The sequence below is a fragment of the Enterococcus sp. DIV0358 genome (assembly GCF_051713465.1).
In the GTDB taxonomy this organism is placed as follows: domain Bacteria; phylum Bacillota; class Bacilli; order Lactobacillales; family Enterococcaceae; genus Enterococcus; species Enterococcus faecalis.
In genome coordinates this window covers 1,057,844-1,115,514 of record NZ_JBIOPX010000001.1, presented here as the reverse complement: position 1 = coordinate 1,115,514, position 57,671 = coordinate 1,057,844, and the positions used below count along the sequence as shown (strand labels likewise).

Annotated in this window: 57 protein-coding genes (1 of these 57 cut by a window edge); 8 read left to right on the top strand and 49 right to left on the bottom strand. The window is 37.1% G+C overall.

What is annotated here, in order from left to right:
- The 14 genes from IGK70_RS05570 to IGK70_RS05505 all read right to left on the bottom strand — a co-directional run.
- Positions 1-816: the 5' portion of a metallophosphoesterase gene (locus IGK70_RS05570; RefSeq protein WP_002382198.1), read on the bottom strand. It extends 75 nt beyond the left edge of the window; 816 of the gene's 891 nt are visible here — the first part of the coding sequence; its start codon is at positions 814-816; its stop codon lies off the left edge, out of view.
- Positions 817-1,073: 257 nt separating this feature from the next.
- Positions 1,074-1,748, bottom strand: a complete 675-nt coding sequence (locus IGK70_RS05565) for a hypothetical protein (RefSeq protein WP_162783034.1) — start codon at positions 1,746-1,748, stop codon at positions 1,074-1,076.
- The gene (locus IGK70_RS05560) at positions 1,699-3,189 is read right to left on the bottom strand and encodes a helix-turn-helix domain-containing protein (protein ID WP_104855667.1); all 1,491 of its coding nucleotides are present in this window, start codon (positions 3,187-3,189) and stop codon (positions 1,699-1,701) included. Before IGK70_RS05560 ends, IGK70_RS05565 begins: the two co-directional genes overlap by 50 nt.
- Positions 3,190-3,600: 411 nt before the next feature.
- A complete protein-coding gene (locus IGK70_RS05555; protein ID WP_104855668.1) occupies positions 3,601-4,857 on the bottom strand; it encodes an NADPH-dependent oxidoreductase in 1,257 nt (418 codons plus the stop codon).
- Positions 4,858-4,875: 18 nt separating this feature from the next.
- A complete protein-coding gene (locus tag IGK70_RS05550; RefSeq protein WP_104855669.1) occupies positions 4,876-5,484 on the bottom strand; it encodes an NADPH-dependent FMN reductase in 609 nt (202 codons plus the stop codon).
- 26 nt (positions 5,485-5,510) lie between these two features.
- The gene (locus tag IGK70_RS05545) at positions 5,511-6,446 is read right to left on the bottom strand and encodes an FAD:protein FMN transferase (protein ID WP_310575285.1); all 936 of its coding nucleotides are present in this window, start codon (positions 6,444-6,446) and stop codon (positions 5,511-5,513) included.
- 219 nt (positions 6,447-6,665) lie between these two features.
- Entirely contained in the window at positions 6,666-7,556 is an 891-nt protein-coding gene (locus IGK70_RS05540) for a helix-turn-helix domain-containing protein (protein ID WP_002382193.1), read from the bottom strand.
- Between the two features lie 183 nt (positions 7,557-7,739).
- A complete protein-coding gene (locus IGK70_RS05535; RefSeq protein ID WP_104855670.1) occupies positions 7,740-9,068 on the bottom strand; it encodes an amidohydrolase in 1,329 nt (442 codons plus the stop codon).
- Positions 9,052-10,836, bottom strand: coding sequence for an adenine deaminase (locus IGK70_RS05530; protein WP_162783001.1), 1,785 nt, complete (start codon positions 10,834-10,836; stop codon positions 9,052-9,054). Before IGK70_RS05530 ends, IGK70_RS05535 begins: the two co-directional genes overlap by 17 nt.
- A complete protein-coding gene (locus IGK70_RS05525; RefSeq protein WP_002410748.1) occupies positions 10,812-11,876 on the bottom strand; it encodes an ABC transporter substrate-binding protein in 1,065 nt (354 codons plus the stop codon). The genes IGK70_RS05530 and IGK70_RS05525 overlap by 25 nt, the downstream gene beginning before the upstream one ends.
- Before the next feature lie 26 nt (positions 11,877-11,902).
- Entirely contained in the window at positions 11,903-12,943 is a 1,041-nt protein-coding gene (locus tag IGK70_RS05520; RefSeq protein WP_002382190.1) for an ABC transporter ATP-binding protein, read from the bottom strand.
- Positions 12,944-12,981: 38 nt separating this feature from the next.
- Positions 12,982-13,761 (bottom strand): ABC transporter permease, encoded by a 780-nt coding sequence (locus IGK70_RS05515; RefSeq protein WP_002357916.1) that lies wholly within the window; start codon positions 13,759-13,761, stop codon positions 12,982-12,984.
- On the bottom strand, positions 13,754-14,590 hold the full coding sequence (locus IGK70_RS05510) for an ABC transporter permease (protein WP_002382189.1): 837 nt from the start codon (positions 14,588-14,590) through the stop codon (positions 13,754-13,756). Before IGK70_RS05510 ends, IGK70_RS05515 begins: the two co-directional genes overlap by 8 nt.
- A gap of 208 nt (positions 14,591-14,798) precedes the next feature.
- Positions 14,799-15,179 (bottom strand): hypothetical protein, encoded by a 381-nt coding sequence (locus IGK70_RS05505; protein WP_002392180.1) that lies wholly within the window; start codon positions 15,177-15,179, stop codon positions 14,799-14,801.
- 230 nt (positions 15,180-15,409) lie between these two features.
- Between IGK70_RS05505 and IGK70_RS05500 the strand changes: the two genes are divergently transcribed.
- Positions 15,410-16,171: a WxL domain-containing protein gene (locus IGK70_RS05500; protein ID WP_438775191.1), complete on the top strand. Its 762-nt coding sequence runs from the start codon at positions 15,410-15,412 to the stop codon at positions 16,169-16,171.
- A gap of 113 nt (positions 16,172-16,284) precedes the next feature.
- Here the strand turns inward: IGK70_RS05500 and IGK70_RS05495 are convergent, their stop codons facing one another.
- The 3 genes from IGK70_RS05495 to alsS form a co-directional block, all read right to left on the bottom strand.
- Positions 16,285-17,367 (bottom strand): PA2928 family protein, encoded by a 1,083-nt coding sequence (locus tag IGK70_RS05495; protein ID WP_002357921.1) that lies wholly within the window; start codon positions 17,365-17,367, stop codon positions 16,285-16,287.
- 157 nt (positions 17,368-17,524) lie between these two features.
- Complete coding sequence (budA, locus tag IGK70_RS05490) at positions 17,525-18,229, bottom strand: acetolactate decarboxylase (protein WP_002407114.1); 705 nt, start codon at positions 18,227-18,229, stop codon at positions 17,525-17,527.
- A gap of 11 nt (positions 18,230-18,240) precedes the next feature.
- Positions 18,241-19,893, bottom strand: coding sequence for an acetolactate synthase AlsS (gene alsS / locus IGK70_RS05485; protein ID WP_104855672.1), 1,653 nt, complete (start codon positions 19,891-19,893; stop codon positions 18,241-18,243).
- A 277-nt stretch (positions 19,894-20,170) separates the two neighbouring features.
- Between alsS and IGK70_RS05480 the strand changes: the two genes are divergently transcribed.
- Positions 20,171-21,082 (top strand): LCP family glycopolymer transferase, encoded by a 912-nt coding sequence (locus IGK70_RS05480; RefSeq protein WP_002404487.1) that lies wholly within the window; start codon positions 20,171-20,173, stop codon positions 21,080-21,082.
- 52 nt (positions 21,083-21,134) lie between these two features.
- Here IGK70_RS05480 and IGK70_RS05475 read toward each other — a convergent pair whose 3' ends face one another.
- From IGK70_RS05475 to IGK70_RS05465, 3 genes are all read right to left on the bottom strand, one after another.
- A complete protein-coding gene (locus IGK70_RS05475; protein ID WP_002357926.1) occupies positions 21,135-22,478 on the bottom strand; it encodes an NADH peroxidase in 1,344 nt (447 codons plus the stop codon).
- A gap of 184 nt (positions 22,479-22,662) precedes the next feature.
- Positions 22,663-23,355, bottom strand: a complete 693-nt coding sequence (locus IGK70_RS05470) for a response regulator (protein ID WP_104855673.1) — start codon at positions 23,353-23,355, stop codon at positions 22,663-22,665.
- Positions 23,336-24,886, bottom strand: coding sequence for a Spo0B domain-containing protein (locus tag IGK70_RS05465; RefSeq protein ID WP_048949595.1), 1,551 nt, complete (start codon positions 24,884-24,886; stop codon positions 23,336-23,338). Before IGK70_RS05465 ends, IGK70_RS05470 begins: the two co-directional genes overlap by 20 nt.
- A 147-nt stretch (positions 24,887-25,033) precedes the next feature.
- Here IGK70_RS05465 and IGK70_RS05460 point away from each other — a divergent pair, with 147 nt between their 5' ends.
- Entirely contained in the window at positions 25,034-26,359 is a 1,326-nt protein-coding gene (locus tag IGK70_RS05460) for a 2-hydroxycarboxylate transporter family protein (RefSeq protein ID WP_220421747.1), read from the top strand.
- A gap of 31 nt (positions 26,360-26,390) precedes the next feature.
- Positions 26,391-27,560 (top strand): NAD(P)-dependent malic enzyme, encoded by a 1,170-nt coding sequence (locus IGK70_RS05455; protein WP_104855675.1) that lies wholly within the window; start codon positions 26,391-26,393, stop codon positions 27,558-27,560.
- A gap of 72 nt (positions 27,561-27,632) precedes the next feature.
- Here the strand turns inward: IGK70_RS05455 and IGK70_RS05450 are convergent, their stop codons facing one another.
- The 4 genes from IGK70_RS05450 to ireB all read right to left on the bottom strand — a co-directional run bounded on the left by IGK70_RS05450 (position 27,633) and on the right by ireB (position 30,013).
- On the bottom strand, positions 27,633-28,481 hold the full coding sequence (locus tag IGK70_RS05450; protein WP_220421745.1) for a helix-turn-helix domain-containing protein: 849 nt from the start codon (positions 28,479-28,481) through the stop codon (positions 27,633-27,635).
- 500 nt (positions 28,482-28,981) lie between these two features.
- On the bottom strand, positions 28,982-29,287 hold the full coding sequence (locus IGK70_RS05445; protein WP_002357933.1) for a DUF1292 domain-containing protein: 306 nt from the start codon (positions 29,285-29,287) through the stop codon (positions 28,982-28,984).
- 37 nt (positions 29,288-29,324) lie between these two features.
- Complete coding sequence (gene ruvX, locus IGK70_RS05440; protein ID WP_002357936.1) at positions 29,325-29,747, bottom strand: Holliday junction resolvase RuvX; 423 nt, start codon at positions 29,745-29,747, stop codon at positions 29,325-29,327.
- Positions 29,744-30,013, bottom strand: a complete 270-nt coding sequence (ireB, locus tag IGK70_RS05435; RefSeq protein WP_002357937.1) for a regulatory phosphoprotein IreB — start codon at positions 30,011-30,013, stop codon at positions 29,744-29,746. Before ireB ends, ruvX begins: the two co-directional genes overlap by 4 nt.
- A 435-nt stretch (positions 30,014-30,448) precedes the next feature.
- Here ireB and IGK70_RS05430 point away from each other — a divergent pair, with 435 nt between their 5' ends.
- Both IGK70_RS05430 and IGK70_RS05425 read left to right on the top strand, forming a co-directional pair.
- Complete coding sequence (locus IGK70_RS05430; protein ID WP_002357938.1) at positions 30,449-31,201, top strand: threonine/serine exporter family protein; 753 nt, start codon at positions 30,449-30,451, stop codon at positions 31,199-31,201.
- 5 nt (positions 31,202-31,206) lie between these two features.
- The gene (locus IGK70_RS05425; RefSeq protein ID WP_002382172.1) at positions 31,207-31,707 is read left to right on the top strand and encodes a threonine/serine exporter family protein; all 501 of its coding nucleotides are present in this window, start codon (positions 31,207-31,209) and stop codon (positions 31,705-31,707) included.
- Positions 31,708-31,758: 51 nt separating this feature from the next.
- Here IGK70_RS05425 and IGK70_RS05420 read toward each other — a convergent pair whose 3' ends face one another.
- From IGK70_RS05420 to IGK70_RS05340, 17 genes are all read right to left on the bottom strand, one after another.
- Positions 31,759-32,625 carry a TIGR03943 family putative permease subunit gene (locus IGK70_RS05420; RefSeq protein WP_220421744.1) on the bottom strand — a complete coding sequence of 289 codons (867 nt, stop codon included), beginning with the start codon at positions 32,623-32,625 and terminating at the stop codon, positions 31,759-31,761.
- 18 nt (positions 32,626-32,643) lie between these two features.
- Positions 32,644-33,558, bottom strand: coding sequence for a permease (locus tag IGK70_RS05415; RefSeq protein WP_002379342.1), 915 nt, complete (start codon positions 33,556-33,558; stop codon positions 32,644-32,646).
- 210 nt (positions 33,559-33,768) lie between these two features.
- A complete protein-coding gene (locus tag IGK70_RS05410) occupies positions 33,769-34,575 on the bottom strand; it encodes an MBL fold metallo-hydrolase (RefSeq protein ID WP_002357943.1) in 807 nt (268 codons plus the stop codon).
- Between the two features lie 56 nt (positions 34,576-34,631).
- Positions 34,632-35,486: a two-component system regulatory protein YycI gene (locus tag IGK70_RS05405; protein WP_002365516.1), complete on the bottom strand. Its 855-nt coding sequence runs from the start codon at positions 35,484-35,486 to the stop codon at positions 34,632-34,634.
- Positions 35,486-36,796, bottom strand: a complete 1,311-nt coding sequence (locus IGK70_RS05400; protein ID WP_104855676.1) for a YycH family regulatory protein — start codon at positions 36,794-36,796, stop codon at positions 35,486-35,488. The genes IGK70_RS05405 and IGK70_RS05400 overlap by 1 nt, the downstream gene beginning before the upstream one ends.
- Positions 36,793-38,622 carry a cell wall metabolism sensor histidine kinase WalK gene (gene walK / locus IGK70_RS05395; protein WP_002357946.1) on the bottom strand — a complete coding sequence of 610 codons (1,830 nt, stop codon included), beginning with the start codon at positions 38,620-38,622 and terminating at the stop codon, positions 36,793-36,795. Before walK ends, IGK70_RS05400 begins: the two co-directional genes overlap by 4 nt.
- Before the next feature lie 6 nt (positions 38,623-38,628).
- Complete coding sequence (gene yycF, locus IGK70_RS05390) at positions 38,629-39,333, bottom strand: response regulator YycF (protein WP_002357947.1); 705 nt, start codon at positions 39,331-39,333, stop codon at positions 38,629-38,631.
- A gap of 173 nt (positions 39,334-39,506) precedes the next feature.
- On the bottom strand, positions 39,507-40,208 hold the full coding sequence (locus tag IGK70_RS05385) for an MIP/aquaporin family protein (protein WP_162783033.1): 702 nt from the start codon (positions 40,206-40,208) through the stop codon (positions 39,507-39,509).
- A gap of 117 nt (positions 40,209-40,325) precedes the next feature.
- A complete protein-coding gene (locus IGK70_RS05380; RefSeq protein WP_002357950.1) occupies positions 40,326-41,186 on the bottom strand; it encodes a DegV family protein in 861 nt (286 codons plus the stop codon).
- Positions 41,179-41,748 carry a DUF1836 domain-containing protein gene (locus IGK70_RS05375; RefSeq protein WP_002357951.1) on the bottom strand — a complete coding sequence of 190 codons (570 nt, stop codon included), beginning with the start codon at positions 41,746-41,748 and terminating at the stop codon, positions 41,179-41,181. Before IGK70_RS05375 ends, IGK70_RS05380 begins: the two co-directional genes overlap by 8 nt.
- 126 nt (positions 41,749-41,874) lie before the next feature.
- A complete protein-coding gene (locus IGK70_RS05370; RefSeq protein WP_025189836.1) occupies positions 41,875-42,528 on the bottom strand; it encodes a TIGR01906 family membrane protein in 654 nt (217 codons plus the stop codon).
- Positions 42,516-43,286: a TIGR01457 family HAD-type hydrolase gene (locus IGK70_RS05365; protein WP_002357953.1), complete on the bottom strand. Its 771-nt coding sequence runs from the start codon at positions 43,284-43,286 to the stop codon at positions 42,516-42,518. The genes IGK70_RS05370 and IGK70_RS05365 overlap by 13 nt, the downstream gene beginning before the upstream one ends.
- A 5-nt stretch (positions 43,287-43,291) precedes the next feature.
- A complete protein-coding gene (locus IGK70_RS05360) occupies positions 43,292-43,921 on the bottom strand; it encodes a YutD family protein (RefSeq protein ID WP_002413393.1) in 630 nt (209 codons plus the stop codon).
- A gap of 34 nt (positions 43,922-43,955) precedes the next feature.
- The gene (locus IGK70_RS05355; RefSeq protein ID WP_104855678.1) at positions 43,956-45,338 is read right to left on the bottom strand and encodes a bifunctional metallophosphatase/5'-nucleotidase; all 1,383 of its coding nucleotides are present in this window, start codon (positions 45,336-45,338) and stop codon (positions 43,956-43,958) included.
- A gap of 124 nt (positions 45,339-45,462) precedes the next feature.
- Positions 45,463-47,151, bottom strand: a complete 1,689-nt coding sequence (locus IGK70_RS05350; RefSeq protein WP_002357956.1) for a ribonuclease J — start codon at positions 47,149-47,151, stop codon at positions 45,463-45,465.
- A gap of 30 nt (positions 47,152-47,181) precedes the next feature.
- Entirely contained in the window at positions 47,182-48,054 is an 873-nt protein-coding gene (dapA, locus tag IGK70_RS05345) for a 4-hydroxy-tetrahydrodipicolinate synthase (RefSeq protein WP_002361644.1), read from the bottom strand.
- A gap of 33 nt (positions 48,055-48,087) precedes the next feature.
- Entirely contained in the window at positions 48,088-49,155 is a 1,068-nt protein-coding gene (locus tag IGK70_RS05340) for an aspartate-semialdehyde dehydrogenase (protein WP_002381968.1), read from the bottom strand.
- A gap of 206 nt (positions 49,156-49,361) precedes the next feature.
- Between IGK70_RS05340 and IGK70_RS05335 the strand changes: the two genes are divergently transcribed.
- Both IGK70_RS05335 and nfsA read left to right on the top strand, forming a co-directional pair.
- The gene (locus IGK70_RS05335; protein ID WP_002357960.1) at positions 49,362-49,820 is read left to right on the top strand and encodes an S-ribosylhomocysteine lyase; all 459 of its coding nucleotides are present in this window, start codon (positions 49,362-49,364) and stop codon (positions 49,818-49,820) included.
- Positions 49,821-49,903: 83 nt separating this feature from the next.
- A complete protein-coding gene (nfsA, locus tag IGK70_RS05330) occupies positions 49,904-50,638 on the top strand; it encodes an oxygen-insensitive NADPH nitroreductase (protein ID WP_104855679.1) in 735 nt (244 codons plus the stop codon).
- A gap of 57 nt (positions 50,639-50,695) precedes the next feature.
- Here nfsA and IGK70_RS05325 read toward each other — a convergent pair whose 3' ends face one another.
- From IGK70_RS05325 to IGK70_RS05290, 8 genes are all read right to left on the bottom strand, one after another.
- A complete protein-coding gene (locus tag IGK70_RS05325) occupies positions 50,696-50,944 on the bottom strand; it encodes a YtxH domain-containing protein (protein ID WP_002357962.1) in 249 nt (82 codons plus the stop codon).
- A 90-nt stretch (positions 50,945-51,034) separates the two neighbouring features.
- Positions 51,035-51,913: a fructokinase ScrK gene (gene scrK / locus IGK70_RS05320; RefSeq protein WP_002377804.1), complete on the bottom strand. Its 879-nt coding sequence runs from the start codon at positions 51,911-51,913 to the stop codon at positions 51,035-51,037.
- Positions 51,914-52,139: 226 nt separating this feature from the next.
- Entirely contained in the window at positions 52,140-52,352 is a 213-nt protein-coding gene (locus IGK70_RS05315; RefSeq protein WP_002357965.1) for a hypothetical protein, read from the bottom strand.
- A complete protein-coding gene (locus IGK70_RS05310) occupies positions 52,345-53,406 on the bottom strand; it encodes a DUF916 and DUF3324 domain-containing protein (RefSeq protein WP_010816429.1) in 1,062 nt (353 codons plus the stop codon). Before IGK70_RS05310 ends, IGK70_RS05315 begins: the two co-directional genes overlap by 8 nt.
- Before the next feature lie 236 nt (positions 53,407-53,642).
- Positions 53,643-53,912 (bottom strand): type B 50S ribosomal protein L31, encoded by a 270-nt coding sequence (locus IGK70_RS05305; protein WP_002357967.1) that lies wholly within the window; start codon positions 53,910-53,912, stop codon positions 53,643-53,645.
- Positions 53,913-54,011: 99 nt separating this feature from the next.
- Positions 54,012-55,304, bottom strand: coding sequence for a transcription termination factor Rho (rho, locus tag IGK70_RS05300; protein ID WP_002357968.1), 1,293 nt, complete (start codon positions 55,302-55,304; stop codon positions 54,012-54,014).
- A complete protein-coding gene (locus IGK70_RS05295) occupies positions 55,301-56,593 on the bottom strand; it encodes a UDP-N-acetylglucosamine 1-carboxyvinyltransferase (protein WP_002357969.1) in 1,293 nt (430 codons plus the stop codon). The genes rho and IGK70_RS05295 overlap by 4 nt, the downstream gene beginning before the upstream one ends.
- Before the next feature lie 173 nt (positions 56,594-56,766).
- Positions 56,767-57,636, bottom strand: a complete 870-nt coding sequence (locus IGK70_RS05290) for a class II fructose-bisphosphate aldolase (RefSeq protein ID WP_002357972.1) — start codon at positions 57,634-57,636, stop codon at positions 56,767-56,769.
- Positions 57,637-57,671 lie beyond the last annotated feature (35 nt).

The following is a 57,671-nucleotide window of genomic DNA, read 5'->3' as shown; positions in this document are numbered from 1 at the left end:
TGTATTAACATATAGTTGCGTTTCTTGGTCCAACTGATACAATCCTCTGGTATACTTTTCTGCTAAAACATTTGTGATTGGATAAAAAGGAATCCAAATTTGTCCGCCATGGCTATGTCCTGCTAAAACTAACTGTGTACCCGTACCAATAAATGCATCCGCGACATCTGGTTCATGGGTCATTAATAACGCATAGTCATACGTTTCTCGATAGGATAATGTTTCTGAAACGGAAGGATTTCCTAATAACGAGTCATCTAAACCACCAATAAAAAGACGGCGTCCATCTGCTAGGGTTACTGTTTCTCCTTGGTTTTTCATAACGGTAAAGCCACTGGCCTCCATGACTTCATCATACACCCCAGAAGCACCGCCACCATAATCATGATTTCCCCAAACTGCATATTTTCCAATTGTCGCTTGCAACTGTTTTAATTTTTCAATCATCGGTTCTTTTTGTTGCGGATTTTTGGCATAATTGTCAAATAAATCACCTGTAAAAACGATAATATCTGGTTTTTCACGATTGACTTTTTTTATGACTTTATCTAACCGCTTCGTCTCATAAAATTCTGAAACTTGTATATCCGAAAGTTGCACAACATTCAATGGTTCTCGTTGATTTTTCTTTCCCAAAGTCACCTGATTAACGTGAACTAAATTCGGCTCAATCTTCCACGCATAGATTGGGAGTGCGATAATTAAGAAAAAAAATAAGAGCATTATACTTAAACCAATTTTTTTAACCACATCACTCGCTCCTTTCTTTTCTTTGATTTCCGAAGACTTAGTATAGAGAAAAATCTTCTTAACCACAATCTAAAACAAAGGAAATTAAGGCTTTGTTAAACAACCTAAAGAATTTCCACAATCTCTTATCCTTTTCTTAGCTTTTTTATAAAAAAAGCTAGATAATTTCATCTGTCGATGAAATTATCTAGCTAGAACATTCTTCTCTTAATGATGATGTTTTCGAAACGTTTGATAACCAATTAAGCAAAATAAAATCCCCAATAAAATCATTCCAGTTACTGAAAATAAGCCTGCTAACATCTTTCGCATCCTCTCTGTTGCTAAACTTCCTTATTTGTAGTCACTATTTCTTGTTGTAAAATTGGTTGAAATAGACGACGTTCTGCTAATTTTCTTGCTAAAATTGCTTCACTTTTTTTCGTAAAGATACCTAAGTTATGACGCTTGCCTTTCAAAGAGATATAAGCCAGCCATTTCCCAGAAGCGGTCTGGCTCACTCCTTTGTGTCCGCTGCTATTATTTTTGGGGCGTTTACTTTGCAACTTCCCTGGAATTACACCAGCAACTCTTTGTCGGTAATCCTTCTTTTTACGATGACCGCAGCTTTTGGTATGGCCATTCAACAAATTTTCACAGCGAACCCAGCAAGCTTGTCCGCACGAACACAGACAATACGCTTTCATTGTCTGTTGAATACTTTCGATCCGTACCACGACTAATTCATGATAGTTTTTTTTTAACATTGTTTGATAGCGATGGTGCGCACATTTGGTTCGATACCCACGAATTAGTTGTCTTCTTGAAGCTTCTGCATAGCTCCCACAAGAACAGCGACAGGCCCAAACAATTAGCCCTTCTTTTCTTTTTGTCGTTGGTGCTACTACTGTCAACTCACCAAACTTTTGACCAGTTAAATCTTTATAGTTACCTGCTTGTCTCAATTGACTATCCTTCGTATTCTTGTTCTCGCCACATCTCGATTGGTTCTCTCTCATAGTGCTCATTTTTCTGAGTCTCTCCCTTTCTTAGTTCTCTGACCACCTCAGCAAATACTTGCCAATCTTTTGTTTCCGGCAAATGACGCCATGTCAATTGACGACACCGTACTTTCGAACTATAAAAATCGGACAAATACAAATCGGTTTCTAAGGTTAATTTGTGATCAATCATGACATCCATATAATTGAAAGAAGCAATAATTTTTGCAATAAAGCGGTTATAATCCTCCCCACCAGAAAAATCAACAAATACATGAATCGTTTTTTCAATTGCGCAAAAAGACCGATCATTTAACAAACAAAACATAAAATCATAGTATAGATGCACGCGTTCATACATTAAAAATCGTTTTTGATGCAGCGACTCTGTCTTTTGTATAAAACCATCTAAGGCGCGATGAATTTGAGGAAACCGCTCTTCAAAGAAACTGCTCTGCTTGGCGGGAATAAATGCAGCCACTGAAAAGTATAGGCGGTCCCAGCGATAACAAATCAACTTTAATTTTTCTTTTGTTTCCACCGTAATTCGCTTTTCAAAGAAAGGAATAACACTATTCATATGATCAATAAATTCGTCTAACATGGTTAACTTATCTGGAAAAACAATCGGACTATCAATGTATTCATTTAAACTTAAAAAAAGAAAAATATATGAAGTCTCTTTGCCAAAATCCTCTTTAAAAAGAGGGGTTTCGCTTGTATAGATTTTTTCAAACGCATGCTGTAAACAGCTAGGCACATGAACTTCCGTAAAAGAGTCCACTACATGATCAGAAAACACACGAAAACGTTGGATCGTTAAAAGAATAAATAGTTGTGCGCTTTGATTAAGACTAAACGTTCTTTGATACATCAGTTGTAAATCGTTTATAAATCGCTTAATGCCAGGACTATTTTCCAGCAAAATGTTAGGCAGCCTTTCTTGATTACTTCCATAAAAATAATACAAGCATTGAAAACAAAAACTTCGGATATTTTTCTCTTCTCCAACCAAGCCTGTTGACTTTAATTTAATACGCCAATTAGCTAAAATCAGATTTAGTTTATACGAGAAGGCATAAATTTTGCTTTTGCTCATAAAATGAATTTGAGAAAATTCTTGAATCGTGTGCTTTTGATAGAGGCCCACATCAAGAAGCAACTTGGCCATTAGTGATTGATCAAAATAATATTTTCTTAAGGCTTGATAATCAATTTGCGATAATTTTTGCGCACTAATCAGTCCTTTAGCTGGAAAAAGAATTTGACTCCTTGAAGAAATCTGTGTACATTCATAATTTATTTGACGGCACAACGATTCTAACTTTTGAGTGGATAAATCAAAATATCCATAAAATTCTTCTTTTAATAATGGACCTTCACTATTCATAAAAGTTTGATAAATAAGTAATTTATCTCGGAATTCTTGGTCTAATAATTCATCTAACAAAGTAGTCACATTTTCAACTCCAAACTATCACGCCTTAAGTATCTATTTTTTTAACAAGACGTGAGTGTCAATCTTGCTTATTTTTTCCACAAATTTAAAAATGATTCTTTCAATATTTAGGAATCTTCATAGAAAAGTATTATTTTAACCAAAAAAAGCCCCCTTGCGTCACCAAGGAGGCTTTTTTTGTTATTTTTTTACTTTAAATTTAAAGAAAAGCTGATTTGTTTGACTAATTTTCTGTTTCTTTTCTAGCCTATTCGTCAAAAATGATTGAAACTTTTGGTTCGTCTTCTATACTATCTTCCTATAAAGTTCTTACTCTTTTAAGTATCAGCTTCTGTCAATAAAAGTCCTCATTTGGCATTGCTAATCTGAATACAGTATGACTACTTGTTGCCGCTATTTTTTACTGTTATTTTACTCTTTAATTGAAGCGCTAGAAACGCTGTCAACTGTTGGCTTTTCGGTCGCTGACTCTTCTTCATGGACTGATGCACTTGAGACACTATCTGCCGTTTCTGGCGCTTCTTTTTTGGAGGCACCACTGACTGCATCGACGTTTTTTCCACCGACTAATTCTTGCCCAGTTTGTTTTAAATACCAATTAACAATTGGTTTAAAGTCTAAAATATACTCATTAATTCCCGCGTAATTTCCATTATCATCATACATCGCTTGATAATTATGCACTACATAGGTATCTGGTCCGTGCATTGGAACATGAACGCGAATAGCATCTGTTTTTCCTGACCGTAATTGTTGAATCACCCATTCTACATTTTTCAATGCTTTTGGCGGATGGCAATTCGCTAATGGATTACCAACTTGTCCTGGTTGCCGTTTAGCAAACATTTCTTCAGCAGCCATTTTTTTATTGTAATATAAAAATTGATTGTTACTGTCTGCGTAAGTCAATTCCATTGGCATTGATTTTAAGAAATAATTTAGCTGATCAACGGTTAAAATGCCTCGATCTAATTTTACGTATGTGTCGCCTTCAACAGCCTGAACCGCTTCTGCTGCTTGTTCTACCCAATCATCTGCTGCCATATCAACCCCTTCGATCGTTGTTTCAATGGTTCCTTTTGCATGTAAATCTTCAGGTAAGTCTTTTGGCTTAGCCCCTTCTAATTTTGAAATCACATCAATGAATTCCACGAATTTTTGTAATGTGCTTTCTAAAAATTGACGTGTTCCCTCCGCAATTAAGTTGCCGTTTTCATCAAATGCTTCTTTAGCTTTCCCTAATAAAAACTCGTTCCCAGGCATCACGATTGCATTGACACCAGGTGCATCAAGAATTTGACGGAGATGTAATTGCGCACGCGAGGTTCCTTGATCATAATAAGAGCATCCAACAATCATTACTGGTTTGTTTTCCAGCGGATGAATTTTGAAAGATAACCATTCTAACACACTTTTCAAACCGGCAGGAATGGTATGGTTATGTTCGGGCGTCGCAATAATTACGCCGTCTGCTTGTAAAATTTTGCGATTCATATTCTGAATCAAGACACTGTTCGTTTGATCCTTACTTTGATTAAACATTGGAATATCTTTAATTTCTAAAATTTCCAAGTCGAACATTTTATAAAACTCTTTGCCAATATATTGCAGTAGTAACCGATTATAAGAAGAATCAGCGTTTGATCCGACAATCCCAATTAATTTCATTTTATTCACTCCATTTCGTTAAATCGTTTCCCATGAGAAATTTTCTGCTTCTTTTTTATTTTGCGCATGCGCATGTTTCAGCTGTTCTGTAATTTCAATAAATACACAAAAATCTGCAAACAAACCAGCTAGTTTATCTATTTGTTCTGAATCTTTTAACGCATTGTTTTCATCAAAAGCTTGTAAGGAATGCGCTAATAGAAATTCAGAGCTTGGCATAATTCGTGCTTTCAATTCAGGAGCATCTAAAATTTGACGCAGATGCGCTTGTGCTCTAGAGGAACCTAACGTGCCATAGGATGCACCAGTAATCATAACTGGTTTATCAACAAACGGAAAAATCCCGTAAGATAACCAACTTAGGGCATTCATCAAAGAAGCCGGCACCGCATGGTCATATTCAGGCGTACTGATAATGACGCCATTTGCTGCTTCAATTTTTTCAGCAACCGTTTTAACTATTTCTGGCAAAACTTTGTCTTCTGGCTTGTTAAACATAGGAAAGTCAACAATTTCAACTAGTTCAATGTCAGCCTCCTGCGCAAAATAGTGTTGCATAAATTGCAAAAGTTGACGATTGGTTGATTGCTCTGAGTTCGTTCCTACTAAGCCGATAATTTTTTTCATAATGAGCTGTCCTTTCTTTTTCGGTTCTATGAATGGATAATGTGAAGAGTATCTGCTAACCCACTGCTATATAAAATTTGCTGGTCTTGTGTAATGATGACTCCTTCAATCCCATCTAGTTGATTGAGAATTTCAAGCGCTACTGGAATTGGATAACCAAATAAACGCGTTGTCCAAATCTCACCATCCACTGAAGCATCCGAGATAATTGTGATGCTGGCCATTTCAGTTTCCAATGGGTAACCGGTTGTCGGATCCAACAGATGGTGATAGACTCGCCCAGCTTCGGTTAAACTTCTTTCATAAATGCCCGACGTCACAACCGATTGATTAGCCACTTCGACAAGTAAGCTGATTGTTTCTCTTGATTCTTGCGGATTGCGAATACCAATTCGCCATTTTTTGTTTTGATGCGTAGAGGGCCCCAACGTCACAATATTGCCGCCCAGATTAATCAAAGCAGACGTCACATGGACTTCTTTCAAATAGGCAATTAGTAAATCAGCGATATAGCCTTTTGCTAAAGCCCCCAGATCTAATTTCATTCCTTCTTCTTCCAAAAAAACCGTTTGTTTTAATGGATTTAAGTGAATCTTTTCTGGATTAATTTTTTTCAAACAGGCTTTAATCTCCTTTTCTGACGGGACACGGGCGTCTTTAAAACCGATTCGCCACGTTTGAACTAACGGGCCAATGGTAACATTCAAATGACTAGCTGGATCACAACTATGTTTTTTCCCTAATGCAATTAATTGATACAACTCTGGATGAACGCTAACTGGTTTTTGCCCAGCTTGTTGATTGACAGCCATCAGTTCCGAAGTTGAATCATTTGCACTAAAACGTTGTTCATAAGTGATCAATCGTTGATGCACTTCTTCTAGAATTTTTTCAGGTTCTTCATGGTCTACAAATACATCTATTACTGTGCCCATCAAATAAATAGTTTGACTTTGTTGCACCTCAAGACTTCCTCTCCACGAAAGATTGTGTTTTATTTCACATTTATTCACAAATGAATCATACGCCTTTATTTGATGCCAGTCAAGTCGTTTATATATTTTTTTATATAAAATAACGACCTTAAAATTTTCATTTAAGGTCGTAACGTGTCTTGAACTCTTTTAAAAAACGCTTTTTTTATTATATTTTGAAAATAAATATATAATTTTCTATATAAACTAATTATTCTTAGATAAAATTGTTTCTTTCAATGTTTGAATTGCTTCCAACAAGATGCGGTTTTTATTGATTTTTGCATACGCTCGGGCATCTTGTAGTAGTTCTAAAATTTGCTCTTGCGGCTTTTCTTCAGCTAAGGCATTTTTCGCAAGTTGGAAAGCTGCTCTTGCCAAGTAATACGTGACGTGATTATCAGAACAGATGGAAATCGCATACTCTAACAAAGCATCACTTGTTTCTAAATCGCCTTTTTCTGCATAAAAAACACCACAGTGAAAGACAACATTTAATACTCGCCAAGTATCTTCCATTGATTGAATAGTATAAAGATAAATTTCCTTGAAGACCTTATTGAAATAAAATTCTGCTTTCTCAATTTCGCCTTCTTTGGCATAGGCCATGCCAATTCCAGTAAAAGCTAACAAACGGTAAATATCGCTCGTGTATTTTTGCTCTTCAAACAGAAGTTTTTCAAAGGTAAATAAGCAATCCATCAACGAAGCATTTTGAAAAATCATGACAAAGCCTTGTAAATAATAATATTCTAATAACAGTTGGGAATCTTTGATTTCATCAAAAGGAATATTTTTTAAAATTGTTTGCAATTGGTCATGTTCGCTGGTAATCAAGAAGAATTCTGCTTCTTCCATTTTTTCAAGAATTTCAGGTTGTTTAATCCCTACGCGCGGGAAGAGTTCCCCCAAAGGTAGCTCTAAACGATTACATAGTTGGATCAATATTTTTAAAGTTGGGACTTGACCATTCTTTTCAAAGCGACTAACCGTAACTTGCGTACAAATCCCTTTAGCTAATTCACTTTGCGACAAACCACGTGCTTTGCGTTTTTCTATAAACCGTTGTATATTCATTGCTTTTCCTCTCATTCTCATCTTCTCAAACTTACTATAATACAACTTACCTTAAAAATATATATAGAAAAAGAAAAATGTTTATAACAAAAAAGAACACAGACAACTCTTTCATTAAAAGTTTGTCTGCGCTCTATAGAACCTGAATCACTAAACGTCAATCCAGCGTTATTTAATCAATCCGATACGTCATACTTGCTTTGTTTAGAGAGCAGCTCTTTTTTTAGCTTCTTTCACAAACGTATTCATGGCCTGATATAATTTTTCCTTGATTTCTTTGAGATTAGCTTGTTGTAATTCTTTATTGGCAACTAACTGTTGACCGTTCACCCAAACGGCTTCAACATTGCTAGCACTTGCTGAATAAACCAACGCTGAATAGGCATCAAAAATCGGAAACATATTAACTGATTGCGTTTCAATTAATGTTATATCCGCTTTTTTGCCCACTTCCAATGAACCGACTTGCTCCGCCAAGCCTAACGTTTTAGCGCCCCCCATCGTTGCCAGATAAACAATTTCTTTCGCAGGAAACAAAGAGCGATCTTGGTGTGCTGTCTTATGAAAATTCGCAACCATGCGCATTTGGGTGAATAAATCTAATGTATTCCCACTACTAGGTCCATCCGTGCCTAAACCGACAATAATCCCTTGATCAAGCATTTGCTTAATCGGCGCTACGCCTTTGGCTGATTTAGTATTCGCACCGATACAATGAGCGACACGCGCTTTTCCATTAGTAGCAGCTAAACTCGCAAGATCTTCATCTGTTGCCAAAATACAATGCGCTAAAATAAACGGCTCGCTCAAATAACCCAGTTCTTCTAAGAAAGCAATTGGTGTTTTTTGATAGGCTTTTTCAAACTCAGCCATTTCATAAGTCATTTCAGCAACGTGCATGGTCACAGGAACTTGGTATCGCCGACTAAGTTCAATAATTTTTGCCAACACTTCTGGTGAGTTGGTATTCGGTGCATGCGGCGCAAGCATAGGCGTAATCAGCGGATGTCCTTGCCAGTTGCGAATAAAGGTTTCCGCGTAAAAAAGACCGCCTGAAGGTTCCGGACTATCACAAGTGGGCATATCAATGATCGTCTCTCCGAGCAAAGCACGAACACTCATTTTTTTACAACTTTTAGCAATTTCATCTTCAAAATAATACATATCACAAAAGCTCGTAATACCACTCAGTAACATTTCGGCAATTGCATAATCACTACTGCATCCTACTAATTCTTTTGTCATGAATTGTTCTAATGGAAAAAGAAAACGCCGGAGTCGATCTGGCACATCGTCTCCTAACGAACGAAACGGAATCATGCCTACATGGGTATGGGTGTTAATCATCCCAGGCATTAAAATTCCATTTTGACCATCGATTACTTGATTTGCAGCCATTCGCTTTTCATCAAGTGTGGTCATTGGTGCTAATTCCACAATTGTGTCTTCTTCAATCACTAAATAGCCGGCTTTGATTTCTGAAAATTGCTCATCCATTGTTAGTATATGCACATTTTTAATGAGTGTTTTCATGCAAAAGAACTCCATCCTCTGGAAAAACTAATGGATAGAAACGTTGTGACTTCGTATCCATCATCCCAAAATCTGTCACTTTAATGGCTGGCGAGACAGGCAATGATAGTGTAGAAAAAGACATGATTTCATTCATATTTTGATAGCCTAACGCTTGCATAGCTTGTCGGACTTTTTGTAAAGAAGCGCCTAATTGTTCAATCGGTGCTTGCGATAAAATCCCACCAATTGGTAAAGGACAAGTTGCCATAACTTGCTGATCCGAAGCAACCAAATAGCCGCCTTGCATCGCTAATAATTCATTCTGCGCTAACAGAATATCCTCAATCGTATTACCCATCACCATTAAATTATGATGATCATGGGCCCAGGTTGTCGCAATGGCTCCTTTCTCGGAAAGGGGTTGATCCATTAAAGAAAAAGAAATATTGCCATTTTTTCCGTAACGTTCCATCACAATTAATAAGGCACAGTTGGCTTTTTGCCATTGCAACAATCCATTTTCAACAGGAATTTCTTTTGTAATTCGCTCTGTAAATGTGCCAATTTCTTGTTTTTGAATCACATTACAACGAACTGTTTCTTTTGTTGTAGCCACCTTTAAAAGTAAATCTTCTTCTGTTAACTTTTTACATTGGATGGTTTGTTGGTAAGCGGCTGGAAACTCTTCGATTTTTTCTGGATAATGGAAGGGCTCGCCTTTTTCAAAAACGACCTTTCCAGATTTATAAACCGTATTAATATCAAAACTTTCTAAGTCATTTAATAACAAAAAGTCAGCTTTTTTACCAGGTGCAATTTCGCCACGATCATGGAGACCCATTCGTTTGGCCGGCGTATAAGTTACCATATAAATGGCTTTTTCGATAGGCAATCCTGCATGAACGGCTTTTTTGACATTTTCATTTAGATGACCTTTTAGCAAATCATCAGCCATCACGTCATCCGTGATAATACTTGCATAATTGTAGAAGTCATTGTCTACTATCACCTGAATATTTTCAGGAGTGATTGATTTATTTTGAAATTGAATAAAGACGCCCGCTTCAATCTTTTCTTTTAACGTTTTAGGAAATTGATGGGTATGATCTGAAGTGATACCACTATATAGAAAATCTGCTAACTCTTGATCTTCGATTTTAGGACAGTGGCCTTCTAAAGGCATGGTTGGTCGTTGTTTTTGACACAAATCGATAATTTGACGAATTAAAGAATCTGGCTCATAGGAAATCCCTTTAAAATTCATGGCTTCCCCTAAACAAATCACTTTTGGTTCTTTGAGTAATTCTGCTACTTCTGCTAAGCCGATAATCCCACCAGTTGTTTCTAATTCGGGAGTGGTCGAAGGAACCGAAGAAGGAATTGCGTGAAAGATATCTAGTTCTGTTTCAGCGGCCATAAAAGCTTTTAAGCCTTCTAAGCCAAATACGTTAGCCATTTCATGGGCATCGGCAATCACCGTTGTCACACCGTAACGCACTACTGCTTTGGAAAAAATAGTAGGTGTCGTCATGGAACTTTCAATATGCATGTGTGCATCAATTAAGCCGGGAATCATCCATTGATTCTCGGCATTAATTGTTTTTTTGGGCTGCAAATTGACGTTCTCTTCTTCATAAATGTAATAAAATTTATCATTTTTAATCGCAACATTTCGTTGAACGAATGTTTGAGTGACTGTTTGATACAGCCACACATTTTTTAGTAATACATCGACGTTCATTTTGTCCCTCTTTTCTAAAACTATTGATTCATCGTCCGATTCCATTGATCAATCCAATCCGCTAGTTGACTATTAATAAAATTAAAATCGACTGTTTTGGCACGTTCGGCAATGGCACCATATGTTTTATTTTTCGCTTCTTTTTCGCTTAGCGTTACTTGTTGATTTGTAGGTCCTTCATTTAATGAAATCGCTTTGGCCTTTTGTGATTCTTCACTAATCCGTGCGTTAACAAATTTAAAGGCGGTTTCTTTGTTTTGTGCTTTTTTAGGAATATTGACTGTATTATAGTTGGCATACGTGCCGCTTTCTGGGACGACATACGTCACGTTTTCTGCTGCGCCTTGAATAATATCAACCGCAAAATCAGCAACCACAGCTGCTTCAATTTCACCAGATTGGAACATATTAGCTAAGTCTGACGATTTTGAATACGTTTTAACAACGTTTGGTTTTAATTCTTTCATCGCTTCAAAAGCGGCCTTCCCGTTATCTTTTGTAATATCTTGACCAGCATGTTCACTAGCAACGTACAACATTAAAGGACCTGCCGTCGTGGCAACGTCTGGAACAGAAATTTTACCTTTCAAATCAGCTGACCATAAGTCATCCCAGTTCTTAATTTCTTTGCCTAATTTTTCTTTGTTGTAAACAATCCCGATACTGTTTACAGCGATTGGTACGCCAGCACCACTTTCAAAAACCTCTTTTGCTCCCGGCGTTAACTGACTTAAATTAGGTACTTCTTTTTCTGTAATTTTTTCAAATAACCCTTCTTTTCCACCTTGTGCTGCATTTGCTTGTGCTAATTCAATGACATCAATTCCCGAATTGGGATTATTTTTTAATTTCGTAAAGCGGTCTGCGCTATTGCCTACTTCTAAGGTAACTTTCGCTTCATTCTCTTTTTCAAATGGAGCGATGATGTCTTTTTTGACAATATCTTCACTTAATCCGAAAGTTGAAACGACTAAAGCATTACTTCCACCTTTGCTCTCGCTTTTCGTAGTTGCTTCGCTGTTTCCACAAGCAGTCATTAATAACGTTGCAGCGACTAATGTCCCTAAAATTACGCGTTTTTTCATTTTTTAATCTTCCTCCAAAATGGTTTTTATTTTTCTAAAATAACTAATTTCTCAGCTGGAAAAGCCAAGTGAATGGTTTCGTTTGTTTCATATAACTGTTCACTTGTTCCATTAACCAGCAATGTACCTAACGCTGTTTCCACTTCATATTGATAGCTTTTCCCTAAAAATGTTCGGACAGCGACAGTACCTGCGACAGTATTAGTAGCAGCTTCTGAAACAATCTCGATGTCCTCTGGACGAATCGTTGCCACTGTCGTTGTAACATTTGGTTCAGGATTAGTCGTTTTCACTATTTGATCTGTTTGTGTCCGATAATGACCAGCTTCCATTTTTTCAACAGAGAAAAAGTTTTCAAAACCGATAAATTCTGCAACAAACTTAGTACGAGGCAAACGATAAATCGTTTCTGGTGAATCATATTGTTCAATCACGCCATTATTCATAATGGCCACTTTATCTGAAATAGAAAAGCACTCTTCTTGGTCATGTGTGACAAAAACTGTCGTAATGCCTAATTGTTGTTGAATCCGTTTGATTTCAATCCGCATTGCCACACGTAATTTTGCATCTAAATTACTCAACGGTTCATCTAGTAGTAATAGTTTAGGTTCGATAATCAGAGCCCGTGCTAGCGCAACCCGCTGTCTTTGACCACCAGATAATTGTTTTGGATAACGGTCTCCCAAGCTTTCTAAACCACATACTTTTAGCATTTCCGCGACTTTTTGGTCCATGGTTTGTTTGCTTTCTTTGCGTAATTTCAGCCCAAAAGCCACATTTTCTGCAATCGTTAAATGGGGAAATAACGCATAGCTTTGAAAAACCATCCCGAAGTTTCTTTTATGGACAGGAACCTTTGTTAGTTCTTCTTGGTCAACGAAAAACTGTCCGTCGTTTGGCTTAATTAATCCAGCAATCACTCTTAGCGTAGTCGTTTTACCACAACCACTCGGTCCTAATAAAGAAACTAACTCTCCTTTTTCCATTGAAATATTTAAATCTTTTAAAATATCTTGTTTTCCGTCATAGCTGACGCGAATATCTTTTAAATCTACAAAAGTCAAAATTTTCTCCTCTTTCTATCTCGTGCTTCTTCCATGTTTTAGGCAATGGAAGCTAGTCCCAACGTTTTTTCAATTAAAAACATTAAGCCCATTGTTAGTAGCATCAACAATACAGAAATTGCTGAAACAGTTGGATCATAATTGTATTCCATATAACTTAATAAAGAAGTAGGCAGCATCGTCACACCGGGACCTGATAAAAACATCGATACAGGAACATTGTTAAACGAATTGACAAATGCTAACATAAAGGCTGCAAAAATTCCCGAAGACACATTGGGTAAAACAATTTGAATGAAAGCTCGCAATCTTGTACAACCTAATGTCCAAGCTACTTCTTCCATTGAATAATCTAGTTGTTCCATACTTGACCCAACCACTCGAATAATATAAGGCAAACTAATTAAAAAATGCCCCATTAATAATCCTTGAAAGACAGGCAAACCTAATTTAATAACAATATATTGAAATAACGTATACCCGACCACAATTCCTGGAATCACAGTTGGGGATAAGAAAAAGCTTTTAATAAAGTTGCGCCCGCGAACGGAATAACGTGCCAGCGCATAGGAAGCCGGAATCCCTACTATTAATGCTAAAACAGTCGCTAATACCCCAATCAACAAGCTTAACTTAAAACTGTCCATAAACGTTTCCGATTGTAATGCTTTGGCGTACCAATCTAAAGTAAATCCTTTAATCGGAAATTGAATCGCTGCGGCTGTTCCAAAAGAAGTCACCACAATCAAACATAATGGTAAAAATAAAAACAGAAAAACTAGAATTGCAATAACAGATAGTCCTTTTTGCTTACGCATGATTTGCTTCTCTCCGATCTACTTTCTTAGCGACCATGTCTAGGCCTTTCATCACAATTAATGTTGTTAAAATCATAATAAATGCAAGAACACTCGCCGATTGCCAATCACCTAAAGTATTAGCCTTTTGATATAAGAAGGTCGACATCATCATTTTTTGGTTACCACCTAACAGCTGTGGCGTCGTATAAGCCGTTAAAGTTCCTGTAAACACTAATATACTTCCTACGATGGTGCCTGGAATTGATAAAGGTAAAACAATTTTCCGAAAAGCCGTCATTGGATTGGCGCCTAGCGTCTCAGCCGCTTCTAGCATTTCTCCTTCAATGTTTTCCATAACCCCAACTAAGGTCATAATCATTGTTGGTAAAAATAAATACACTGAACCGATAATAATTGCAAATTCTGTATACAATAAATTCAGCGGTTGCTCAATTAAGCCTGTTTTTAATAACAACGTATTCACTACACCGTTTTTTCCTAAAATGTTAATCCAAGCAAAACTTCGAATAACTGAATTGGTTAATAGTGGAAACAAGGTCATAGCCATTAAAAACCCACGCCATTTTTTGGAAACCCCAGCAATAAAGTATGCCGTTGGAATGCCCAACACGATTGAAATACCCGTCACAATTAACGAAACTCTTATCGTTCGCCAGAAAATTGAAACATTATAGTCATCTTTAAAAAAAGTAACATACTGATTTAGTGTCAAGCCATGATCAGTAAAAATGGTTGGCAAAATGCTAGTAATTAATGGAATCATTAAGAAAAATAATAATAGTACTAGCCCCGGTGCCACAATTAAATAAGGAACTTTCTTGTTCATTCGTACACTCCTCGTTCGTTTTTTCACTTCATCAGTATACGCAAGGAAAACGTATATTTCAACACATTTTCATCTTTTTGTTCGTTTTTAAACCCGAACGTTCGTATATTTTTTCGAAAAAGGTTATTAAAAAATAAAACACGAACATTAAACAAAAAAAACACAAACAAAACTGTTTGTGTTTTTTGTCAACTTTTTTATTTATCACTTAATTTTCTTGGAACGTTTGATCCTTTTCCATCATTTTCACTATAATACCATCTTGATACACCTGATAATATCCGAACAATTCATTCTCTTTTGAGACACTATTCTTTTCAGATATAATTTGAACAACATAACTTCCTTTATTTGACTGCTTAAACGTATAATGAAACGCCGAGTCATTCGTTGGTATCCCTAAACCATTTTGTAAAAATTCAATCGCTTCCTGTTTAGTATAAGATTCTGCTTCTAATTGCGTTCCTAAATGCGGATTTTTTTGATCAACAAATTGTCTTGCTTTGTCATTATTAGCAGACTTTTCTATGACGACTTCCTGTTGCGAATTCCTACTTCCTGAACAGCCAGATAATACAAATAAAATCATCAACAACCCCAAACACTTACTCAAAGTTTTCTCCTCCTCTCCATTTTGATTAGTGATACTTGATGATTTCTTTTATATTTTAGCATGCTTGATATAACGAATTGTGCTCAAAAAAGACAGAATCAACAAGTAAAAATTGTCGACTCATCTTTCTCTACTAATATTAAACACTATCTGTCTCAATATTTTCGAATTCCCTGTAAATTACTGATAAATAAAAACAGCTCCTTTTGCGTATACTTATATTATCAGCACCTAAAGGAGGAACTTTCTTGAAGCAAAAAAATCTACTCACTTATCAATCACTTACAGCCTTGTTGCTAGTATTCAGTCTCTTTAGTTTTGACCCATCGGTTTCTTTTGCCACCCGTTCTGGAAAAACGCCTGTTTCAGTTGAACTAGAACTTGGAGGGCTGCCTGGTGATGAATCGGTTGACGATGCCATTGATCCTGATTTAGAAAATCCTAACACTAGTTTTGACTTGCTCTTTATTCCGAAAGAATTTACTTTTGAAACCCAAGCGATTTCTGGTGATTTAACGGCAGTTCCTATACGACCTTCTGAAGGCAATACTCATACAATGAGACACTTCGGGATGGGGGATGTTCGCGGAGCCTTAACTGGTTGGCATGTCACTGCTGAAATCCCACACATGCGAAACGAAGCTCATTCTTTACTAGGCATCATTACGTTTCAATTAACAGGCAGCTATGCTCGCTATGACAAAACGTTAAGGCGTTTCTTTATGACAAATACAATGTATGGACTGGATTTTTCAGAAGATCCTGCTGCACCCGACTTCCCGACCAACCCAATTATTATCGGTAACGGTGCGACTTTAATGAGTAACGCTGGTGATAGAAAAGGACAAGGAATGTGGAGCGGCCGCATGACCGATATTTCTCTTGCAATCCAAACCCCTGTTTCACAATTATTTCCTGGCGCATATACAGGTTCGATTATCTGGAATTTAATCTCTGGACCTGCATAAAATAAAAAAACTCTTAGAAAACTAGCGGAATCACTACTCTTCTAAGCGTTTTTTTATATCATAAGGACTATTTGCTCCTTCTATTTGTCTAAGCATGCTTTACCACTTTTCGTTTAACGAATCACTTGGCCCCAACGGTAATCAAACTGATACTCTTGATTACCATTATTCAGGTTAATTTTGTATAAATAACGCGGGACTTTAATGAATAACGCATCCTCTACTTGAAAAGCTTCAATAGGTACATTTTCTTTAGTTAAAAGCAACGGTGTTTGCCACTCGTATGTTTTTTTCTGCCAATTGTATAAGCCAACTATCGCTTGATTACTTTGTCTTTTCTTGTATGACAGAACATAATAATTTGCTTCATCTTTCTTGCCTAATAAAACTGGTGCTATTAGTTGCTCTTCTAGTTTTCCTTGCACTGTTGTACGCTCTTCCGATGACAGCTCTTGACCAATTTGACTCTCATTTGAATCTACCGTCCATTTAGGCGCTTCTTGTGTTTGAAAGACTTCTTTGAAAGTTGGGTCTTGTTTTAACTGCCAATTTTTCAAATCTAATTGATAATATCGATTGTTTAATCCATAAATATAGAGATAGCGATTATCCATAAAACGATAATCAACGAAATCAGAGCTTAAATAGTCTTTTAATTCAGGGAATTTCTTCACTAAATCTGCTTCAGAAAACTGTTTTTTCCCTGTTTTTGTATCTAGTAAGTAAATGGCCTCGTTATCAGCATTATTCAAAACCACATATTGATCTGTTTGACCAATTAAATAATCACGCCAACCTAAACGTTTACTCCACATTCGTTCGCCCGTCTGACTATTAACAGAAATCACTTGGAACAATGAGTTACTGGTGCTAATGCCATTCGTTCGTCCATTTGGAATAATCATTCGCTCGATTGAAGTTAAGCCTTTCGTTTTTTCAGAATAAAACGTCGCACTTTTCTCTTCAATCGTTACTGAACGAAACATTCCGAAAAAGATTAAACCAGCAAAATGTACCACTGCAAGATAAACCAATAAAATTAACGCATAGGGAACCAGTCTCCTTGTACTCCGCCTTCTTATTAAGGAAATAACCAAAATACCACTAATTACTATAAAAATAATTGCTACAATGATAACAAAAATATCATGATAGAGCCAACCAGACAATTGCCAACTTCTATAAAGTGTGTCCATTACGCCATCCTTTCCAATTGTTATTTGCTTATTATAAAAAGGATACTATTTTTTTTTGAAAAATAACAACAAAAAGCGACGAACAGCAATAAGCCCATTCAAGTTGACCTAGTTAGTCAACTTGAATGGGCGTGGAGAAATGTGCCTTGTTATTCAGTTATTCCGCTTCTTCAATTGCGGACAAAGCTTTTGCAATATCAATTTCTTTATTCCGATAATCAGCATCATGAACTGGAAAATGCTGTCGCAATTCTGCTGTTTCCATCCACGAAACAGTCCCTTGTTTAATGCCAAAATCAAGAATGTGCCCACCAAATTGGTGATCCTCACTGATAAAGTGCAAATGAAACCCTGCGGCAGAGGCACCATGAAATAATTTAGGTGTAAAGAACCCTACAATTGTTCCCTGAATATTCTCCGCCGTAAATTCAGGTTGATTGCGTGCGGCTTCTACAAATGGTGGATACGGTTTTTCTTGTTTAGGTGCCACACGGACATGCATCTTCGCAAAAAGACCGCTAATTTTAATTGCCGCAAAAAAATTAGGACTAATTTTTTCTAAAATTTGTGCTTTAATATTTTCATCGGTTTCCGTTGATACAGGGAATGCGCCATCTTCTTGAAAACGAGTAACTGCGGCATATGGCGTTAATTCTTCGCCTTCTAGAATAGTAATTTCGCCAGTTTGATTTGCATGATACAATGTACCGTCCAATAAAATAATTTCGCCATTTGATCCTTCTAATGTCCCAATTCCAAAATCACCTTGCGTGAGTAACGTACCAATTTCTGCCGTTCCTGCCATCAAACTTTCCATTAAACCGCCTAGCGTACCATGTTGATAAACATATTGTTCGCTCATTTTTCCATCTCCTAATAAAGTTGATCTGGTAACAATGTTTTACCTAATTCTTGATTATCTGAATAATCCACAGGAACATCAATAATCACTGGGCCTTCTGTTTGCATTCCTTCTTCTAAAGCTGCGGCAAATTCTGCTTGTGAATGAACTCGAACCCCTTTGGCTCCAAAAGCTTCAGCATACTTCACAAAATCAACTGGACCAAAATCTACGCCAGAGGATCGATTATATTTCATTTCTTCTTGGAATTTAACCATATCATAACTACCATCATTCCAAATAATATGCACGATATTTTGCTTTAAACGAACCGCTGTTTCTAATTCTTGCGCCGAAAATAGGAAACCGCCGTCCCCAGAAACAGAGATAATTTGTGTATTCGGACGAACCAGCGCAGCCGAGATTGCCCAAGGCAAAGCGACACCTAATGTTTGCATACCGTTACTAAATAATAAATGACGCGGTTCATAACTTCTAAAGTGGCGAGCCATCCAAATGTAGTGACTCCCTACGTCAACAGTAACTGTCATTTCATTCGTGGTTTTTTCTTGAAGCGTTTGAACAATTTCTAATGGATGTAATCGATTTTCAATTGTACTTGTTTTTACTTCTTTAATCGTTAATTTTTCTTGAAGCGTTTCTAAATAATCTTGCGCATCTTCTGTTAATATTGGTTCACTAAATACTTCTGATAATTTCAAAATATTTTTAGACATATCACCAATTAGCTCTTCTTCCGGTTGCATATATTGATCAATTTCCATTTGAACTTCATCAATAACAATAACGCGCGCATCTTTTTCTGCGTTCCAATTACGTGCCTCATATTCAATTGGGTCATAACCAATCGCAATCACTAAATCACTTCTTTTTAACAAACGATCCCCAGGTTGGTTTCGAAATAAACCAACACGCCCAAAGAAATGTTCTTCTAATTCTTTTGAAATAATTCCTGCTCCTTGGAACGTTTCCACGACTGGCAAACCAGTTATAGCAACCAATTCACGAATGGCTGCGGTAACTTTTCGTGCAGAGGCCCGCATTCCTAAAAGTAAAACAGGTAATTTCGCTTGCTTGATTCGTTCAGCTAAAGCTGCGATTGTTTCTGCTGATGCATGGCCCAGTTTCGGAGCTGACAAAGGCTTAATTGCTTCGCCTGTCACCGGACTATCTGTGACATCTTGTGGGATCGATAAGAATGTTGCACCTTTTTTCGCTGTTTTGGCGATACGGTAAGCATTGGCAATATTTTCAGATAATGTTTCTGGATCTTGAATTTCTGTACTGAATTTTGTTATTGGACTAAATAATGCAGCATTATTCATGCTTTGGTGAGTTAATTTTGACAAATCGGACCGTTTCACTTGTCCAGCCAATGCTAAAACAGGGTCCCCTTCTGCAGTCGCAGTTACTAACCCAGTTGCTAAATTGCTGGCACCAGGTCCACTAGTTGCAATAACTAAGCCAGGCTCTCCCGTCAAACGACCAATCCCTTGTGCCATAAAGGCTGCATTTTGTTCATGTCGAGCTAAAATTAATTCTGGGCCTTTGTCAACTAATGCATCAAAAACCCCATCAATTTTTGCACCGGGAATCCCAAAAATATAGGGCACTTCGTGATTGATTAAACTTTCTACTATGATATCTGATCCTTTTTTACTCACTGTTATACCTCCAATTAAAATCTGTACTAATTACAAATACAAAAATACCACTAAAATTCTAATTAATCAACAATGAAACACCTTGAAAACGTGTAATATACTAATTCGCATATTTTAATAGAATTGGGATATTTCAAAAGATTAAGCAAAAATAATGCAAAATACCTTAAAGTTTTATAGTCTTTCAACAATTATTATATACTTCTTCACTAAAAATTAGTAAAATTAACCTATAAGAAAAAAATCACAACCTGTGATAAATTATTGGAGGAAAAATATGTCAAAAGGGAAGAAAATTTTTGCCATTATCTTTGGGATTATCTTGGTTCTATTTCTTGCAGTTGTTGGAATGGGAGCAAAACTTTATTGGGATGTTTCTAAATCAATGGATAAAACCTATGAAACAGTAGAACGATCTAAAAAAAGTCAGGTCAATTTAAACAATAAGGAGCCTTTTTCTGTTTTATTATTAGGGATTGATACAGGCGATGATGGGCGTGTCGAGCAAGGTCGTTCGGATACAACAATTGTTGCAACAGTTAATCCTCGTGACAAGCAAACAACCTTAGTCAGTCTTGCTCGCGATACCTATGTTGATATTCCAGGTCAAGGAAAACAAGATAAATTGAATCACGCCTATGCTTTTGGTGGCGCATCTTTAGCAATGGACACAGTTGAAAACTATTTAAATATACCTATTAATCATTATGTTTCAATTAATATGGCTGGTTTAAAAGAATTAGTCAACGCGGTTGGCGGAATCGAAGTGAACAATAATCTGACTTTTTCTCAAGACGGATATGATTTTACGATTGGTAAAATTTCATTGGATGGTGAACAAGCACTCTCCTATTCAAGAATGCGTTACGAAGATCCTAATGGTGACTACGGCCGCCAAGAACGTCAAAGAAAAGTGATTGAAGGCATCGTCCAAAAAGTCTTAAGTCTTAACAGCGTAAGCAACTATCAAGAAATTTTAACAGCTGTTTCTGATAATATGAAGACAGATTTAAGTTTTGATGACATGAAAAAAATTGCCTTAGACTATCGCAGTGCCTTTGGTAAAGTGAAACAAGACCAACTTCAAGGTACTGGTTTTATGCAAGATGGTGTTTCCTACCAACGTGTGGATGAACAAGAATTAAATCGTGTCCAACAAGAGTTGAAAAATCAATTGAATACAAAATAAAAATAAAACCCACGAGTACTATAAATACTCATGGGTTTTATTTTCTCTTCTATTAACGTTCTTGTTTTACCGCTTCTAAAGCCGCTGTATTAATAATATTCCAAGGTTTGTCAAACGCTGGTTGGAAGAAGAAATCCGCATAGGCTAAGTCTTCAATTGTCATTTTGGCTTGAATCGCTAATGAAATAGCATTAATGTTTGCAGTTAAATCTGCTTTTGACATTAATTGAGCGCCTAAAATTTGTGTTGTTTCAGGATCATACACTAATTTAAACCAAGCTTTTTGTTTGTCTGGATTAAAGTCCATCAAGTAGTCTTCTACTACTGTCACCGCTTTTGTTTCTTTTCCTAATTTTTGAGCCATGACTTCGTTAATCCCTGTTGAAGCAAATTTATAATCAAAGACGGCCAAGCCAGAAGATCCTTGAACACCAGGGAAAGGTTTAACTGGTTCCTCTAGGTTTTTCACAGCAAAGCGACCTTGTTTACGAGCATTCGTTGCTAAGGCAATATTTACTTCTGTGTCTGCAGGATTGTATTTAATTAACGTAGCATCCCCTACTGCAAATACATCTGGCTCACTTGTCCGCATGTATTCATCCGTCTTGATTAGGCCATTCGGATGTAATTCTAAGGTACCTTTTAACCAAGCAGTGTTTGGACGGACACCAACCGCTACAACGACCAAATCAGCATCGTACGCATTTTTATCTGTAACGACTTTTTGCACACGACCGTCGCCTTCGTAACGTTCAACTGTTTCACCAGTTGCAATGGTAATATTATTAGCTTCCATCTCTTCTGTTAAAACATCTGTAAATTCTTTATCTAGATATACCCCTAATGGACGATCTAAAATGTCAATAACAGTAACCTTTTTGCCGGCTTTTGCAAATGCTTCGGCAGCTTCAATCCCAATATAACCACTACCAATCACAACCACATTATTGACTTCTGGATCTACTGTTTTTTGTTTTAATTTAATGGCCCATTGACGACCACGCATCAAGTAAATATTATCCAAATCTTTACCTGGAATATCTAATTCAAATGGGACAGCTCCGGGACTGATGATTAATTTATCATAATTTTCAACACGTTCTTCACCTGACACTAAATCTTTCACTGTCACTTGATGTTCTTTTGGTTGAATCGCTGTAATTTCAGTATTAGAAAAGACATTTACACCACGGCTCTCCATTTTTTCGCCAGTCATATAGCGAACAGAATTAACATCTTTCACTTTTCCTTCTAGGTACAACTGCATGCCACAAGACAAGAATGAGATAAAATCACCTTTCTCATACCATTGAATTTCTGCATCAGGATGAAGATTTAGTAATTCCTCTACCGCTTCATAACCTCCATGTGATGATCCTAAAACAATAACTTTCATCGCTCGTTCCTCCCATATAATATTATTTCTTACATAATAAAGAATATCATATATTCTCAAAAAATAACAAATAATATCCTCTTTTCCATTCTCAATTAAGTTCTTTAAATGAGAATAAAAAGGAGTATCCTCTGTATTTCACCACTTTTCAATTACTTTTTTATTTACTAAAAAATAAAAAATACTAAATTCTCCGATACGATTGATAGGGACGCCCCACTTTTAAATAGCTATTTTTACTTTCTAAAAGGTTATTTTTTTCTAGAAACAACACATATTTGCGAACAGAAACATGTGAAAGCTGACTCGCTTCTGATAATTCTTGAATCGTAAAATAGTCAGTAAATTCGTCTATTTTTTTTAACAATAATTGTAATGTTGCTTGTGTTAGTCCTTTTTCTAAGGATAGGTTTTGAATATCTTGTTCATTTTTACGTGCGTTTGTCTGTGAAGAATGAAACAATTGGTCCACTTTTGTTTGCGAAAGCTCCTTCGTTTCCAGCGTGAATTGAGCAGCTTTTTTCTGATAGTTTTCGATACTTTGTTGAAATCGTTCAAAAGAGAAGGGTTTAACTAAATAGTCTAAAACGCCTAAATGTAAGCTTCGTTTAACGTTTTCCAACTCGTTGGCAGCCGTAATCAGGATGACTTCTGTGTCAATTTTTTCATCTCTAATTGTTGCCAGATAGGTCAAGCCGTTGCCATCTTTCAAATGAACGTCTAATAAAACAAGTGCTGGTTGTTTTTCTTTCGTTAATTGTAGACCTTCAGCAATTGTTGCAACCGTAAAAATAGTCGGTTGGTGAATTAATTTTTCAAGATATTTTTGATGTATATATGCAACCATAGGATCGTCTTCAATAATCAATAGGTTCATTTTCCTCTGCTCCTTCGTAATGAACATTTATGCGAAGGACAAGCCAATTGTTTTGTTGGTTTTCCCAAGTCAATGTCGCTTCCGCATTCTCTAATAATCTTGCCAAATAAGAAGTGAAAAACTCTTGCTCAAAGCGTTCCAGTTGTTCTTTTGGATAAGCAAACGAATAAGTCGTCGTCAAACTTCCTGGCTGATAATCAATGGTTTCAATGATCTCTTCTGGTAACGGTTGTTCCATCAGGAAACGATGAATATAACGGTAGATAGCAATCAAATTTTGCGTATCTTCATCTCGTTTATTTGGTGGAATTTCTGGATAAATTTCAATAGCTAATTGTGTTTTAATTTCTGCAAACTTGATTCTTTCCCCACTTAAAAAACCTGCTAGAATAGGATTCCTAACCAAAATAGCTAAGCGCTGTGCAAATTCCTTTTCTGGTTTCAATAAATCGGCTAGATAATGTTTTAGCGCCTCATAATCTTCTAAATCGACTAAGCCATAAATGACATGCATCTTATTCATAAATTCGTGTGATTGACTTTGTAATGCCGAAGCATATGTTGTTGTGCTGACAAGCTGTTCTGCGACAATAAACGTTTCCGTCGCATTTTTCAGAAAGATAACATGCCCAATTGTTTTTTTACGGACATTAATCGGGGCGATTGAGACGAAATAATCCTGGCCATTTTGACGATAGAATTGCTCTGTTTTTGAATGTACGATTAATTTTTCAGGAGATAAAACCAATGCTGAAAGTTTCTTTCCTAGTAAATTTTCTTCACTATTTGTTATATTATGATACATTTTAGTCGCCTCAATATTTGCTAATAAAATATTTTGATCGGTATCAATCACAAGGATTGCGTCTTTCGTTTCCTCAAGCATGGCGTTTCGCTCTTCTAATAGACGAGCAATTTCTCTTGGTTCTAAATCGTGAAGTTGTTTTTTTAAATAATAAGAAACCACGATGGCTAATATAAAGCCAAAACCAACACTTAAAAGGACACTCACTGTGTAATCATTTTTTGTTCGTTCAATCAATTGTGAAAGCGAGGTCATTTTAATGCCCATTGCCACAACCCCAATTTGTTTTCCTTGATCATAGACTGGGACAAAACCTCGTAATGATTCTCCTAAACTCCCTTGACTAACAGACAAATGTTCCTCCCCTTTTAATGCTCGCACTTCATCGCCACCTTCAAAATGCTTACCTATTTTTTGGCGATCAGGATGTGTTAAACGAATCCCCTGCATATTCATAATCACGATAAAATCCAACTGATGGATTTCACCTAAACGAACCGTATACGCTTCCAATTCATCTGAATAGTGATCATTCTTTAAGGCTTCAATAACATTCGGTTCAATAGCCAACTGTTCCCCGACGGCTAAAAGTGCTTGCTCTTGGTTTTTACGAACTTCTTTAATTGTTTGGACCGTCGTTACTCCGTAAAAGAAAGTAATCATAATAATTAATGTTGCAATAAAAATCACTGATAAGAAGCACCATAATTTCCCGCCACGCTTCATTCCATCCCTCTTTTCTCTTCAAATAAAGTATAGCATAGGAAGATTTGGTTAAAAAACTTTTCTTTAGTTAAATTAATTAAATAATCTACTCTACAGAAAACGTTTACATTATGATGAATATAGATTAAAGTTATAGGAGGAAATAGCATGGAAAAGAAATTGCACGCAACAGCTGCTAACGAAACAGATTGGCGCAACAAATTAACCAAAACGATGATTGGTTCGGTTACGTTACCTGTTTATCTTGTAACAGCTAGCATTATTCTTGTTACGGCTCTATTAGAACAACTACCAGTCAATATGTTAGGTGGTTTTGCCGTAATTTTAACAATGGGTTGGTTACTTGGAACAATTGGTGGAAATATTCCTATTTTGAAACATTTTGGCAGTCCTGCAATTTTATCTTTATTAGTACCATCAATTATGGTCTTTTTCAATTTACTCAACCAGAATGTCTTAGACTCAACAGATATTTTAATGAAACAAGCAAACTTTCTCTATTTCTATATTGCTTGTTTAGTTTGTGGAAGTATCCTTGGAATGAACCGCAAAATTTTAGTCCAAGGTTTAATGCGCATGATTGTCCCGATGGCATTAGGAATGATTTTAGCAATGGGCGTTGGAACCTTTGTTGGAACGCTGTTAGGCCTCGGTTGGAAACATAGCCTTTTCTATATCGTCACTCCTGTTTTAGCTGGTGGAATCGGTGAAGGTATTCTTCCTTTATCCCTTGGTTATAGCGCCATTACCGGATTGCCAAGTGAACAATTAGTGGGGCAATTAATTCCCGCAACCATTATTGGTAATTTTTTTGCTATCATGTGTTCTGGTTTACTTAGTCGTTTAGGAGAAAAACGCCCTGAACTTTCTGGACAAGGTCAGTTGATTAAAATTACTAATTCAGATGATTTAAGTGATGCTTTAGAAGAAGACAAAGCACCAATTGATGTAAAATTAATGGGCGCTGGTGTTTTAATTGCGTGTACCTTATTTATTACAGGCGGTTTATTGCAACACTTAACAGGCTTTCCTGGTCCTGTTTTGATGATTGTTGTCGCAGCCTTTTTAAAATACTTAAACGTAGTACCGAAAGAAACCCAACGCGGATCAAAACAGCTTTATAAATTTATCTCTGGCAATTTTACGTTCCCGTTAATGGTCGGCTTAGGTATGTTATATATTCCTTTAAAAGATGTCGTAGGAATGCTTAGCTGGCAATATTTTGTTGTGGTAATTAGTGTCGTTTTCACTGTTATTGCTACAGGATTTTTCGTTTCACGCTTCATGAATATGAATCCTGTTGAGGCTGCCATTGTCTCCGCTTGCCAGAGTGGTATGGGTGGGACTGGCGATGTGGCTATTTTAAGTACAGCCAATCGAATGAACTTAATGCCGTTTGCACAAGTTGCGACACGTTTAGGCGGTGCCATTACAGTAATAACAATGACTGCTATTTTTAGAATGCTTTTTTAACTATAAGTGAATTATTTAGGAGGAAAATGATATGTCAACAAAAGATGTAAAAGAATTAGCGATTGAGCAAGCAAAAAAATTTGGGGGAAAATTAGAAGTCTGTCCTAAAGTTCCGATTGAAACAAAAGCAGATTTAGGAATTGCCTACACACCAGGTGTTGCGGCTGTTTCTTCTGCCATATATGAAAAAAAAGAACGCGCTTACGAATTAACAACAAAGAAAAACACCGTCGCCGTTATCAGTGATGGTTCAGCAGTTTTAGGTTTAGGTAACATTGGTCCTGAAGCAGCGATGCCTGTCATGGAAGGAAAAGCTGCATTGTTTAAACGCTTTGCTGGTGTGGATTCGATTCCCCTTGTTTTAGATACACAAGATACTGAAGAAATCATCCAAACAGTGAAATTTTTGGCTCCAACCTTTGGGGGGATTAACTTGGAAGATATCAGCGCTCCTCGTTGTTTTGAAATTGAACAGCGTTTAATCGATGAACTAGATATTCCCGTTTTCCATGATGATCAACACGGGACAGCGATTGTTGTTCTAGCGGCTTTGTACAACAGCTTAAAATTAATCAACAAGAAAATAGAGGACATTCATGTGGTAATCAACGGCGGTGGCTCCGCTGGTCTTTCGATCACAAGAAAATTTTTAGCTGCTGGTGTAAAACATATTATCATTGTTGACCGTGCAGGGATTCTGAGCGAAACAGATACAGCTCTGCCACCACACCACGCAGAAATTGCGAAGCTAACCAATCGGGAACACCGTACCGGTGATTTAGCTACTGCTCTTGAAGGCGCTGATGTCTTTGTTGGTGTTTCGGCACCAGGTGTTTTAAAACCTGAGTGGATTCAACAGATGAATGAGCAGCCAGTTATTTTTGCAATGGCTAACCCAGTTCCTGAAATTTTTCCTGATGAAGCTTTAGCGGCAGGCGCTTATATTGTCGGAACTGGTCGTAGTGACTTTCCGAATCAAATTAATAATGTGTTAGCCTTCCCTGGTATCTTCCGTGGTGCCTTAGATGCTCGGGCGAAAAAGATTACGATTGAAATGCAAATTGCCGCTGCCAAAGGTATTGCAAAATTGATTCCCGATAATGAACTCACGCCGACTAATATTATTCCCGATCCATTCCAAGAAGGAGTCGCAAAAGTCGTCTCCGAAAGCGTCCGTAACGCTGTCAAAGAAACAAATTAAAAAGAGAAAAAAGGAACAACCTAACTCCTCTTGAGTTAGGTTGTTCTTTTTAAAATCTGAAACAATAATTTATTATTTAAAACTGATATTAAACTCTTGCATATCTTTTTCAATATAAGTAAGTAATTTTTTATTTTCAAAGAAACGTGTAAAGTAGTACGCAATACGATAATCTTCAACAGCATCTAGTCCTAGCATTTGTTTATTAAACGCTTTTTCGTATAATAAGCAATCTAAAGAGTAAATAGAACTGTGCGTCCGATTAATTTCGATTCCTTTATCACTTAATTCAATACTCTTTGCATAGTCTTTAATTAATGAATAGAATTTTGCGATATTATAATAAATACGGCATTGCTCTAATGGATAATCTAATTTGAATTCGCTTAGCAATTGTAAAGATTTATCGTAATAAACTTTTGCTTTTTCAATATCATCTTCTAATTCATATAAAATACCGATCGCATTCATACTCAAAATATTATAAATATTAATATCACGACTAATTTCAGAACCACGATGTAAATAGAACAATGCTTCGCTATTATTTTTCTTACCTAATAAACTCGTAATTCCTTTATAATAGAAAAATTTTGTTTCTAAAATTCTGTTTGAACTTTCGATATCATCTGGATAGTCTTTCAACAGATCATAGGCTTCATCGTGCTTAAAGTAAAAGCATAATTCTTCTACTTTATTTAATAAGCTTTCGAGTTTTTTCTCACTAGAACCTTCGATACATTCTTCCACTTGTAAGTCTAAACGTAGACATACAGATGAGAAAATGTCTAAACTGTCACACACATTTTTGTTTTCAATGTTACTAATTGTTGCTTGTGTACAAATTCCTTTTGCCAATTCAGCTTGCGATAATTTTTTCTTTTTACGCGCTGTTTTGATTTTTTCTCCCGCTACTCTCACAGTCAAAACTCCAATCTTTCTATTTTTTTTGTATTAAACATACCATCATTTTACAGATAATGTTATAATGAAGCTATCATAATAAAGGAGGTGAAATATATGTTTGATTTACTTGCTTTATTAACTGGAATTTCAGTTCGTGGCAATGCACCACACCAATAATTACGTGTTTGTTTAACTGAATTTCTGACGGCTCTACCTATGCCAGTAGGTGGAGCCATTTTTTTATTTAATATTATAAAATTAACAGTATTTCTGAAACCACACACTTATTATAACACAAATTATAAATTATGCTAGATAGTTACCAAATTAACGTCATTACAAGGATGTTACGTTTTTACAACATCTTGTAAAACTAGACAATGCTGTCCTTCTTTATCCACCACACTCAATGATAGTGATAGTATCTTATGATAGAAACAACATGTACATTATAACAATTATTATTAAGAAAGCTACTTCTCAATAGGAGAAGTAGCGCTTCTCTCGTTACAGTTTTACTCTTCTTCTTCAGCCATGAATGTATTGAAAACTTCTTCAATCATATCCCATTCAGCGTCTGTTTCAATTTGCTGTAAATCGCCTTCTGTACCTTCTGCGTTTTCCACATATGAGTAAGCTTGCAATTCAACATCTTCATCCTCAGGAATTCCTGCTGGATATAATAAAACATAATTTTTACCGAATTCTTCTTGACCGTCAACAGTTAGTAAAATCTCGTATAATGTTTCATTTCCTTGTTCGTCTACTAAAGTAATGTGTTCATGTCCTTCGTGATCATGATCGTGGTTGTGTTCTGTCATTCTTCTTCTCTCCCTTGATGTATTCAAAGCTCGATAATTATCGGCTATGTGCATCTAAATAATTTTGTAGAATCATTACTGCCGCTAGTTTATCAATGACTTTTTTTCTTTTGGCTCTTGAAGCATCTGCTTGCTCCACCAAGAAACGCTCTGCTTGGACAGTTGTTAATCGTTCATCTTGATAGTCAACAGGTAATTGAAATAATTCTTGAATCTTATCACCATATGCCATAGATGCTTCAGCTCTAGGACCGATGGAATTATTCATGTTTTTCGGTAAACCTACGACAAATTTCGTGACTTCGTATTCTTTCACCAATTCACCTAATCGCTCAAAGCCGAAGTTCTCTTCCTCTTCATTGATGCGAATAATTTCGATGCCTTGCGCTGTCCAACCTAATAAATCACTAACAGCCACACCGACTGTCCGTGAACCTACATCTAGCCCCATGATCCTCATTTGATATCGATTCCGTGGTTCGCTAAGTAATATTTGGTTAATTCTTCCATGATTTCATCACGTTCATGACGACGAATTAAGTTTCGAGCATCTTGATAACGAGGAATGTAAGCCGGGTCCCCAGAAAGTAAATACCCTACTATTTGGTTAATAGGATTGTATCCCTTTTCTTCTAATGCCCGATATACGGTTTCTAACGTTTCACTGATTGCTTTTTTTCGATTATCATCAAAATCAAAGCGTACTGTTTCGTCTGTAAAACCCATTTTACTACACCTCACTTCTACTTTTATACAATTTCATTTTACTAGAAAAGAACCGAAACTACAAACAAAATTTCTTCTCCTTCTCTCTTTTTTGTTATTTCTTAGTCTTTTATTAATAAAGGCTTCGTAAAAAAATGACAGCCATCGATAATTTTAAAATTATAAAAACAAATACACAACTTTATAAAACAAGAATAAAGCTCTGCTAAATCGCCAGAATATCACCTTTCCCTTCAATTCATTTTGCGAAAAAATCGACGTTTTTCTTTTGAAAACTTTTAAATACCTATGATTAAATAATATCAGCCTTTTAATGTTACAATTCGCTAACAATCTGTTTACGATGTAAATTTTCGATTGCAGCTGTTATTTATTTCCTCTTTTTGGTTCGTTTGTAGTACACTAGAAGAAAATACATAAAGTGAGGCTTGCTCAATGACTCCTGCTCATTTGGATTTACTTTTAGAAACCTGTTTGTTAGCTGGTAAAATTATGATAGAAAGCGATGCAGAAATGTACCGTGTTGAAGATACAATGAGCCGGATTGCGCTTGCTTCTGGCAACTATCGAATGGTTAGCTATGTGACACAAACTGGGCTATTTGTTGGCATAGATGGAACCTCCACGATTCGTATGGTTCAAGTAATGAAACGTGGCATTGATTTAGAAAAAATCTCTCGTGTGAATCAGCTGTCTCGTGCTTATGTGGCTGGTGATTTTTCTTTAGAGGAATTACTGAATAAACTAAAAGTGATTGATAGTGAACACCGCCATTTTCCAATTAGCGCACGCATTGTTAGTGCGGCCGTTGTCAGCGCTACGATTATGATTCTTTTTGGTGGCGTCTGGTCCGATTTATTCTTGACTTTTCTGATTGGTGGTTGCGGCTATAGTCTTTATTATTTTAGTTTAAAGTTTCTCAAGATTAAATTTTTATCTGAATTTTTAGCTTCGCTGTTCATTGGTGCAGCCGCTATCCTTTCAGTCAAATTGGGACTCGGACAATCACAAGATTTAATCATCATTGGTTGTGTCATGCCTTTAGTGCCTGGTGTGCAAATTACCAATGCTCTTCGCGATTTGCTAGCCGGACACTACTTATCGGGTGTTTCTCGTGGGACTGAAGCATTAATGACTTCAGGAATGATTGGTTTTGGCATTGCTTTTGTCTTTCAACTTTTCTATTAAAAGGAGTGACTTACTTGCTAGGAATCGTTTTGGTACAATTTATCTTTAGTTTTTTAGCTTCTGCGGCGTTTGCGATTATTATTAATGTTCCTCGACGATCACTGGTGGCTTGTGGTCTAACTGGTAGTGTGAGCTGGATGCTTTATTGGGTAATCGTTGAAGTTTTTAGTGGGAATGCGGCATTAGGTTCCCTCATCGGTGCTGTCGGTGTTGCGGCAGTAAGCTACCTATTCTCAAAAATATTGAAAATGCCTGTCACGATTTTTAATATTCCTGGTATTGTTCCATTGGTACCTGGTGGCTTAGCTTATCAAGCTGTTCGGAATATCGTAATTGGCAATTATGAAAAAGGCGCCTATTTTACCGTGCAAGCTGTAATGATTGCTGGGGCAATTGCGTTAGGCTTAGTCGCTTCTGAGGTTTTCAATCAGAATATCCGCAGCTTTCGGGAAAAAAGAGAATCTTTGGGTTTTATTCGTCGTAAGCGCAACAAAATTAAAAAATAGATAGCAAAAAAGTTGGTTGCTTCCATTTGATAAGGAAGCAACCAACTTTTTTTAAAAGGAACGATAGACATATTGATTTTTTGGTGCTTGATCTGCTTTGACTTTCTCCACTTGCACAGTTGGTATTTGTCGTTTAAACGGTGGATAATAGGACAACTCAACGGTTCCGGTAATCGTTACCCAATCATTGTTTTGAAATTGCGTATGTTCAGGAAAATGAACCAACAAGCCAAAAACGCCAGAATCAGCGACACAATGAATAATCCCAAAACGGAAGACAAATTGGTCAACACTTTCTTCTCGTTTTGAATTATAGACAAAGCCTTTATAAGAAATCCTTTTCCCTGCAAATTGACTTGGATAATTATAGATTAATTCCATAATTTCCAAATAGTTTTCATCCGTAATTGAAATCACAGATTGGCCATCATATTGTTTCATGGCTTTTGCCATCTGTTTGTCATAATCCGTCTTATTGAAATACATACTTGTATCAGGTTTCAAATATTGCGTTTTCATATCAGGATCCCCTACTGATTCTTTACTTACTGGAAAGTTAAAGCCTTTTGCTTCAACGATTGTTGTGTCTAAACTAACTGTCGGAAATAATAAGCCAACAATCAACGGTAAAGAAAGTAGTAAATAGGCAAGCCCTCTTTGGCTGGTTTTTTCCAAATTATGCTGATGGCCATGATGTTCATGTCCCCCATGTTGGTGCATGTCTTCATGTTTTTTTTGCATTGATGGATCTGCTTGGTTCCACAAAATCAATTGGACAATCGCCATAATAAAAGCTAAAACCATTGATAAAACAGCTAAGTAATTATAATGAATATTGATATATTGGTTCAGTTCACCTGAAATTTGAAGATACATCATCAACCCCATATATCCAATTAAAATAATAAATCGTATCATCGATTGTAGGCCTCCTTTCTAAACTACTGCCGCATAAATAGTTACGACAAGCGCCACTATCAAAACAAATTGTACAATGAATGACATTTTAAAATAACGTTTCATCATCAATAAATTTTTAATATCTACCATTGGACCAAAAACCAAGAAGGCGACAATTGGTCCTGTTCCAAACAAACTCAAAAGAGAAGAACCAATAAATGCATCTGCTTCTGAACAAAGTGATAGAGTGGCAGCGATGACTAGCATGACTAGAATCGCTAAAATCTTTGAATGGCCCAATTGCATAAGCGCACCAGTTGGAATATAGGTTTGCATGATTGCTGCTAACAAAGAACCAAAAATTAAATACCGACCCGTATCAAAAAATTCATCAATACTATGGGTTAACGCTGACCAGCCGTTTTTCCAAAATGAACGAACTTCATCAACGTGTTCATGCGTATGAGCAACCTGCTCTTCTTTAATCTGCGCCAACTCTTTTTCTGTTAAAATTGATTCTTTTCGAAAATAAGCTAACCAAATGCCGATAACCCACGCGACAATCATACTGCCTAAAACTCGCCAAATCACAAATTTTGTTGCGCCACTAAAGGCTACGTATGTTGAGAATAGCACAATTGGATTAATGATTGGTGCCGTTAACATAAAAGCAAAAGCGGTATGTGTTGGTACATCTTTTTTAACAAATTGATGCACAATGGGTACGATCCCACATTCACAAGAAGGGAAGAAAAACCCTAGGAAACTCCCTACACAAATTGATAAAAATTTATTTTTAGGTAACACTTTTTTTACTCGTTCTGGTGTTAAAAAAACATGTAAAGCGCCTGAAATCAAGCAACCTAACATGACAAAAGGCAATGCTTCGATAATAATCGAAAGAAAAATAGTGCTCATCTGTAAAACAGAGTTTGGTAAAAATTGAAACATTATAGACCTCCCACTAGTAAAAATCTAGTTAACTATACTCCTAACACCAGACAAACACAAGTATTTGTCAAAAAATTAACTAAGAGTTTAAAAGTATTATCACCGATGTCTCTGTCAAACCAGCTGGATAAAAGAACAAAAAATGAGCATGGGACAAAAATCACTTTGGATTTTTGCTCCACGCTCAAAAACTGATAAACCACCATTATTCTAAATTTGAAATAACTCTGAGGCTGAATCGGGGTCTGTATCATATACCTTAAATGCTTCACCGACGCCTAAATCCTTTTGCTTCAAAGTAGACTCCATTGCCATTCGCGCATGAAGTTTCGTATTATTTTCTTTGCTAAGATGGCCTAAATAAATGCGTTTTGTTTTATCACCTAACACATCCGCCATCACAAGAGCACCATCATCATTGGATAGATGGCCTTTATCTCCTAAAATCCGTTGTTTAAGACTCCATGGATAAGGTCCTGCTCGCAAAATTTCAATTTCATGATTGCTTTCGACTAAATAAGCATCTGCGTTTTCAATCGTGCCACGAATATGATCGCTACAATAACCTGTATCCGTTAGAACAACAAAGGAACGATTATTGCGATGAAAACGATAAAATTGAGGCGCAATCGCATCATGTGAGACACCAAAACTTTCAATGTCCATATCTCCCAAGGTCAAAACTTTGCCCATTTCAAAAATATGTTTTTGAGCGACATCGACTTTGCCAATCATGGGATCCATCGCTTGCCACGTTTTTTCATTGGCATAGACATCTAACTTATATTTTCGCGCTAACACGCCAACGCCGTGAATGTGATCCCGATGTTCATGTGTAACTAAAATCGCATCTAAATCCTCTGGTTTGCGATTGACTTCTGCTAACAGTGAAGTGATTTTTTTGCCACTTAAACCCGCATCTACTAATACTTTCTTTTGGTTGGTTTCAATAAAAAGGGAATTGCCTGTACTGCCACTGGCAAGAACACTGATATTAAAAGCAAACTCTGAATCCATTTAAAACTCTTCCCTTCTACATTACAACATTAACGTGTTTCATTATACAACGGACCTTAATGTTTTTCCACCTTTGGCACAGTATTATTTGTGATGATGGTATTACTTACGGCATTCACCTGTTCAATTTCAACTGAATCTTCACCAGTAGAAATTCCTACAAACCAGACTGGAACGTATACATTTTTCTCACGAATTTTATAAATTCTTGAATAGGCCAATTTAATGAATGTTATTTTGGAATTACTAGGAATCCGGTTATTCATATAGAGCGTGTCTATCGCATCACGATTGGAATATAAATCCGTTTTGTCTCGTAACTCTTCAATATTTTCAATGTGCGTTTGCGAATATTTACTAATTTTCCATAATTCACCTGACGTATCTGCTAAAATACTTAATTTTGCCGTGTCATCTCTAAAGGGAATTCCTTTATACGATTGTGCAGCCACAATTTCTGCCGTCGGCTCTTTTAAATGAGAAAATTCTGGTAAGTATTGATATTCGTCTCCGAATAATAAAGCATTTTTTTCATTTAAAAAAGTACTTAAATCTTTATCAATTTTCTTAGGATCAATAAAATAGTTTTTACTAGGCACACTCGTTAAAGTATTATCCGCAATTTGCAGCCCATTTCTCAAAAAATTTTTATTCTTTTCACGTTGGATTTTTAAAGCAGCAGAAAAATTGGTTTGTTCGCCACTTAAATAATAGCCTTCCAATCGTTCTGAAGAAAGTGTCCCTTTATACGAGATGTTATCTTTTTCCAACCGACTTTCAATCGATTCTGTTTGGCTGGAAGAAGAGACGTTGCTCTCTTCTTGTTGACCTTCCCGATAAATGCCAAATAAAAAGATATTTAATCCTAAAAATGCTAAGAAGAAAATCCACTCAATTCGTTTAAAATCCATTAGCCCACCTCCAAGCTTGGTAATTGTTTTACCAAGTCCGTTGCAGTGTACCAATTGTTGTTATAAAGGACATACCATTCCGGACTTAAATCAACGACTTGTTTGACTTCTTCAATTGTCTGCCACGTATAACCGATAACAGCCGATTGGATTTTTTCCTTTTTAGCACCAGCTGTTTCTAAACGCTTAATCAATTTTTCCGTGCTTTCCAGCGTCACTTCTTCTTCTGAAGGGATCGGCACTTGGATCGTATTCACACTTGTGTTAATGGTTACGCTTGGCGCAGCACCATCATTGTTCGTGATGCGAATATCCACTTGGCCTTTTAAATCATTACTGAACACTGGGAAACCTTCCACAAAAGTCCGATAATTGACACTATCTTTCGTTCGATCAAAGTAACGTAAATTCCCCATATTGGTTCCTAAACGTTTTACATAAGAAAAGCTTTGATTATAGATTGAATCCCGTTTATTCTCTTCTGGCAAGGTCCCTTTAAAATCGATTTTTCCCAGTTTTTCTTCTGCAAACAATCGTTCTTCTTTACTCGTATAGGTTAAGTCTTGACTGTCTTCATTGGTTTGGATATCTTCCGTTTCATTGAAAAAAGCATTCCTAAAACGAGTAACTGGTTGCGAAGCTAAAATATAACTGTACTTTTTCAACTTCATATCATTGGTTAAATAACATTGCCCTTGTTTGGTTAGCGTATTTTCGGAAACGTCTTGATATTGTAATCCCTCTTTATTGATAATTCCCATTAAGCGCGGCTTATTGACAGTCATGGGCGCTTCATAGACGTTGGCTTGGTCATAATCTAAAAAACGTATCTTATTTTCGTTAAAATCCAATTGAATTTTCGTAAAATACTGGTCCGTCAACTCATTAAAGTTAGTAAAATTAATGGATAGATTATAAATCGAAGCATAGTCCGAGATTAAAAAGGGACCTTGATAAAGAAGTTCAATGCCTTGTTCCATTTGGTTGTAGCGCTTAAGTTGCTCTGCATTTTTTGTCACAACTTGTGTCAATTTACCAAACGTAGCCATTTTAATATCATTTTGAACATTACTAATTAATGTTTCACGATTACTTTGCATCGCTTTTCCATCGGCTATTCGAATCAATTGCAAAGGTAAATAGACATCGCCAATGGCTTTTTCATTGACAGCTGTTGTGACTTGGCTTCCCGACTTCATTTCTGGTATTTTTTTGGCAGAATTCAGCCAGATATTGACTGAAAAATATATACTTAAAATGACCATTAAAATCAAGCCAATTCTTGTAATCCATTCTGATAATTTCATCATTCCCACCAATCCTCTTCATAAGGTTCATATGGTAGTGAAATATAGAAAGTCGATCCTTCACCTTCTGTACTTTCCACCCAAATACTCCCGTTATGGGCCCGAATTACTTCTTTAGAAATTGCTAAACCTAAACCAGTCCCACCTTGTGCTCGCGCACGGGCTTTATCCACACGATAAAAACGCTCGAAGACTTTCCCGAGATCTTTTTTAGGGATGCCCAAACCTTGGTCCGAGATACTAAAGACGACATTATTATGTGTTTCAACTAGTCGGCAGGTAATGACGCCACCATCTGGCGAATACTTAATCGCATTGTTCAAAATGTTGTCTAAAACCTGAATTACTTTGTCTGTATCTAACTCTACCCATAAATCGCGTTTAGTAAATTCACGGCGAATTTTGTAATTTTTTTGCTCATTTTCAATCATCATATCAAAGCGATCCAAGACAAAATTAATCAATTCGTTAAAATTCACATACTCTAATTGAAGATGTGTATTCCCAGAGTCCATCCGAGATAAATTCAACAAATCATTAATCATACGAATCATCCGGTCGGTTTCTTCTAACGTGACTTTTAAGAAATTCGGCGCAATCTCAGGGTTTTCCCAAGCTCCTTCACTCAAAGCCTCTATATAACTACGCATACTTGTCAAAGGCGTTCGCAACTCATGAGAAACATTGGAAACAAATTCCCGTCTTTCCCGTTCGTTTTTTTCCTGTTCTGTGACGTCATGAAGTACGCAAACTAAGCCAGTAATAAATCCTGATTCCCGACGAATCATCGTAAAGTCTACCCGGATAATCATTTGGTCTTCTTCACGATCAGACGTTGAGCGATCAATCAGCAGTTCATCTGGCTCTTCTAACAGCTTCCGCAATGTGTAGTCTTCTTCAATATCTAACAACTCTAATAACGAGGTCCCAATCACATTTTCATTTTTTACATTTAATAACGAAAGGGCCATTTCATTAATCGTAATCACCTTTCCGCGGCGATCCGTCGCAATGACACCATCTGTCATATGCGTTAAGACACTATCTAAACGATTTCTTTCTGCTTCCATTGTTTCTTGTGCTTCTTCAATCCGTTCTGATAATTGATTAAATGTTTCTGCTAATTGGCCTAATTCATCTTTTCCATGGACTTCTACTTTTCCAGCGTAATCACCACGAGCGATTCGAATGGCTTGCTCGCGCATTTCCCCAATCGGCTTCGTGATTGATCGTGCAATCAGTAAGGTCACAATAATCGAGATTGCTGCGGCAATAATAGAAGCAGTGAAAAAGATACTTGCTGTGTTGGTAATTTCTTGGTATTTATTTTCTAAATTACTTTTCACATAAAGGACGCCAATCACTGTTTCTCCAGTAGGCGATTGAATCGGCTGAACATTCACATACACACGTTTATCATTATCTAAAGCTTGATATTTTTTACTCGTAAAGTCATTTAAATCACGATAATCATTCTTTTTCCCAATAATATTTTGTTGATTTAAATCATTGGTTGCCCGAATAATCCCTTTATCATCGACAATTCTCGCTTCAGAAATGTCTGCATTTGAAAAATCAGATAACGCTTTTTTTAAATTTGCATCAACGTCACTACGTTCGAGATCTTTGTTGCTCATCTGCGTACTTAACGTATTTGACAATTGGACAACCTGAGAATCCATATTTTTCTTAAAATCGGAAATTGTAGTGGCTTCCAGTTCACGAATGAAATAGCCGCCAATGATTTGAATCGCAATCAGTAACAGCAGAATAAATGATAAAGCAATCTTAAAATTAACAGATTGAAAAAAGTGAACTTTTTTCTTCATACCTGATTACTCCTGTTCAGGATTTCTTAGATAATAACCAACCCCACGACGAGTAACTAAATACGTTGGATGACTTGGACTATCTTCAATTTTTTCTCTTAAACGACGTACGGTTACGTCCACTGTCCGCACATCACCAAAATAATCATAACCCCAAACGGTTTGTAATAAATGTTCACGAGTCATCACTTGTCCGATATGTTTTGCTAAGTAATAAAGTAACTCAAATTCACGGTGGGTTAATTCAATTTTTTCACCCCGTTTTGAGACCATGTATGCATCAGGATGAATGGTTAAATCACCAATCGTTAATTCAGATTGTGTTGTCACCTCGGCTTCTTTCGCATTGGTTGCACCTCGCCGTAAATTGGCTTTGACACGAGCAACTAATTCACGATTTGAAAATGGTTTCGTTACATAGTCATCGGCTCCTAATTCTAATCCTAAAACCTTATCAATTTCAGAATCTTTGGCAGTCACCATAATGATTGGCATATCATGTGTTTTGCGCACTTCTCGCGCGACTTCTAAGCCATCCATTTTAGGGAGCATTAAGTCTAAAATAATTAAGTCTGGTTCCACTTCTTCCACTTTTTCAAGTGCTTCTTCTCCATCGTAAGCAGTAAATACTTCATATCCTTCTTTAACCAAATTATATTTAACGATCTCTGAAATTGGCTTCTCGTCATCAACTACTAAAATTTTCTTCACAAAGAGACACCTCTTTTTCCTTCTAATCTTATTTGATACTTTCCTATTATACCTTATTTTGATGATGTTTTCATCTTTGGTTAAAAATGCGCCTTTAGGTTCTCCTAGTATAACAAAAAAAGAATCTCTGACAACAATTGACGCTTGTTATCAAAGATTCTTCTTTCGCTAATCTATTCTTCCGTATCTAAGACGAATTTTGCTACAAGAGCGGCTAATAATCCACCAATTAATGGCGCAACGATAAAAATCCACAACTCAGATAACGCTGAACCACCCGCAAAAATGGCTGGCGCGATGCTACGAGCTGGGTTGACAGAAGTTCCTGTCAAAGGAATGCCGACTAAGTGAATCATTGTTAGTGTTATCCCAATTACGATTCCTGCTAATGAAGCATTGCCTTTCTTAGCACTTGTAACTGTCATGACAACTAAAACAAAAATAAATGTTAAAATAATTTCGACTGTCAATGCACCAGCAACACTTAATTCCCCTACGCCATTTTGACCTAAGTTCTCAATACTTTTACCAGCACCTTTTAGAATGCTTAATAATGCAAATGAGGCAATCAAGCCGCCAACAATTTGTCCCACTACATAGTAGATTAATTCCATTGTTGTTATTCGTTTATTAAGCCACATTCCTAGAGAAACAGCTGGATTTAGATGTGCACCTGAAATTGTGCCAATACTATAGGCAGCAGCAACGATTGTTAACCCAAATGCTAAGGCAATCCCCGTTGTTCCAATCCCTTCCATACCATTTCCTAGAACGGCTGTTCCTGTCCCAAAAAAGACAAGAATAAATGTTCCTAAACATTCTGCTATTGCTTTTTTCACAAAAAATTCCCCCTTTGTAGACAAATTGTAACACATTCGTGAAATTTTCAATATAATTTTCGTTGTTTTTCCAGCAAAATGATATTTCTATGAAAAAGAGAAATCTTAAATGAAAAATCCCCTCAAAAAAATTTGAGGAGATTTTTCATTTAATTAATCATTTAATAACTGTATACCAACACCTAAAAGTCCTGGTCCTGTATGAACAACTAATGCCGGACTAATCGTTCCAAAGTAAATTTCTTCTGCTTGTGGAAAAGCCGCTTTCAAGCGTTCCATCATTGCTTTTGCTTCTTCCTCTGCCGCACCGTGAGCGACTGCCAAACGGAAACGGGGTGCCTCACCTATAAAGTTCGTTACCAACTCAAACGTTTTATCTAGACTTTTTTTACGGCCGCGAGACTTAGCCACCGTATAGTAAATGCCTTCTTCATTACAAGAAATAATGGGGTTTAATTTTAGCGCATTCCCTAAAATAGAAGTGACTAAACCAATTCGTCCACCTTTTTGTAGATATTCTAAAGTGGCTACATTAAAAAATACTTTTGCGTTGGCTACTTCTTCTGTTAATTTTTGTTGTAATTCTTGCCATCCTAATCCTGTTTCAATCAATTCTGCTGCTCGTATCGCCTGAATGCCAGCCCCGATACCAATGTTCTTTGTATCTAAAACAAATACATCTAGTCCTTCGGTTTGTTCTCCAAGCAAGCGAACCACATTATAGGTTCCACTTAAACCACTAGAAATGGTCACCGCTAAGACTTTTTCGTAACCCGCTTCTTTAATTTTGTCAAAAATAGCTTGGATTGTTGCGCCATCTGGTAATGAAGTACTAGGGATTTCTTTCTCTAAACGTTGATACACTTCTTCTGGTGTAATATCTACCTTATCTGTATAGGTTTTTTCAGGATAAATAATCTGTAAGGGCAAGACATACATGCCGTATTGTTTGACTAATGCCTCTGGAACATCTGTCCCAGAATCAACCAGTAGTGCGATTTTTTCTTTATTCATGTGTCATCTCATCCATTTCTTTTAAGTATTCTTGTTCCAATTCAATCACTTTTTCACTAAACATTTTAGTAGCAAAAGACATTGTCGCTGCTTTTACAGCCAAATATTCAATCCCCATAGGTTCTTGTGATTTGGCCTGAACTTCTTTTTCTTGCGCTTGAGCAGCAATCACATAAATCGCTCGTTCCTGTTCTTGACAAAATAAATTGTACGCTTCACGAATACCAACCGTAGCTCCTTGGAATAAAATGCCTTGCTTAATTTCTGGCAATGTTAACACTTGTTTCAACAACGTAATCGCAATTAAAAACGCTAAATGCTTTTGATTGTAGCGCTTTTTCACTGGGGCCGGGATTAACCCGTGTTTGACATAATTATTAACCATTGAGGACGTTAACAAAGTATGTTTTTCCAGTGTAATCAATGGGGATAAGTATTTTTCTATCAGAGTAATCACTTGATCCATATATAATTCAATATCTGGTAACTCATGCCATCTTGGCAAATGAACGTTTTCCAATTGTTGGCCCCAATTTTGTAGTGATTTTTCTATCTCGTCCATAAAAACCCTCCTAACCATTTCTAAAAAAGAATATCATACTTTTGACAATTATTCAATCTAGTTTTTAAAACTAGATTGAATAAAAAAGAAAAGCGAGCAATTTTGGAATTGTTCACTTTTCTCTCTTTATTTTTTTAAAGAACGTTTTCCGATTAAAATACCTATCAAAAACAGGCCTTCTAATAAAACAAAAAACAAGATAAAACAATGCATAAAGTAGGCTTCAGGTAAGGCATTGATAATCGGATCAGTCAGCGGATTAAATAACCAAGCATCGTTGTTAAAAAATAATCCATGAAACGCAATAAAAAATTGATCAAAGCCAATTAGCATGAAAAAGCCAAAAAGCACAGGCAAAAACATTCCCCACTGAAATGGCCGTATCAATGTCCATAAACGCTGATTTTTTACCAAATATTTTAAATAAAGGACACTAGGCAACAACGTAACTAGTAATACACCATAGCACAATAAAAACAATTTTTTCACTTCATAAAAATGAAAAGCCGCGCTATCAGACATTGGAAAATCAGGAAATACTAATGTTTTTTCAAAAGGATTGTTTAAGTACATCATTAAATGATCGTAATTTTTAATCAAGGTCACACGATCAACCTCTACGTCTTTTAAAATATTTAAGTGTTGGATATCAAAAAGATACAATGGACGAAAATTAATCGTGATCGTGATACTTAAAGCCATAATCGTTAAAAACAAACAAATGAGTCCAAGTGTTTCCCTTAAACGCAATTTCGACCTCATCATACTCAAAAAGTCCATTCATCTAAGGAATCAACAACATAGGTTGGTGGCGTTGGCAAAGTTGGAACAGCTGACTTAGGGGTAAAACCTGATGTAACTAACAAGCTATCAATACCATTTTGAATCCCTGATTGAATATCGGTTTCATAATTATCTCCAACCATAATTACTTGCTCTTTTTCCACGCCTAAATGCGCAATCGCTCGTTCCATGATAATCGCTTTTGGTTTGCCAATATAAACTGGTTTTGTTTGAGTAGCTGTCTCCACAAACGTCACAACTGAACCTGCACCAGGTAATAAGCCTCTTTCTGTCGGAATGTTCTTATCTGGATTGGTCCCAATAAACAACGCCCCTTTTTGAATGGCTAAGGTAGCTAAAACCACTTTTTCGTAAGATAATTCTGTATCAAGTCCCACGACAACATAATCAGGATTTGTTTCATCCCATTCAAAACCTGCTTCTAAAATTAAGTCAATTAAACCAGCCTCGCCGATGACAAAGACTTTCTTGCCTCGATTGGTTTCTTTCATGTAATCAATCGTCGCTAAAGTCGCTGTATAAACAAGGGATGCTGGGACATGAATATCAAATTCATTTGCTAAACGTTGTGCCACTGTTTCAGGAGATTTAGTGGTATTATTCGTTACAAATAAAAAAGGCAAATCTTTTTCCTGTAACTGCTCGACAAAACGTTTTCCGGCTGGAATTGGTTCTTTTCCTAAATAAATCGTTCCATCTAAATCAATTAAATATCCTTGATAGTCTTTTTTCACTCTGTTTACTCCTCACGTTGACGAATCGTAAAGCCTTTGCCAGATTTTTTGGAACTAGGCTGTTTGGGTGTAGTCGTTTTTTTATTTTCTTCTTTTCGCGTACGAATCACTGGCTTGCTATTTTTATTAGCGGACGCACTCTTTTCCTCGACAAACGCGTTAGAACGATTATTCTTTTTATGGCGACGACGACGATGCGTTGTTTTTTCTTTACGTTCCCCTGTTCGTTCAATTACAAAATAGGCACAGCCAAAATTACAATATTCATACAAATAGTCTTCTAGTGTATCAATGCGTTGATCCGGCGCTGCCCGACGATTAGAAGTATCAAAAAAGCCACGCAAGCGTAACTGTTCATAGCCCCAGTCTCCAACGATATAATCATAACGCGCTAATACTTCACTAAACCGTTCACCTAAGCGTTCAGGATCAAAGGCATCACGATGATTTTTAACAATTCGGTACTCTCTTTCACCAATTTGAATATCTGTTTCATTCACAATGGTGACAATTTCCCCTTTTTTCTTTTCTTTTACAGGTTCTTCTTTTATTTCTTCAAGAACTGCTGTTAGTTCTTCTGTAAAGGTTGCAGCAGTTTCTGTTTCTTTTTTTTCGGTTGTCTTTTTGTCTGTCATTTTTTCACCACCTAGTTTTTATTATACCTTGTTTTTATTTGATTGGATAGTGGGCATGCAGATAGTTCGCCACGACAGTTCTTAAAACGTCTGGAAATAAAAATTCGACTTCTCCAACTAACTCAATCGTTGGGAAAAACGGAACAAATTGAAAGTGATCCACTGTTGTCAGCGTATATTTCTGCTCTGGCTGAATAGGTTTCCCTTGCCAAAAAACGGTCTGGCTATTTCGCTCAAAACGAATCCCATCATAACATAATTCGCCAAAAATTTTCCCGCGGAAGCCCATCCCGCGAATCGGAAATTTCCGCAGAAATTGACGACTTTTTTCCATTTCACGAATCAAACGGCTCATGTCTGACCCTTTCAATGTAACCTTGATTAAGTGCATTGGATGAGGCAAAGCCTCATGTAATTGGTCTGCATTGATTATTCCTTCTGGTAAATCTGCTAAAAATAACCCGTTGTTTAACACAGCCGCTTCGGTCTGTCCCGCTTCTTTTAACGCCTTCAAGGCAACAGTTATAAAGGCATACGGTTGCCGTAAGTCCGTTGACAAGGCTTCAGGGATTTGTGCAATTTGCTGCGCTTGCAATAGTCGATGACCTTCCGTTAAGTAACCCGCAATTTCCTTGGCATCAGTTGCTTGCTCTTCTAAACTTGCTGTTTCAATCGTTTTTGCATAACTTGTGACTTGCTTCGTGTCGGTATCCACAAACAGATGCACTTCACCAATATACTGTCCATATTTGCCAGCAGCTGCTAGTTGTACATGATTAATTTTTTCACCATCTTTAAATAAATGATGTGTATGGGAACCTAAGATCACTTGAATTTCAGGATAATTCGCCGCAATCATAAAATCAGTATCTATCCCCAAGTGACTAAGCAAAATGAGAACATCACATTGAGGCGCAACTTCTGTAATCAGTTGAGGAAGGACTGCTTCCACTTGTTTGATTGTCCAGCCATTAGGATTATACGTTAAAGGAAATGGTGCGGTTAAGCCAATAACCCCTAACTTTGTGCCTTCTTTAGTTGTCATAATTTTATATGCTTGACAAAAATCTGGTAACGTTTGGGTTTTTGGGTCTTCTAAATTAGCTAAGACCACTTCAAATGTTGCCTGATCATATAAATGCTCTAATTGTTTCTTTGAATTGCCGATTCCTTCATTATTTCCAATTGTAACTAGGTCATACGCTAATGTATTCATTATAGCTACATTTGCTCGACCATCTGTTGCTTCGGTCAAAGGATGACACCGATCTGAAAAGTCACCTAAATCAATGGTTACGACTGTTTTGCCCTCTTTTTGGTACAGCGAACGTTTGGCTTTAACCAGACGCCGTATTTTGGGCCAATTTTCAAAGTGAGAATGAAGATCATTGGTATGGAACAACACAATCTCTTCCACTAAAATCGCCTCCTTTATTCAGCGCTCTGATTAATAGTACCATATTTATAGAAGAAAGTTACAAAAAAGAACAGATGACTTTAGAAGAATTTCTCCTAAAATCACCTGCTTTTATCAGGACGAACTATGCGTTATTTTTGGGACGCTTGCGTTGCGTCGCTTCCATGATAACTGGTAAGATCACAGGACGACGTTTGGTTTGTTCAAATAAATAACGGCTTAAATTTTCGCGGATTTCTTGTTTCAGTTTGCTCCATTCAAAATCGTCACTTTCTAAATGCTTTTCAACAATTTCTGTAACAATATTGCTACTTTCTTTCATTAGGTCTTTACTTGTTTTAACGTAAACAAAACCTCTAGAAGTAATTTTAGCTGGTGAAACAATTCGTTTTTCTCGGCGATTAATTGTCACGACAGCCACAAAAATACCATCTTCGGAAAGAATACGACGATCCCGTAAAACGATATTACCAATATCGCCGACACCAATCCCGTCAATCATAATATTTTCGGCCGTTGTGCTGCCAGCTACCGACATTCTACCTTTTGTATACTCTAGAATGTCCCCACGACCTGTAATAAAGATATCTTTATAAGGCATGCCAATTTCGTGTGCTAAGTCCGCATGCGCAGCTAACTGGCGGTATTCACCTTGGACAGGAATGAAATATTTGGGTTTCATTAAGTTCAACATCAATTGCAAGTCATTCGGATTAGCGTGACCAGACACACGTAAATTGTCGGAAATTTGCTTCACCGTAGCACCGGCCCGATAGACAATATCCTCTGTTTTAGCAACCGTTGTTTCCATGGCCGTTGTCGGCGTTGTCGTAATATAAACTAAATCGCCTTCTTCAATTCGAACGACACCATGTGTATTATTAGCCATTTTTTGAAGTGACTTAATCGGTTCTCCCATTCGGCCTGTTTCTAAAATTAATAACTGTTCGGGTGCATATTTTTTCATTTCTTTTGGTTTCACTAATAGATCTTCGCTTGGCAATTGTAATTTTTCCAATTTCATCGCCGTCCGAATAATCCGTTCAAAATCTTGGCCTGTCAAAACGACTTTACGACCAGAACGATCCGCTGCATTCAATACTTGTTGGACCCGTTGCAAATTACTTGCCACACATGCCACGATGATTCGTCCTTCCCAATAGCGAATCGTGTCGAACACTTCATCAGCGATTTGGGCTTCGGATGCAACTTGGGCTGGGTTTTCAGCATTTGATGAATCACTAAGTAGCGCCAAGACGCCTTCTTTCCCAATTTCAGCTAAGCGGCCGTAATCGGTTTGATACATCTCAATCGCACTTTGATCAAATTTAAAATCACCAGTATAAACAATGTTGCCTTCTTTTGTTTTGATACTAACGCCAATCGAATCTGGAATGGTGTGCGTTGTTTTAAAGAAGCTCACCGTTGCTTGACCAAAATCAATTTCTGTATGCGGGTCAATCACATGGAAATCTTTAAATTTCTTCGTTTCCGCATGACTGTTGACACTTAGTTTTGCTAGTTCAATCGTTAATTCTGTCCCAAAAACAGGCACTTGAATTTTTGAAAGCAAATACGGTAAGGCCCCAATTGCATCTGCATGGCCATGTGTTAAAAAGACCCCTGCAATTCGTTCACTATTTTCTTCTAAATACGTAAAATCCGGAATGACAACGTCAATTCCTAAAAGTTCGTTCTCTGGATATTGTAATCCACAATCCAGTACAAAAATTTCATCTTCCACTTCAGCAACGTACATATTTTTTCCATTTTCACGAACGCCGCCTAATGGAACGATTTTTATTGTACTCACTCTTTTCACCTCTCTATGATTACACGTTCTTTAAATCTCTAACGTGCGAATAATTCTTTGCTCTTCTTCTGGTGTACAAGCAACTAGAGGTAAACGTAAATTTCCAACAGGAATACCTAAATGATTTAAGGCCGCTTTCACGGGTGCCGGTGAAGGCACTGAAAACAATGCGTTCATTTTTGGTAATAACTGTCGTTGAATTTTAGCCGCTTCCGGCAAGTTCCCCTGCTCCAGCGCTTGATACATCTCATACATTGACGAACCGAAGACATGACTGGCTACCGAAATAACCCCTTGTCCGCCAAGTGCCTTGGTGGCAAAAGCCAACCCGTCTTCTCCAGTATACACTAGAAAGTCTTTTGGCGCTCTTTCAATCAACTCAGTAATTGCATCTAACCCTGCACATTCTTTAATTGCCACAATTTTTTCCAATTGTGCTAAGCGCAAAGTAGTTTCCACTTCTAGGCATGCAGCCGTTCTACCAGGAACATTGTACAAAATAATTGGCAGTTCACTTGCTTCTGCGATGGTTTTAAAATGTTGATACATACCTTCTTGATTTGGTTTATTATAATAAGGAACAACCGCCAAAACAGCATCGATACCAGCGATTGTCGCTAACTCTTTCACAAAAGCGACTGAGTCACGTGTATCATTCGTACCCACACCACAAATAATCGGAATACGTCCATCGATCAGTTCAATAATTCGCTGGAATAATTGTAATTCTTCTTCATGAGTTAACGTGGGTGATTCACCAGTTGTTCCTGCTAAAATAACGCCTTCTGTATGATTGGCCAATAAATAGTCTACCAATTGCGGTAGTTTATCAAAATCTATTTCTCCCGATTCTTGAAACGGCGTAACCATTGCCGTAATAATTGTTGCATTCGTTAAATCCATCCTATTCCCTCCCGAGTATACAATACAAACCTTCTAGTCGTTTTCAGGTACACGAAGCAAATTCATTTCGTGTAGCGTTTCAGCAATTTGGACCGAGTTCCAAGCAGCTCCTTTTAATAGGTTGTCTGACACAATCCATAAATGGAAACCGTTCTTCACGTCAACGTCTTGACGAATACGGCCGACAAATGTTTCTTTCTGGTTGACGCTATTTAGCGCTTGTGGATATAGTTGTTCACTTGGCTCATCTTGCAAAATTACACCTGGAGCTTGCGCCATTAATTCTTGGATGGCTGAGACCGATGCATCTGCTTGTTTCACTTCTATATAAACAGATTCAGAATGTCCTGAAATTACCGGAATACGGACACAGGTGGCAACGACTTTTAGCTTGTTATCTCCCATGATTTTTTTTGTTTCATTCATCATTTTCCATTCTTCGTAGGTATACCCTGCTTCTGAAAAAACATCAATTTGAGGCAACGCATTAAAAGCAATTGGATAATGTTTTTCGTCACTGCCAGCTGGTAAAATTTCAGCTGACCATTCACTGACAGGTTTTCCCTCTAAAAAATCTTCGGCTTGTTCTTTTAGCTCATTAATTGCACGGATACCTGCGCCACTCACAGCTTGATACGTTGAAACGATGATTCGTTCTAAGCCAAACGCTTGCCGAATTGGTTCTAAGGCCACCATCATTTGAATCGTAGAACAATTGGGATTTGCGATGATTCCCTGATGATTTTTCAAGGCTTCCGGGTTCACTTCTGGAACAACTAAAGGAACATCTTTTGCCATTCTAAAATGGCTAGTGTTGTCAACAACAACAGCTCCGCGCTTAACTGCTTCTGGTGCAAACTTTTCGGAAATACTCCCACCAGCACTAAATAATGCTAAATCGATTCCTTCAAATGATTCCGGGACTAATTCTTCCACGATAAGAGGTTGCCCTTTAAACTGAATCTCTTGTCCAGCAGAACGCTTAGACGCCAATAACCTCACACTGGCAATTGGCAAACTTGTTTCTGCTAACAATTCAATCATTCTTGTCCCGACAGCACCTGTTGCTCCTACCACGGCAACATGATATTCTTTTCCCATATTTTCATACTCCCCTCTTACCTTCTTGTAAAAGCTACTTGTCCTATTTTACCATAGTATTGAAAAAACCTACATAGTCAAAAAAATGATTTTTTTATTTTCCCATGATATTTTAAAACTATTACCCATCAAAGGACTATCCATTGACTTTTGACTTAAATTTGTTATAGTTAAAACGAATTTAATTATAAAGGGAGCGAAATTTCATGGCACGCGTAGAAAGTTTTGAATTAGATCACAACACAGTAAAAGCACCATATGTTCGCCTTGCTGGCACAGAACAAAATGGTGATGCGTTAGTCGAAAAATATGACTTACGTTTCTTACAACCAAACAAAGATGCCCTACCAACAGGCGCATTACACACGTTGGAACATTTATTAGCAGTTAACATGCGTGATGAATTAAAAGGAATCATTGACATTTCGCCAATGGGTTGCCGCACTGGTTTTTATATGATTATGTGGGATCAACATTCACCACAAGAAATCCGTGATGCATTAGTCAACGTTTTAAACAAAGTAATCAATACAGAAGTTGTTCCAGCAGTCTCTGCAAAAGAGTGTGGAAACTACAAAGATCATTCTTTATTTGCAGCGAAAGAATACGCAAAAATCGTCTTAGACCAAGGAATTAGTTTAGATCCATTTGAACGTATTCTGTAATCTTTAGCAATTAACGACAGAGAAACCCACTATTAAGCTGTGGGTTTTTCTGTTCTCTTTCTTAATTTAAACGGAGGTTTTTTATGAATCAAACAATCGAACAATTACTAAGTCACCGTTCCGTTCGTCATTTTAAAAAGCAAACGTTAACGGACAAGCAGAAACAACAGTTAATTACTGCAGCTCAAGCAGGGTCAAGCTCCAATTTTTTACAAGCTTATACAATTATAGAAATCAAAGATCCTGAGCTACGCAGAGAATTGGGACGTTTAGCGAATTGTGAAGACTATGTCGTTAACACTGGTGTGTTCTATGTTTTTGTTGCTGATTTGTATCGTCATGCAACGATTTTGTCAAAAGAGGGGCAATCATTGGAACCCTTAAAGACACCAGAATCATTATTAGTAGCTGCCGTTGATACAACGATTGCTGCGCAAAACATGGCCATTGCGGCTGAATCTATGGATTTAGGGATTTGTTATATTGGCGGTATTCGAAATGACTTAGACACAGTAGCCAAACGTTTATCTTTGCCTGAATTAACTGTACCACTTTTCGGATTAACAATCGGTGTACCAGAAACGTTAAATGGTGTAAAACCACGGATGCCTTTTGAAAATATTTTAAGCGAAAATCACTACCAATCAGACAAATTGACAGATATGCACACATATGATGAATTATTAAAAGATTATTATGCCAGCCGCTCAAGTAACGCCCAAACAGCGGATTGGTCACAGAAGTCTTTGTCCTATTTTTCTTATAATCGTCGCCCAGAAGTAAAAATTTTCTTGCAAAAACAAGGATTTGATGTCTAAACAAAAGAGGGTGGGCTTACGTTGAAATAACGTAAGCCCACCCTCTTTTGTTAATTTTTATTTATCTTTACTAAATTTGTCTTTTAAGTCTTCAAAGCCTTCTTTAACTTTATCAGTTAATTTTTCAGCGCCTTCTTTAAGGTCGTCGCCGGCATCACGTGCTTTGTCTTTTACGTCAGCAAAGGTTGATTGAGCTTTTCCTTCAAGTTCTTTGCCTTTATCATCCGTAACTTTGCCTTGCGCTTCTTTTGCAGTACCTTCTACTTTATCTTTTGCATCGTCAAAACGTCCTTTTAAATCTGCCATGCTAATCCCTCCTAAATAATTAATTACATAATAAGAGTATCATTCTTAGCCATTTCCTTCAAATATAATGCATGAACTGCGAATAAATGGTTAATTTTGAGCCATTAAAGCTTTTTTTGCCAAGGCAAAGCAACCAATTGTTCCTGGATTATCTTCTAAAAGAGGCGTCACCAAGTATTTTTCTAAAGGTGGTGTTTCCACGTATCCATTGACTAATTCAGCAAATTTTTCACGAACTTTCGGCATCAAATGACGTTGTTTCATGACGCCGCCGCCTAAAATGATCACTTCTGGCGCTAATAATAAAGTCGTATTGTACGCTGCTTGCGCTAAATAATAAGCTTCTAGTTCCCAAGTTTTATGATCCTCTTCCAATAAATGTCCTTTTTTACCAGAACGACCTTCAACTGCTGGTCCTGCTGCAATCCCTTCTAAACAATCTCCATGATAAGGACAATTTCCTGCATAAGTATCTTCAGGATGACGACGGACTAACGCATGCCCCATTTCTGGGTGGCTAAAGCCTTCAATAAACTCACCGTTTTGAATCGCTCCAGCGCCAACACCAGTTCCAATTGTATAATATACACAACTAGATGTATGTTGCCCATTTCCAGCAACATACTCACCATATGCCGCAGCATTCACATCCGTTGTCCAAGCCATTGGCACATCAAAATGTTGTTTCATAGTTCCTAACAAGTCAAAGTTACGCCAAGCTAATTTTGGTGTAGAAGTGATATAACCATACGTAGGAGAATCAACGTGAATATCAATCGGACCAAACGAGCCAATCCCAATCGCTTTTAAAGGATATTGTTGGAAAAATTCTATTACCTTTTTCATTGTTTCTTCTGGGGTTGTTGTGGGAAAACTGACACGTTCCACAATGGTCAAATCATCTGTCCCAACGCCACATACAAATTTTGTGCCACCGGCTTCGATACTTCCTAAAAGTTTTTCTGTCATTGCAATATGCTCCTTCGTTTCCATTTTATAAGTAAGCGGATACATTACTTTTGATTAAATAACTAACATACACGTTTAGTTTACCACTTTTTTGTCGTTTCGACAGAACAATTTAACAATTTCAGTCAGGTTGCCCAATGAAATCTGGCAAGTTGCTAAAGAGCATTTTTCTAAAACAAAAAAACGAGCATTCACGGTTATCTAACAATGAATGCTCGTTTTTTGTTTATTGATTCTTTAGCGAAAAATATAACAATAGTCCGATTGTAATCCACCCACCACTAAGTAAAAGCATTAACCAACTTAAAAGCGTTTCTTTTAGAATACTTCTGGGTTCTTTTGCATGCTGAATAAAACTCATACTAGTCAGCAAAGAAAAGAGGAAAAACATAAAACAAATGACCGCTAAACCGCCAGACAACCAAAACCAACTAGCCATTATTCTCACTCTCCTTTTCGCTTGTTTTTTGATAATTATTGAGCCAAATGACACTACAAATTGCCCCGATTGTGATTACTAACAATGTGTAGAAAGTCGGTAACCACCATGTGGGTAGGACCCATTTGACCGTAGCTTCTTGATTCAATTTTTTTGCTTCACGAGTGTTAATCGTAAATTCTTGTTGAAAAGGCCAAGACTGTTGTTCATCTTGTTGTAAAATAGCACGTCCTGTAAATATATAAGTCCCAGCATCTAGCGGTTGTTTACCCAAATCAAGATGAAAATTCATGGAACTATTTGGGGCAAAACGAACATTTTTTAGTGTCCGTTGTGCAATTTTTTTAGAGGATCCTTTTTTTATCACTTGACCTTCTAAACGAACTTCTGGAAAAATAGCAGCATACGGATTTTGAATGACCGCCTTTAGTGATTTGGCCCCTAAAGCAATTGTAGGTGTTACTTTCGTTAATTTCAGCTGGTTCACTTCTGTTAAAGGAGCATTCTCAGCACTCCTCATGGCAATCGCAACATTAAACCCGTAGCGACTAGTTAAGCCCGTTGTTTGGGTCTCTTCCTCTTTTTCATCTTTGAGATGCGCGTAAACCCCGCCTAAAACAACTCCTTTGATAGGCTGATCAAGTCCCTTCACCTTCATCTTTGCTGATACTGTTTGATGAGGCGGCACACTCACTTCCTCATTTTCTAAAGTAACTAAGTCTGTCAGCGGAACCTTTAACGATGAATCAAGTGGTTTATCAAAATCATTGTACACAATCAACCCATTATCATTTGTTGATGCATTTGCTAGAGTCAATACGATGGACAATTTTTCGTCTGTCTTATTTTTTATGTCTAAGACAATAGTGGAAGATTGCTTTGGTGCCAGAATTAAATCATAATAACTAGATGTTCCTGACACTTGATTTTCTGGTAAAACAGGCGTTACTGTAAATTTAGTCTTCATTTCTTCTGTAGCTTCTACTTTTGGAACAATAATAAAAAATGTAAAAAACAGAAATAGACAGAAAACACCGACTTTTTTTCTACTCATTTCTTCAAGATCTCCTTTATAAAGCTGAATGTACTTACTAGTCTAACAAATCAGCGAAACAATGATGATCAATCTTTGACTTTTGGGAAGGATAATCTTGAAAAGAAAGAGGAAAAGATTGGTAAGTTGCTTTATTTCTTTTCTCTGAATTTAAAACTGCCTATCCAACAAAAATAGAGGTTTCCCACCACAGTGGAAAACCTCTATAAACCTTGTCATAACAATGTTTTGAAAGACTATGCGTCTGGATTTGCGTTTTCGTCTTTGAGACCGTATTTTTTGTTGAAACGGTCCACACGTCCGTCGGCTTGTGTGAATTTTTGACGACCAGTGTAGAATGGGTGTGAGTCTGAAGTAACCTCAACACGTAATAATGGATAAGTGTTGCCATCTTCCCATTCAACAGTTTCTGAAGATCCTTTAGTTGAACCTGAAAGGAATTTGAAACCTGTTGTTGAATCCATGAATACTACTGGTTGGTAATTTGGATGGATATCTTGTTTCATATGTTTTTTCGCTCCTTTGCCCTGATCCATTTGCTGTATCAGAGTTATTTTGTCGGTATACAACAATGCTATCTTACCATGTTTTCAGTTGGTATGCAATTATCTTTTTGGATTTCTTTTAATTTGTTTGCCAAACGAAACATCATGGAAAACTTCAAATAATTGTTGATTATTTTGGGTCCGTTTCAACATTTTTATGAATTGATCCGTATATTCCAGCGAGTCTCCTGACATATTATTTCTCAATTTCCACGTTTCTTCTAGTTGTTCTGGTGTCATTAGCAACTCTTCTTTTCGCGTACTTGATTTTTTAATATCAATTGCTGGGAAAATACGGCGTTCTGCTAATTCACGAGATAAATGGAGCTCCATATTGCCTGTGCCTTTGAATTCTTCATAGATGACATCATCCATTCGGCTGCCTGTATCCACCAATGCTGTTGCTAAAATAGTTAGACTGCCCCCTTCTTCGATATTTCTGGCAGCACCAAAAAATCGTTTAGGTTTGAAAAACGCAGCTGGATCTATTCCGCCACTTAAGGTTCGACCACTAGGCGGGACCACTAAATTATAGGCCCTTGCTAAACGAGTGATGCTGTCCATTAAAATAACTACGTCCCGTTTGTCTTCAACTAAGCGCATTGCTCGATCCAGAACCAATTCAGCAACTCGCGTATGATTTTGTGGTTGTTGATCAAAAGTTGAAGAAACCACATCGCCTTTAACACTTCGCTCTAAATCAGTCACTTCTTCAGGACGCTCGTCAATTAACAACAGAATCAATTCCACATCAGGATGATTTTCTGTAATCCCATTAGCAATTTCCTTTAAAACACTTGTTTTTCCCGCTTTTGGCGGCGCTACAATTAAACCACGTTGCCCAAAACCAATTGGGGCAAATACATCAATCATTCGTGTTGATAATCTGCCAGCCGTTGTTTCTAACGTTAATTGTTTTTCAGGATACAACGGTGTTAGCGCTGGAAAATGTGGCCGCTCTTTCGCTTCTTCAGGATCTTTCCCATTGACACTTTCAACATGCATGAGTCCATAGTAACGTTCTGATTCCTTTGGCGGACGCGCCTTGCCAGCTACTTTGTCCCCATTTCTCAATCCGAAACGACGAATTTGAGAAGAAGAAATATAAATGTCTTCTGCACTTGGTCCATAATTAATTGGCCGCAAAAAGCCATAACCATCCTGAGAAACAATATCTAAAATTCCTTCCATGAAGAAAAACCCTTGCTTCTCAGCTTGTGCACGAATCACAGCTAAAGACAATTCTTTTTTGTTCATTTGGCTATAATAAGGAATTTTAAACTCTTTCGCGTACGCATAAATATCTTTTAACGTACTATTTTCCAATTCAGCCATTGTTAAATAGTCGCTCATTGATCCACCTCAAACGGACCTTCTTGTTCTTCGGTTTCTAGCATTTGAATATCAGCACCCAAAGCAGTTAACTTTTCGATAATGTGGTCGTACCCACGTAAAATATATTCTACATTATAAATCGTGGTCGTACCTTCAGCCATCAAGCCGGCAGTGACTAGGCAAGCGCCTGCCCGTAAATCAGAGGCGACTACTTCTGCACCGTGCAATTGATTTGGGCCATTTAAGATAATCATATTGCCTTCAACCGAAGCATCAGCCCCCATCCGCACTAACTCAGGGATATGCTTATTTCGTTGAGCATATATCGTATCAATAATTTCACCAGTTCCTTGCGCTTTTAAAAGTAATGGCGTTAACGGTTGTTGCAAGTCTGTGGCAAAACCAGGATACGGATAGGTTTTCACCGTCGTCATTTTCAGATCATGTGACGGATGAACTTCAATCATGTCTTCTTCAATTGTCATCTTAACGCCCATTTCTTGCAATTTCGCAATGAAGCTTTCTAAATGCTCATAAATAACATTTCGAACCTTGATTCCTTCACCCATAGCTGCTGCCATAGCTAAATAAGTCCCAGCTTCAATTCGATCTGGAATAATCGAGTGACGACAGCCATGTAATTCTTCGACTCCTTCAATCCGAATAACATCCGTTCCAGCTCCTCGAACTTTTGCACCCATGTTATTTAATAATGTAGCAATATCAATAATTTCTGGCTCACGCGCAGCATTTTCAATAATCGTTTTGCCTTTGGCTTTAACTGCGGCTAACATGACATTGATTGTAGCGCCAATAGATACCATATCCATAAAAATTCGGGTTCCTTGTAAGCCAGCTTCGTCTGTTCTCAAGTACATCGCCCCATGTTCGTTGGTTACATGAGCGCCTAATGCTTCAAATCCTTTGATATGTAAATCAATTGGACGAGGTCCTAAGTAACAACCGCCAGGTAAGCCGACAACGCCTTCCCCAAATCGACCAAGAAGTGAGCCCATAAAATAATAGGACGCACGTAAGCTATTGATTTTTCCTTTTGGCATAGGCACAGAAACAACTTCTGTTGGGTCAATAATTAATGTATTATTTTCAAAAGTAATTTTAGCACCCATAATTTCTAAAATTTCAATTAATGAGTGAACATCCTGAATGTCAGGAACGCCATCTAAAGTCACGGGCGAATCTGCTAAAATAGCAGCTGGAATTAAAGCGACCACACTATTTTTGGCGCCGCTAATGGTTACTTCGCCCTTTAATGGACGATTCCCATTGATTACGATTTTTTTCATTTATATTCTCACCTATCTGTAATATACGTTTTCTAAATAAACTACCCAATCATTCTATCATAATCAAGCTTAAGAAAAAAGAAAACTTCTCAGGTATTTTAATAGAATGAAAAAATAACAAAAAATAAAAAAGACAGCCACGTGCTGTGGCTGTCTTTAACGTAACTAGTTGATTAAGCTTTGTTAGCTGAACCGAACCAATCAATGTGTTCTTCTGCATCTTTGATGATTGCAGCTTTACCTGGTGCTAATAATTTACGAGGGTCAAATCCTTTACCTTCTAAATCTTTACCAGCTTCAATATATTCGCGCGTTGCTTTAGCGAATGATAATTGGAATTCTGTATTTACGTTAACTTTTGAGATACCCATTGAAATTGCTTTTTCAATTTGTTCTTGAGGAATACCAGAACCTCCGTGTAATACTAGAGGTACATCAGAACCGACAGCTTCAGCAATCGCTTGTAAGTGATCAAATGCTAAACCTTTCCAGTTTTCTGGATATTGACCATGGATGTTACCGATACCACATGCTAAGTAGTCAATACCTGTAGCAACCATTTGTTTACATTCTTCGATATCAGCTAATTCGCCAGTACCGATGATTCCGTCTTCTTCACCACCGATTGAACCAACTTCACATTCGACAGAAATACCTTTAGCGTGAGCTTTTTCAACTACATCTTTCGCTAATTTTAAGTTTTCTTCGAATGGTAAGTGAGAACCATCAAACATGATTGAAGTATAGCCAACTTCGATACATTCTAAAGCAGCTTCGTAGTCACCGTGGTCTAAGTGAATTGCTACTGGAACTGTGATATTCATTGAGTCTACTAAATTAGTAATCATGTCTTTAGCTACTTTGTAGCCACCCATGTATTTAGCAGCGCCCATTGATGTTTGGATTAGAACTGGTGCTTTTTTAGCTTCTGCTGCTTCTAAAATCGCTTGTGTCCATTCTAAGTTATTTGTGTTATAGCCACCTACTGCATAGCCGCCTTTACGTGCTGCTTTTAAGAATTCTGCTCCTGATACTACTGGCATAAAAAATTCCTCCTAAGTTTTTAAAAACTTTATTT

What these genes read in the sequence shown, in the direction of transcription:
- scrK (WP_002377804.1), bottom strand. Translation starts at nt 51,913, where the DNA reads ATGACAGAAAAACTTTTAGGAAGTATCGAAGCCGGTGGCACAAAATTT.
- IGK70_RS05525 (WP_002410748.1), bottom strand. Translation starts at nt 11,876, where the DNA reads ATGAAAAAACGCGTAATTTTAGGGACATTAGTCGCTGCAACGTTATTA.
- IGK70_RS05290 (WP_002357972.1), bottom strand. Translation starts at nt 57,636, where the DNA reads ATGCCAGTAGTATCAGGAGCAGAATTCTTAAAAGCAGCACGTAAAGGC.
- IGK70_RS05315 (WP_002357965.1), bottom strand. Translation starts at nt 52,352, where the DNA reads ATGGCTAGTTGGTTTTGGTTGTCTGGCGGTTTAGCGGTCATTTGTTTT.
- IGK70_RS05335 (WP_002357960.1), top strand. Translation starts at nt 49,362, where the DNA reads ATGGCACGCGTAGAAAGTTTTGAATTAGATCACAACACAGTAAAAGCA.
- IGK70_RS05420 (WP_220421744.1), bottom strand. Translation starts at nt 32,625, where the DNA reads ATGATACGATTTATTATTTTAATTGGATATATGGGGTTGATGATGTAT.
- IGK70_RS05465 (WP_048949595.1), bottom strand. Translation starts at nt 24,886, where the DNA reads ATGAAGCGTGGCGGGAAATTATGGTGCTTCTTATCAGTGATTTTTATT.
- IGK70_RS05495 (WP_002357921.1), bottom strand. Translation starts at nt 17,367, where the DNA reads ATGGACACACTTTATAGAAGTTGGCAATTGTCTGGTTGGCTCTATCAT.
- IGK70_RS05555 (WP_104855668.1), bottom strand. Translation starts at nt 4,857, where the DNA reads ATGAAATTAATTGGGATTGTCGGATCAAACGCTGATTCTTCTTATAAT.
- budA (WP_002407114.1), bottom strand. Translation starts at nt 18,229, where the DNA reads ATGAGCGAACAATATGTTTATCAACATGGTACGCTAGGCGGTTTAATG.
- IGK70_RS05530 (WP_162783001.1), bottom strand. Translation starts at nt 10,836, where the DNA reads ATGGAATCGGACGATGAATCAATAGTTTTAGAAAAGAGGGACAAAATG.
- IGK70_RS05405 (WP_002365516.1), bottom strand. Translation starts at nt 35,486, where the DNA reads ATGGATTTTAAACGAATTGAGTGGATTTTCTTCTTAGCATTTTTAGGA.
- ruvX (WP_002357936.1), bottom strand. Translation starts at nt 29,747, where the DNA reads ATGAGGATCATGGGGCTAGATGTAGGTTCACGGACAGTCGGTGTGGCT.
- IGK70_RS05550 (WP_104855669.1), bottom strand. Translation starts at nt 5,484, where the DNA reads ATGAAAAAAATTATCGGCTTAGTAGGAACGAACTCAGAGCAATCAACC.
- walK (WP_002357946.1), bottom strand. Translation starts at nt 38,622, where the DNA reads ATGAAGAAAAAAGTTCACTTTTTTCAATCTGTTAATTTTAAGATTGCT.
- IGK70_RS05535 (WP_104855670.1), bottom strand. Translation starts at nt 9,068, where the DNA reads ATGAAAACACTCATTAAAAATGTGCATATACTAACAATGGATGAGCAA.
- IGK70_RS05540 (WP_002382193.1), bottom strand. Translation starts at nt 7,556, where the DNA reads ATGAGAATGAGAGGAAAAGCAATGAATATACAACGGTTTATAGAAAAA.
- IGK70_RS05295 (WP_002357969.1), bottom strand. Translation starts at nt 56,593, where the DNA reads ATGAAAAAAATCGTAATCAATGGGAATCGTCCATTAAAGGGCGAAGTA.
- rho (WP_002357968.1), bottom strand. Translation starts at nt 55,304, where the DNA reads ATGAGCGACTATTTAACAATGGCTGAATTGGAAAATAGTACGTTAAAA.
- ireB (WP_002357937.1), bottom strand. Translation starts at nt 30,013, where the DNA reads ATGGGTTTTACAGACGAAACAGTACGCTTTGATTTTGATGATAATCGA.
- IGK70_RS05310 (WP_010816429.1), bottom strand. Translation starts at nt 53,406, where the DNA reads ATGAGTAGAAAAAAAGTCGGTGTTTTCTGTCTATTTCTGTTTTTTACA.
- IGK70_RS05480 (WP_002404487.1), top strand. Translation starts at nt 20,171, where the DNA reads ATGTCAAAAGGGAAGAAAATTTTTGCCATTATCTTTGGGATTATCTTG.
- IGK70_RS05325 (WP_002357962.1), bottom strand. Translation starts at nt 50,944, where the DNA reads ATGGCAGATTTAAAAGGACGTTTTGACGATGCAAAAGATAAAGTAGAA.
- IGK70_RS05445 (WP_002357933.1), bottom strand. Translation starts at nt 29,287, where the DNA reads ATGACAGAACACAACCACGATCATGATCACGAAGGACATGAACACATT.
- IGK70_RS05380 (WP_002357950.1), bottom strand. Translation starts at nt 41,186, where the DNA reads ATGAATAAAGAAAAAATCGCACTACTGGTTGATTCTGGGACAGATGTT.
- IGK70_RS05510 (WP_002382189.1), bottom strand. Translation starts at nt 14,590, where the DNA reads ATGAACAAGAAAGTTCCTTATTTAATTGTGGCACCGGGGCTAGTACTA.
- IGK70_RS05410 (WP_002357943.1), bottom strand. Translation starts at nt 34,575, where the DNA reads ATGGATTCAGAGTTTGCTTTTAATATCAGTGTTCTTGCCAGTGGCAGT.
- dapA (WP_002361644.1), bottom strand. Translation starts at nt 48,054, where the DNA reads ATGGATTTAACGAATGCAACAATTATTACGGCAATGGTTACGCCGTTT.
- IGK70_RS05505 (WP_002392180.1), bottom strand. Translation starts at nt 15,179, where the DNA reads ATGATTTTATTTGTATTATCTGGCTGTTCAGGAAGTAGGAATTCGCAA.
- IGK70_RS05370 (WP_025189836.1), bottom strand. Translation starts at nt 42,528, where the DNA reads ATGGACTTTTTGAGTATGATGAGGTCGAAATTGCGTTTAAGGGAAACA.
- IGK70_RS05430 (WP_002357938.1), top strand. Translation starts at nt 30,449, where the DNA reads ATGACTCCTGCTCATTTGGATTTACTTTTAGAAACCTGTTTGTTAGCT.
- IGK70_RS05340 (WP_002381968.1), bottom strand. Translation starts at nt 49,155, where the DNA reads ATGGGAAAAGAATATCATGTTGCCGTGGTAGGAGCAACAGGTGCTGTC.
- IGK70_RS05515 (WP_002357916.1), bottom strand. Translation starts at nt 13,761, where the DNA reads ATGCGTAAGCAAAAAGGACTATCTGTTATTGCAATTCTAGTTTTTCTG.
- IGK70_RS05305 (WP_002357967.1), bottom strand. Translation starts at nt 53,912, where the DNA reads ATGAAACAAGATATCCATCCAAATTACCAACCAGTAGTATTCATGGAT.
- IGK70_RS05455 (WP_104855675.1), top strand. Translation starts at nt 26,391, where the DNA reads ATGTCAACAAAAGATGTAAAAGAATTAGCGATTGAGCAAGCAAAAAAA.
- nfsA (WP_104855679.1), top strand. Translation starts at nt 49,904, where the DNA reads ATGAATCAAACAATCGAACAATTACTAAGTCACCGTTCCGTTCGTCAT.
- IGK70_RS05415 (WP_002379342.1), bottom strand. Translation starts at nt 33,558, where the DNA reads ATGTTTCAATTTTTACCAAACTCTGTTTTACAGATGAGCACTATTTTT.
- IGK70_RS05360 (WP_002413393.1), bottom strand. Translation starts at nt 43,921, where the DNA reads ATGACAGACAAAAAGACAACCGAAAAAAAAGAAACAGAAACTGCTGCA.
- IGK70_RS05565 (WP_162783034.1), bottom strand. Translation starts at nt 1,748, where the DNA reads ATGAGAGAGAACCAATCGAGATGTGGCGAGAACAAGAATACGAAGGAT.
- IGK70_RS05460 (WP_220421747.1), top strand. Translation starts at nt 25,034, where the DNA reads ATGGAAAAGAAATTGCACGCAACAGCTGCTAACGAAACAGATTGGCGC.
- IGK70_RS05375 (WP_002357951.1), bottom strand. Translation starts at nt 41,748, where the DNA reads ATGGACGAGATAGAAAAATCACTACAAAATTGGGGCCAACAATTGGAA.
- IGK70_RS05475 (WP_002357926.1), bottom strand. Translation starts at nt 22,478, where the DNA reads ATGAAAGTTATTGTTTTAGGATCATCACATGGAGGTTATGAAGCGGTA.
- IGK70_RS05385 (WP_162783033.1), bottom strand. Translation starts at nt 40,208, where the DNA reads ATGTGTTACAATTTGTCTACAAAGGGGGAATTTTTTGTGAAAAAAGCA.
- IGK70_RS05470 (WP_104855673.1), bottom strand. Translation starts at nt 23,355, where the DNA reads ATGAACCTATTGATTATTGAAGACGATCCTATGGTTGCATATATACAT.
- IGK70_RS05400 (WP_104855676.1), bottom strand. Translation starts at nt 36,796, where the DNA reads ATGATGAAATTATCAGAATGGATTACAAGAATTGGCTTGATTTTAATG.